This window comes from Kluyvera sp. 1366 (assembly GCF_054823405.1).
This window is the reverse complement of sequence record NZ_JBTRDW010000006.1, coordinates 339,501-397,171: the sequence shown is the minus strand read 5'-3', so window position 1 is coordinate 397,171 and position 57,671 is coordinate 339,501. Positions and strand designations below refer to the sequence as shown.

The window sequence follows — 57,671 nt, the reverse complement described above, 5'->3', positions numbered from 1 at the left end:
CTCGGTGTTGTCCGAGCTGGATATGATGGTGGGCAAAATTCTTTGCTATCTCTATCTCAGCCCGGAACGTCTGGCGAATGAGGGGATTTTTACCCAGCAAGAGCTGTACGACGAACTGCTGTCGCTGGCCGATGAGAGCAAACTGCTCAAGCTGGTCAATCAGCGTTCCACCGGTTCCGATCTTGACCGCGCCAAGCTGCAGGAAAAAATGCGCGCGTCGCTGAGTCGCCTGCGCCGTCTCGGCATGGTGTGGTTTATGGGCAACGACAGCAGCAAATTCCGCATCACCGAATCAGTGTTCCGCTTTGGCGCCGACGTGCGCAGCGGTGACGATGCGCGTGAAGCGCAGCTGCGCCTGATACGTGACGGTGAAGCGATGACGCTGGAAAGTGCGCCGGCTGCGACTGAGAACGATGAAGCAGATAACGATATTGACGCTGAAAGCGACGCGAGTGATAACGCGGAGGATGAACAAGCATGATTGAACGCGGTAAATTTCGTTCGCTAACGCTGATCAACTGGAACGGCTTCTTTGCCCGTACTTTTGATCTTGATGAACTGGTCACCACGCTTTCGGGCGGTAACGGTGCGGGTAAATCCACCACCATGGCCGCCTTCGTGACGGCGATGATCCCTGACTTAACCTTGCTGCACTTCCGTAACACCACCGAAGCCGGTGCAACTTCCGGTTCGCGTGATAAAGGTTTGCACGGCAAGCTACGCGCCGGCGTCTGTTATTCGGTGCTGGATGTGGTCAACTCACGCCATCAACGCGTGATTGTTGGCGTACGTCTGCAGCAGGTAGCGGGACGCGATAAAAAGGTCGATATCAAACCATTCAGTATTCACGGCTTGCCGAGCGATTCACAGGCGACCGATATGCTGACCGAAATCCTTAATAACCGCCAGGCGCGCGTGTTGCCGCTGACGGAAGTAAAGGAGCGCGTGGAAGCACAGGAAGGCGTGCAATTCAAACAGTACAACTCGGTCACCGATTACCATGCGGTGCTGTTCGAGCTCGGTGTGGTGCCGCGTCGTCTGCGTAACGCCAGCGATCGCAGTAAGTTCTATCGCCTGATTGAAGCTTCGCTGTACGGCGGTATCTCCAGCGCTATCACCCGTTCACTGCGCGATTACCTGCTGCCAGAAAACGGCGGTGTGCGTAAAGCCTTCCAGGATATGGAAGCCGCGCTGCGGGAAAACCGCATGACGCTGGAAGCGATTCGCGTCACCCAATCCGATCGCGACCTGTTTAAGCATCTGATCTCGGAAGCTACCAACTACGTTTCCGCCGACTACATGCGCCACGCCAACGAGCGTCGTATTCACCTCGACGGCGCGCTGCAGCTGCGTAATGAGCTGTTTACCAGCCGCAACCAGCTGATTTCCGAGCAGTATCGCCACATTGAAATGGCGCGCGAGTTGGCCGAGCACAGCGGTGCTGAGAGCGATCTGGAAAGCGATTATCAGGGCGCTAGCGACCATCTGAATCTGGTGCAAACCGCCATGCGCCAGCAGGAAAAAATCGAGCGTTATGATGCCGATCTGGAAGAGCTGACCTATCGCCTCGAAGAGCAGAACGAAGTGGTTGCCGAAGCGCGCGAAGTGCAGGAAGAGAATGAAGCACGTGCCGAAGCAGCTGAGGTGGAAGTCGATGAGCTGAAAAGCCAACTCGCCGATTTCCAGCAGGCGCTCGACGTGCAACAGACGCGGGCAATCCAGTATCAGCAAGCCTTGCAGGCGTTGGAAAAGGCGCGTACGCAGTGTCAGCTGCCTGATTTAACTATCGATAACGCGGCCGAATGGCAGGAAACCTTCCAGGCGCGTGAAGAAGAAGCCACCGAGCGCCTGCTGCGTCTGGAACAGAAACTGAGCGTCGCCGAAGCGGCACACAGCCAGTTTGAGCAAGCGTTAGCGTTAGTTACCAGCATCGCCGGTGACGTCAGTCGTCAGGATGCGTGGCAAGTGGGGCGCGAATTACTGCGCGACGCTGGCAATCAGCGCCACCAGGCCGAACAGCTTTCCTCGCTGCGTCTGCGCCTCAATGAATTAGAAACCCGTCTGCGTGAGCAGCATGATGCTGAGCGTTTGCTGGCGGATTTCTGCAAACGTCAGGGCCAGCAATACGATGCGGATGCGCTGGAAGGCTTGCAGCGTGAACTCGAAGCGCAGATTGAGCAACTGAATAGCAGCGTTGCCGATGCCGGTGAACGCCGCATGTTGATGCGTCAGGAGCTGGAGCAGCTGCGTGAACGCATCACTGCGCTGACCGCGCGTGCGCCACACTGGCTGGCGGCGCAGGAAATCCTGACGCAGCTGAGCGAGCAAACCGGTCAGGAGCTGACCAGCAGCCAGCAAATCACCGAATTTATGCAGCAACTGCTGGAGCGCGAGCGTGAAACCACGGTTGAGCGCGACGAGCTGGCCGCGCGTAAGCGCGAAGTTGAACAGCAGATTGAACGTCTGAGCCAACCGGGCGGTGCGGAAGATGCGCGCCTGACGCAGCTGGCGGAACGTTTTGGCGGCGTGCTGCTGTCGGAAATTTATGATGACGTTACGCTGGATGACGCACCGTACTTCTCGGCGCTATACGGTCCATCGCGCCACGCCATCGTAGTGCCAGATCTGTCGCTGGTGCGCGACCTGCTCGACGGTTTAGACGAGTGCCCGGAAGATCTCTATCTGATTGAAGGCGATCCGCAAGCCTTTGACGACAGCGTATTTAGCGTCGAAGAGCTGGAAAAAGCGGTGGTGGTGAAAGTGGCTGAGCGTCAGTGGCGCTACTCCCGCTTCCCGAAAGTGCCGCTGTTTGGTCGCGCGGCGCGTGAAAACCAGCTTGAGTTGCTGAACAACGAACGTGAACAGCTGGCTGAACGTTATGCCACGCTGTCGTTTGATGTACAGAAAACTCAGCGTCTGCATCAATCCTTCAGCCGCTTCATCGGTAGCCATTTAGCGGTGGCGTTTGATGAAGATCCGGAAGCGCAGATTCGTCAGCTTAACAGCCGTCGTGGCGAGCTGGAGCGGGCGCTGGCGCAGCACGAGAATGACAATCAGCAGCAGCGCGCGCAGTTTGAGCAGGCAAAAGAGGGCGTCAGCCAGCTGAACCGCCTGTTGCCGCGCGTAAATCTGCTGCTCGACGACACGCTTGGCGATCGCTGTGAAGAGATCCGCGAGCGCGTCGAAGAAGCACAGGAAGCCGCGCGCTTCCTGCATCAGCACGGCAGCAAACTCAGCAAGCTGGAGCCGCTGATTGCGGTACTGCAAAGCGATCCGCAGCAGCACGAACAGCTGCAGCGCGACTATCAGCAGGCACAGCAGCAGCAGCGTGATGCGCGTCAGCAAGCCTTTGCGCTGACCGAAGTGGTGCAGCGCCGCGCGCACTTCAGCTATGAAAGTTCGGCTGGTATGTTGGGTGGCAACAGCGATCTCAACGAGCAGTTGCGTCAGCGTCTGGAGCAGGCGGAAGGCGAGCGCAGCCGCGCACGCGAACGTCTGCGTGGACATCAGGCGCAGCTGACGCAGTATTCGCAGGTGCTGGCATCGCTAAAAAGTTCATACGATGCCAAACGCGACATGCTGAAAGAGTTGCAGCAAGAGATGCAGGATATCGGCGTGCATGCCGATGCCAGTGCAGAGGAGCGCGCGCGCATTCGTCGTGATGAGCTGTATAGCGCGCTGAGCCACAATCGTGCGCGTCGCAACCAGCTGGAAAAACAGATCACCTTCTGTGAAGCCGAAATGGACAGCCTGCAGAAAAAACTGCGCAAGCTGGAACGCGATTATCATCAGATTCGTGAGCAGGTGGTCAGCGCGAAAGCGGGCTGGTGCACGGTGTTGCGTCTGGTGAAAGAGAATGGCGTTGAGCGTCGTCTGCATCGTCGCGAGCTGGCCTATCTCAGCGGCGATGAGCTGCGTTCGATGTCGGATAAGGCGCTGGGTGCGCTGCGTCTGGCGGTGGCGGATAACGAACATCTGCGCGATGTGCTGCGTATGTCTGAAGATCCAAAACGTCCGGAGCGTAAGATTCAGTTCTTTATCGCGGTGTATCAGCATCTGCGCGAACGTATTCGGCAGGACATTATTCGTACCGACGATCCGGTTGAAGCCATCGAGCAGATGGAGATTGAGCTGAATCGTCTGACCGAAGAGCTGACGGCGCGTGAACAGACGCTGGCAATCAGCTCACGCAGTGCGGCGAACATCATTCGTAAAACCATCCAGCGCGAGCAAAACCGTATTCGCCAGCTGAACCAGGGGTTGCAGGCGGTGAGCTTTGGTCAGGTGCGCAGCGTGCGCCTCAACGTGAACGTGCGTGAAGCGCACTCAACGCTGCTGGATACGCTGTCGGAAGAGCATGAACAGCATCAGGATCTGTTTACCAGCAACCGCTTAACCTTCTCGGAAGCGCTGGCGAAACTCTATCAGCGCCTGAATCCGCAGATCGATATGGGCCAGCGCACGCCGCAAACCATCGGTGAAGAACTGCTCGACTACCGCAACTATCTTGAGATGGAAGTGGAAGTGAACCGTGGCACTGACGGCTGGCTGCGTGCAGAAAGTGGGGCGCTCTCTACCGGTGAAGCGATCGGTACCGGGATGTCGATTCTGGTGATGGTGGTACAGAGCTGGGAAGAGGAATCACGTCGTCTGCGTGGCAAAGATATTTCGCCGTGTCGTCTGCTGTTCCTTGATGAAGCGGCACGTCTTGATGCGCGTTCGATCGCCACACTGTTTGAGCTGTGCGAACGTCTGGAGATGCAGCTGATCATCGCCGCGCCAGAGAACATCAGCCCAGAAAAAGGCACCACCTACAAACTGGTGCGTAAAATGTTCAATAACACCGAACATGTGCATGTGGTTGGGCTGCGCGGCTTCTCGGCAGATCCTGCACCGAGCAAGGATCAAAGTCCTAAGGTCGGTCTTGAATATGAGAATTCATAGCGCTTAATCTGGTTAAAAAACAGCACTACGTTTAATCTGTATGCGGCATCTGCACTGAGAGGCAGATGCCGTTTTTTATTCGTATACTCAACATTATGAGTATGGCTGTACATGGCGATCACAGGGCGCTATGTCATTGGTGAGAAGGGGGCAGGGATGTTGCTAAACAATAAGAGCAAAATGAGTCGTGCTGCAGTAGCACTCGGTTTGTCACTGGTACTATCGCCGCTGGCTGTGAGCCATGCGGCCATCACCTCCACGCTACCCAATTCAACGCACCACAGTTCGATGTCGGTTGCTGCCAGCCAGCAGCAGATTCAGCAGGCGTTCAGCGCCACTGAACAACCTTTCTATTTGCCCGGTTTAGCCGGTATTTATGCGTCGCGCGATATGGCTCCGCTATGGCAAGACCCGCAAGCGGTGCAGGCTTTCCAGCAGCAATTGGCGGAAGTGGCGCTCTCTGGCGTGCAGCCGCAATTCACCCGCTGGGTTGAGCGTCTGACCAATCCGAACATCAAAGGCCTGGCGCGCGACATCGTGCTCAGTGATGCGATGCTTGGCTATCTGCAGTTTGTTGCCAATGTGCCGACACAGGGCGAAACCTGGCTCTACAGCAATGTGCCTTACAAGCTGACCATGCCATCTCTGGCGGCCATCAATCAATGGCAAAATGCGGTGAACGGCGGCGGCAGCCGGACTTTTGTGGTCTCGTTGCAACCGCAGCATCCGCAATATGCGCCGATGCATAATGCGCTGAAAACGCTACTCACCGACGATCGCCCGTGGCCACAGCTGCGTGATACCGTTACGCTACGCCCAGGGCAGATCAGTAATGATGTGCCTGCGCTGCGTGAGATTCTGCAACGCACCGGCATGTTGACCGCCAGCCATAGTACTACGCCAACGCCGGCGGAAGACGCGGTGCCAACTGCGCCGGTTCCGGTGAGCCAAAGCAATCAGCCGGTGGCGGTGAGCCCGTCTGCGGCAAACTTTGATGATATTGATGCGGCTCCGGCACTCGCTGCGACGCCTGAAGTGGCCAATAATGTGGCTGCCAATCCTACAGCAACCGGACCCAACGTGTATGACGCTGCGCTGGTGGAGGGCGTTAAACGCTTCCAGCACTGGCAGGGATTGGCCGATGACGGCGCGATTGGTCCACGTACCCGTGAATGGCTGAATGTGCCGCCGCAGATGCGTGCTTCGCTGCTGGCGCTCAACATACAGCGCCTGCGTCTGCTGCCGGATGATATGCATAACGGCATCATGGTGAACATTCCCAACTATTCGCTGACCTACTACAACAACGGCGCCACCATTTTGTCATCACGCGTGATTGTGGGTCGTCCTGACCGCAAAACGCCGCTGATGCGTAGCGCGCTGAATAATGTGGTGCTCAATCCACCGTGGAACGTGCCAACCACGCTGGTGCGCCAGGATATTGTGCCGAAGGTGAAACAGGATCCGACTTATCTGTATAAGCACGGTTATACGCTGTTGTCGGGCTGGAGTGCGGATGCGGAAGTGATCGATCCTTCGATGATTGACTGGCGTATGGTGTCGGCCGCGAGCTTCCCGTATCGCATTCGACAGGCGCCGGGCGCAACCAACTCACTGGGTCGCTACAAATTCAACATGCCGAGTTCGGATGCGATTTATCTGCACGATACGCCGAACCATAACCTGTTCCAGCGCGATATTCGTGCGCTCAGTTCGGGCTGTGTGCGCGTGAATAAAGCCTCAGAACTGGCCGATCTGCTGTTGCAGGATGTGGGCTGGAACGACGGCCGTATCTCAGACACCTTGAAAGAGGGAAATACCCGTTACGTGCCGATTCGCCATCGTATTCCTGTGAACCTTTACTATTTAACCGCATGGGTCGCAGATGACGGCCAGCCGCAATATCGTACAGATATTTACAATTATGATAATCCCGCCCGTTCCGGTAGTCAGGTACTGCACAAAGCCGGTCAGTTGTTACTCTAGTAATTGATTTGGCTGTTTTCTCTTCACATGAATTTAACCAAGACCAGTCTCGAAAATTTGATTTTGAGCTGGTTTTGGTCTTCTGCAACATATTCTGGGTTGACTGAGTCTTAGGCGGACGTTAATGTTCGGCCTTGTGTACTTTTCGCACATATTTTATCCGCTTTAGATTAGGTAACCTCGCTTCATGGCTAATATTGATTCTCAACGTCGTCGATTACTCTTGATTGGAGGCGCAGCAGCAGGATTATCACTGCTTCCTGGCTCCGCTCTGGCTTCGCTTTCCACCGCCCGCCCACGAGTATTGACGCTTAGTAACCTTCACACCGGTGAAACCCTTAAAACAGAGTTTTTTAACGGTAAGCGTTATGACAAGGATGAGTTAGCCCGCTTAAATCACTTCTTCCGTGATTACCGCGCCAATCAGGTGAAGACCATCGATCCCCATCTTTTTGACCAGCTTTACCGCCTGCAAACATTGCTGGATACGCGTAAGCCGGTGCAGTTGATCTCGGGTTACCGCACCTTAGCCACCAACACCATGCTGCGTGAATCGGGCCCGGGCGTGGCGAAAAAAAGCTATCACACTAAAGGACAAGCGATGGATTTCCACATTGAGGGAATTTCGTTGAGCAATGTTCGCAAAGCGGCGTTATCTATGCGCGCCGGTGGTGTAGGATATTACCCGCGCAGCAACTTCGTACACATAGATACCGGGCCCGCAAGGCACTGGTCCTGATACCGGCAGCGCTGCGTGTGTCGGTCATGGAGCGCTATGAACTACCAAATTATTCCGGTTACGGCTTTTTCCCAAAACTGTTCAGTTATATGGGATGACGAAACCCAACAAGCCGCACTGGTCGATCCCGGCGGCGATGCGGAAACCATCAAAGCCGTGCTGGCAGAACGTGGTTTATCGCCATCTCAGATCCTGCTCACGCATGGACATCTTGATCATGTTGGTGCCGCTGCCGAGCTAGCGGCACATTATCAGGTGCCCATTGTCGGTCCGCATCCGCTCGATGCTTTCTGGTTAGATAATCTGCCCACACAAAGCCGCATGTTCGGTTTGCCCGAGTGCGCGCCGCTCACGCCCGATCGCTGGCTGGAAGAGGGTGAAACTGTGCAGGTTGGCAATGTCACGCTGGAAGTGCTGCTTTGTCCGGGCCATACGCCGGGACATATTGTGTTCTTCGATCGCGTTGGGCGTCTTCTGATTTCGGGAGATGTGATTTTCAACGGTGGCGTTGGACGCACCGATTTCCCGCAGGGCAGCCACAGCGACCTGATCGATGCGATTGAAACCAAGCTGTTGCCGCTAGGCGATGATGTGACTTTCGTGCCGGGTCACGGGCCTATCTCAACGCTAGGCCGCGAACGCATCAGCAATCCGTTCCTGCAAGAATAAAAAAATGGGCCCTTTTGGCCCATTTGTCGTTATTTACCGCCTGATTTATAAAACTGCGACAATCGCCTCACACAGCGCCGACATATTATCTGGCGTCATGCCTGCCACGTTAACGCGACCCGAGTTCACCGCATACACGCCAAACTCCTCACGCAGGCGCACTACCTGATCTTTGGTCAGGCCGCTGAATGAGAACATGCCGTTCTGCTTGATGATGAAGCTAAAGTCTTGATTAGCGCCTTTCTCCGCCAGTGTGTTCACAAACAGCTGACGCATGCGCTGGATGCGCTGACGCATATCGGCCAGCTCCTGAATCCAGATGGTGCGCAGCGCGTCATTGCTGAGGATGGTGGCGACGACCGCCGCGCCGTGTGACGGCGGGTTAGAGTAGTTGGCGCGAATGGTGTATTTCACCTGGCTAAACGCAGTTTTCGCCACGTCGCTGCTCGCTGCAACCAGCGTTAATGCACCTACACGCTCATTATACAAACCGAAGTTCTTCGAGTAAGAGCTGGCAACAATCAGTTCCTGATGTGAAGCGGCAAAAATACGCAGCCCTTGCGCATCTTCATCCAGACCGCGAGCAAAGCCCTGATAGGCGAAATCAAACAGCGGCAACCATCCTTTCTCTAGCGACAGTTGCGCCAGATGTTGCCATTGCTCTGCAGACGGATCAACGCCAGTTGGGTTGTGGCAGCAGCCGTGGAACAGCACTACATCGCCTGCTTTGGCTTCCTGCAGCGATGCCACCATGGCGTCGAAATCCAGGCTGTGGCTTGCGGCATCGTAATAATCGTAATCACACACTTCAAGGCCAGCAGCGTTGAAGACATTGTTATGGTTCGGCCAGCTTGGGTTGCTCACCCAAACGCGCTTGACGCTGGTCTGGTTTGCCAGAAAATCTGCCGCTACGCGCAGGGCGCCGGTGCCGCCTGGCGTTTGTGCGGTACATGCGCGACCCGCAGAAATCAGCGCGCTCTCTTTGCCGAACAGCAACTCCTGCGTGCATCGTGCGAAATCCGCCAGACCATCAATGCTCAGGTAGTTCTTGGTGGTTTCATTTTCCAGCAAATACTGCTCAGCTTTTTTAACACTGGTGAGGACCGGCGTTTTACCGGTTTCATCTTTATAAACACCAATGCCAAGATTGATTTTATTCGGCCGGTCATCGGCACGAAAAAGGTCAGCCAGTCCCAGAATAGGATCGGCGGGTGCGGCAGAGATCGATTCAAACATGAGTCAGTTCCGTTTGGGTGAACTTTAGCGAAATGAGCTATCAGGTTAACGTCAGTCGGCACGCTTGCCAACCGCTGATATAAAAAAGAAATATGTCGGTGAGATAAAGTAGAAAAGCTAATTGCGAAGCCGATCACTGAAATGCAAAACGGAGCCCAAGGGCTCCGTTTTTAGGTATTACGCAATGCTAATCGGTTGATTAGAACTGGTAAACCAGGCCAACGCCAACTACGTCGTCGGTGCTCACGCCCTGAGCGCGGGTGTAATCGTTGTCATCCAGCAGGTTGATTTTGTAGTCAACATAGGTAGACATGTTTTTGTTGAAGTAGTAGTAGGTACCCACTTCGATGTATTTAACCAGGTCAGCATCGCCACCCGCGAAGGTTGCACCGTTAGCGGTGTTACCATTCAGCTGCTTGCCTTTAGACTGCAGGTAAGCGATGGATGGACGCAGACCGAAGTCGAACTGGTACTGTGCAACCACTTCGAAGTTCTGAGTTTTGTTAGCAACCTGACGAGCGGTGCTACCGTAAGCAGTGGTGTTACGTGATTCACCGTAGAATGCTGCTAGGTATACGTTGTTCGCGTCATATTTCAGACCGAAACCGTATGCGTCAGCTTTGTCGCCGTTACCATCTGCAATCTGAGCGTTAGTACGGTCAGAAGAGAAGTAAGAACCTACTGCGCTAACACCCATACCGGTGTCATACGCTACAGAAGTACCCCAGCCGTCACCGTTCTGAGCCAGTGGATCACGAGAACCTTCGTTTTTGCCCTGGTACTGCGCTGCGAAGCTCAGACCTTGGACCAGACCGAAGAAGTTGCTGTTACGGTAAGTCGCCAGACCGCTTGAACGACCAATCATGAAGTTGTCGTTGTCTTGATACAGAGTATCGTCACCGAATACTGGCAATTGGTCAGTGTAGGACATTGCGTCATAAATAACGCCGTAGTTACGACCGTAGTCGAATGAACCTGCATCACCAAATTTCAGACCTGCAAAGCCCAGACGGGTTTTGTTGCCATCCTGAGCGTCGCCGCCTTCGGTGTTGTTAGCCTGAATGTTGTATTCCCACTGGCCGTAACCGGTCAGTTGGTCAGTGATCTGAGTTTCACCTTTGAAACCGAAGCGAACATAAGTTTTGTCGCCATCATCGCTAGCGTTATCAGAGAAAGAGTGACGTGCATCGACTTTACCGTACAGGTCCAGCTTGTTGCCGTCTTTATTATAGATTTCTGCTGCGTTTGCTGCGCCGGCAGCTAACAGAGCAGGGATAACCACTGCAAGAATGTTGCGCTTCATCATTTTTTATTACCCTCATTGGAGTTATTTGGACATCTGCCACTGCTGCCAAGAAATCTTTACAGAACCTTGAAAGAAGTTTGATGTCTCCTGTGTCTGCACGCATCTTTCCATCACAGGGTTGCTAATTCTAGCCCGAAGATGATTCAAATCTCGCAATTAAGTATCAAAAGGAAAAATTGTATGACAATTTGTAAAAATTCGGGAACTTTGTGAGAGAACTCTAAATTTACAAAAATAAAAAAAGGCCGGCTAGGCCGACCTCTTTATATATATGAATTACTTATAATTAATCGCTAAATTTAGAAATTCGCGTTGCGAGGAGTACGTGGGAAGGGGATAACATCCCTTACATTTTGTACGCCGGTGACATAGGCGATTAATCGTTCGAAACCTAATCCAAAGCCGGCATGTGGCACGGTGCCGTAACGGCGCAGGTCACGATACCACCAATAATCTTCTTTATTGAGTCCCATTTCTGCCAGACGTGCATCCAGCACATCCAGACGCTCTTCACGCTGTGAACCCCCGATGATTTCGCCGATGCCCGGCGCGAGAACATCCATCGCCGCTACGGTTTTGCCATCTTCGTTCATGCGCATATAGAAGGCTTTGATGTCTTTCGGGTAGTTTTTCACTACCACCGGCGCTTTGAAGTGCTGCTCTGCGAGATAACGCTCGTGTTCGGATGAGAGATCCACGCCCCAGGAAACCGGGTTCTCAAAGCTCTGGCCGCTTTTCAGCAGAATATCAACCGCATCGGTGTAATCCACCTGAGCAAAGTCGGTCTGTACGAAACGCTCCAGACGCGCAACCGCATCCTTGTCTACACGCTCAGCAAAGAACGCCATGTCGTCGGCGCGCTCGTTCAGCACAGCCTGGAACACATATTTCAGCATGGATTCTGCCAATGCGGCCGCATCATCCAGCGTCGCGAACGCCACTTCCGGCTCCAGCATCCAGAATTCCGCCAGGTGACGGCTGGTGTTGGAGTTTTCGGCGCGGAAAGTCGGTCCAAATGTATACACCTTAGACAGCGCACAGGCGTAAGTTTCGGCGTTGAGCTGACCCGATACGGTCAGGAACGCTTCTTTACCGAAGAAGTCTTTATCGAAATCGATTTTGCCCTGCGGATCGCGCGGCAGGTTTTCCAGGTCCAGCGTCGAAACGCGGAACATCTCGCCGGCACCTTCGGTATCCGAAGCGGTGATCAGCGGAGTAGAAACCCAGAAATAGCCGTTTTCGTGGAAGAAGCGATGCAGCGCCTGCGCCAGCGTATGACGCACGCGCGCCACAGCGCCCACCAGGTTGGTACGTGGACGCAGATGCGCCACTTCTCGCAGGTATTCGATACTGTGACGTTTCGCCGCCATCGGATAGGTATCCGGATCGTCAACCCAGCCGGTAACTTCGACGTTAGTCGCCTGCAGCTCGAAAGCCTGGCCTTCGCCCGGCGATTCGACCACTTTACCGGTAATGATTACCGAGCAGCCGGTGGTCAGACGCAGCACTTCATCCTGATAATTATTCAGAGAATTATTGACGACGGCCTGAACGGGATTAAAGCAGGAACCGTCGTAAACGGCGATAAAGGAAAGACCAGCTTTGGAATCTCTTCGGGTACGCACCCAACCACGTACGGTGACTTCACTGTCAACCGCGACACGGCCGTGCAGTACATCCGCTACAGGCACAACGCTCATAAAGTTCTCTCTATATATAAAAGAAGGTGGATAAAAGCCCTTTTTCAGGGTTTTGCTATGTTACTTGCGAGCCCACAGGAAACAAGCAAAATTGCCGGGTAAACAGGAGATTTGTTGCGTGAGAGCAGGGCGCAAGCGCCCTGCTATAAGAATCAGCTGGCTCTTTTGACCAGCGGTAGATCGAAGGCTTTGCGCAAGGCGCGCACGAAGGCTTTATCCTGGCAAATGGTTTTGCCGGGGCTGTCGGAGAGTTTTGCCACCGGTTTGCCATTGCAGCTCACCAGTTTGATCACGATATTCAGCGGCGTAACGCCCGGAATATCGCAGGACAAGCGTGTTCCGATACCGAACACCACGTTGGCACGTTGGCCGAAGTGCCGATAGAGCGCCAGCGCTTTGTCCAGATTGAGGTTATCCGAGAACACCAGCGTTTTGCTTTTAGGATCGATATCCAGCCGCTGATAGTGCGCAATGGCTTTTTCACCCCATTCCAGCGGATCGCCGGAGTCATGGCGCAGGCCTTGATAACGATGCGCAAAGCCCGGGCCAAAGTCGCGCAGGAAAGCATCCATGGTGATGCAGTCGGTTAAAGCAATACCTAACTGATCGTCATACTCATCCAGCCAGGATTGCAGCGCCGCACGTTGGCTGTTCGCCAATACCGGGCTGATTTGCTGGTGTGCCTGGAACCATTCATGCGCTTGCGTACCCACCGGATTAAGCTGCAGGCGGCGCGCCAAATCGTAGTTGCTGGTGCCCACCAGCCACGGAAACTCCGCTTTAAGCGTAGCGACAATCGCTTCCTGCACCGCTTTGGAGTAGCGGCGACGCGTGCCGAAATCCATCAGCTGGAAGCGTGACATATCCCAATCGCCGACCTGCTGACGGAAATTCGTAAGCTTATGCTGCAAGTGCGCAACCGCCTGCTCCACACCCATCTGCGGCGTGCGGTGGCGATGCACCACTTCACTGATCAGCGCCAGCAACGGCACTTCCCACAAAATCACTTCACGCCACGGCCCGCTGATCTGAATCGTCAGATGGCCGTTGTTGTTACGCACGTTGACTTGTGAGGGATCGAGGCGGAACTGGCGCAGCCAGTTAAGGTAATCGCGTTGGAAGAAAGGCAGCCCGCTGAGGTAGTGATACTCATCGTCGCTCAGGGCGAGCGTTTGCAGGGTTTCAATTTGTGCGCGGATCTCGTCCGCATAAATACCGAGCAGTTCGTCGCCACGGCAGCGAAATTCCGCCGTAACCGGGACATCATAATAGCGATGATAGACGGCCTGCTGCATGTGAAGCTTATACGCATCGGTATCAAGCAGCGTGGTCAAAATCGGGGAAGCATGTCCAGTCATGGTGCGTTTCAGCATCCTCTTCCGCGGAGCAGAGCCCGGTGTTCAACAAAGTCATAAAGACGCAGGAGTATAAAACAGTAATGACCGCGATCACACCATAATTGCGGGTGGCAGGTCGAGGGTCATTTGTGCCATTGTTAATGAATTGTAGCCTTTTCAACGAACGCACGCATTGACCGTGGCAACAGAGGCACAACCCGCTTAGACTTTGACGGGTCAACATATTAACGATTTAACGATGCGAGAAGGACTCATGACGCAACAGCCGCAAATTAAATATCGCCACGATTACCGTGCGCCGGACTACACCATTACCGATATCGACCTGACTTTTGATCTGGATGCGGCTTCGACGCGTGTCACGGCGGTCAGTCAGGTGAAGCGTTTGGGCGCTACCGATGCGGAACTGCGTCTGGATGGCGAAGACCTCACGCTGGTATCGCTGGCGGTGGATGGCAATCCGTGGCCGCATTACCGCGAAGAAGAGGGCGCGTTGTTCATCAACCAGTTGCCGGACAACTTCACTCTGACCATCATTAATGACATTCATCCGGATAAAAACACCGCGCTGGAAGGGTTATACCAATCCGGCGATGCGCTTTGTACCCAATGTGAAGCCGAAGGTTTCCGCCATATTACGTGGTATCTCGATCGCCCAGACGTGCTGGCGCGCTTCACCACCACCATTATTGCCGATGCCGCGCGTTATCCTTATTTACTCTCCAACGGCAACAAGCTGGAGAGCGGTCGCCATGAAGATGGCCGCCATTGGGTGAAGTGGCAAGATCCGTTCCCGAAACCGTGCTACCTGTTTGCGCTGGTGGCGGGTGATTTCGACGTATTACGTGATAGCTTTACCACGCGTTCAGGCCGCGATGTGGCGCTGGAGATCTTTGTCGATCGCGGCAACCTTGATCGTGCTGATTGGGCGATGACCTCGCTGAAAGCCAGCATGAAGTGGGATGAAGAGCGCTTTAACCTTGAGTACGACCTCGACATCTTTATGATCGTCGCGGTGGATTTCTTCAATATGGGGGCGATGGAGAACAAAGGCCTTAACGTCTTCAACTCCAAATATGTGCTGGCGAAAGCCGAAACTGCCACCGACAAAGATTACCTCGGCATTGAAGCGGTGATCGGTCACGAATATTTCCACAACTGGACCGGCAACCGCGTGACCTGCCGCGACTGGTTCCAGCTCAGCCTGAAAGAGGGGCTGACAGTATTCCGTGATCAGGAGTTCAGCTCCGATCTCGGTTCGCGCGCGGTGAACCGTATCGATAACGTACGTGTGATGCGCGGTGCGCAGTTCGCGGAAGACGCCAGCCCAATGGCGCATCCGATCCGTCCGGATCAGGTGATCGAAATGAACAACTTCTACACTTTAACGGTGTATGAGAAAGGGTCAGAAGTGATCCGCATGATGCACACCTTGCTGGGCGAAGAGAATTTCCAGAAAGGCATGCAACTCTATTTCGAGCGTCACGATGGCAGCGCCGCCACCTGCGATGATTTCGTGCAGGCGATGGAAGATGCCTCGAACGTCGATCTGTCGCAGTTCCGCCGCTGGTACAGCCAGGCGGGCACGCCAATCCTGACGGTGCGCGATGACTACAATCCAGAGCTGGAACAGTACACGCTGCACGTCACCCAGCGCACGCCGGCCACCGCCGAGCAGAAAGAGAAGCTGCCGCTGCACATTCCGCTGGATATCGAACTGTACGATAACGAAGGCAAGGTGATCCCGCTGCAGCATAACGGTCATCCGTTGCATCACGTGCTGAACGTCACCGAAGAGTTCCAGACCTTTATTTTCGATAACGTTTACTTCCAGCCGGTGCCATCGCTGCTGCGTGAATTCTCTGCGCCCGTGAAGCTCGACTACAAATGGAGCGATGCGCAACTCACCTTCCTGATGCGCCACGCGCGTAATGACTTTGCGCGCTGGGATGCGGCGCAAAGCCTGCTGGCAACCTACATTCGCCTCAACGTCGCACGTCATCAGCAGGGCCAGCCGCTATCGCTGCCGCTGCATGTGGCAGATGCGTTCCGCGCGGTGCTGCTGGATGAGCAGGGCGATCCGGCGCTGAAAGCGTTGATTCTCTCGCTGCCGTCTGAGAATGAAATCGCCGAGCTGTTTGATGTCATCGATCCGCTGGCGATCTCAGCGGTGCGCGATGCGCTGGTGCGTACGCTGGCTAAAGAGCTGAGTGACGAATTCTTTGCGCTCTATCTGGCCAACCAAAGCAGCGAATACAAAATTGAGCACGCGGAGATTGGCAAGCGCACGCTGAAAAATGTCTGCCTCGGTTATCTGGCCTTCGCCGATGCGGCACAGGCGGACAAGCTGGTGCAGGCGCAATATCAGCAGGCAAACAACATGACCGATGCGTTAGCGGCGCTGTCTGCCGCGGTGGCGGCGAACCTGCCATGTCGCGATACGCTGCTGGCGGCCTATGATGAGCGCTGGCATCAGGATGGTCTGGTGATGGATAAATGGTTTGTGCTGCAAGCCACCAGCCCAGCGGCGGACGTGCTGAGCAACGTGCGTGAGCTGCTGAATCACCGTTCGTTCACCATGGGCAACCCGAACCGCATCCGTTCACTGATTGGTGCGTTCGCGTCTGGTAATCCCGCGGCGTTCCACGCTAAAGATGGCAGCGGTTATCAGTTCCTGGTGGAGATGTTGACCGATCTCAACACGCGCAACCCGCAAGTGGCTGCACGCATGATTGAGCCGCTGATTCGCCTGAAACGCTACGATGCCGATCGTCAGGCGCTGATGCGTAAAGCGCTGGAAACGTTGCAAGGGCTGGATAAGCTGTCGGGCGATCTGTATGAGAAAATCACCAAGGCGTTAAACGCGTAAGAAAACCATGCGCAATAAATTGCGCCGCTACGAATAAATGCACACATCCGTAGCGGCGCGATTTATCGCGCGTCTTCAATTAACTCTGCTGCGCAAACTTCAACGGCTGCTCTGACGAGCCGCGCTTCATCACCCGATCCAGCACTTCCGCTTCCAGCTCTGCCAGACGTGCCGATCCGCGACGGCGTGGGCGCGGTAAATCGACGATCAAATCCAGGCCAATCTGGCCTTCCTCAATCAACAATACGCGATCGGCAATAGCTACCGCTTCGCTGACATCGTGCGTCACCAGCAGCACGGTGAAGTTATGCTGCTGCCACAGCGACTCAATCAATCCCTGCATTTCGATACGCGTCAACGCATCCAGCGCCCCGAGCGGTTCATCGAGCAGCAGCAAACCTGGGCGGTGAATCAGCGCACGCGCCAGCGCCACGCGCTGTTTCTGCCCGCCAGACAACGCGGCAGGCCACTCGTTGGCACGATCCGCCAATCCCACGGCTTCGAGTGCTTCCAGCGCGGCGGCGCGCCATTCGCGGCCTTTCAGTCCCAGCCCTACGTTATCAATCACCTTTTTCCACGGCAGTAAGCGTGAATCCTGGAACATCAAACGCGTATCTTCGCGTGCCTCGGATAACGGCGCATTGCCCGCCAGCAACGCCCCGCGCGTGGTGGATTCCAGACCCGCCAGCAGGCGCAGCAAGGTACTTTTCCCGCAGCCGCTACGGCCGACCACGGCGACGAACTGCCCAGAGGGAATATGCAGATCGATATTATTCAGGATGGTGCGATCGCCATATTGCTTGCTGACGCCATTCACACCAACCGGCGTACCGCGATTTAAGCGCGCCGGATTTAGGGTTGCGTTGCTCATGCGTTCTCCTTCACTTGGTAGGCCGGATGCCAGCGCAGCCAGACGCGCTCCAGCAGTTGTGCCGCGACGTCGGCGAGTTTGCCGAGCAGGGCATAGAGAATGATGGCCACCACCACCACGTCGGTTTGCAGGAATTCACGGGCGTTCATCGCCAGATAACCAATGCCAGAGTTAGCGGAAATGGTTTCGGCGACAATCAGCGTCAGCCACATCAGGCCAAGGGCAAAACGTACGCCAACCATAATCGAAGGCAGCGCACCAGGCAGAATCACCTGAATGAACAGGCTCCAGCCAGACAAGCCGTAGCTGCGCGCCATCTCGACCAAACCCCGATCAATATTACGAATGCCGTGATAAGTATTCAGGTAAATCGGGAACAGCGTGCCCAGCGCCACGAGGAAAATCTTGGCGGATTCGTCGATGCCGAACCATAAAATCACCAGCGGAATCAGCGCCAGATGCGGCACGTTACGCAGCATCTGCACCGAGGTATCCAGCAAGCGTTCGCCGACGCGCGAGGTGCCGGTAATCAAACCCAGAATCAAACCAATCGAGCCACCAATAGAGAAACCGATGGCGGCACGCCAGCTGCTGATCGCCAGGTTTTGCCACAGTTCTCCGCTCACCGTCAGCTTCCAGAAGGTGATGAGGATGTTTTCCGGCGACGGCAAAATGCGCGTCGACAGCCAACCCACTTGCGATGCCAGTTGCCACAGCGCAATCAGCACCACCGGCAACACCCACGGCAATACAGCATTGGTCAGCCTGGTTTTAACGTTCGCCATCATCTGCTCCTTTAGCTCTGCGACACTTTTTGCGGCGTGAAATCGTTGGCCACCGCTTCACCGTGCGCTTGCACCACGCGCGGCTTCGGCACTTCCGGAATCGCCAAATCGAGGTGCGGGAACAGCAACTCACCTACGCGATAAGCCTCTTCCAGATGCGGATAGCCGGAGAGAATAAAGGTCTCGATGCCGAGATCCTGATACTCCTGCATGCGCGCCGCCACGGTTGGGCCATCGCCCACTAACGCGGTGCCTGCGCCGCCGCGCACCAGGCCGACACCGGCCCACAGATTCGGGCTGATCTCCAGCTTGTCGCGACGTCCACCGTGCAGTGCGGCCATACGCTGCTGGCCCACCGAATCGGTGCGCGCAAACGCGGCCTGCGCTTTGGCAATGGTGGCATCGTCGAGATGGGCAATCAGGCGATCCGCCGCTTGCCACGCTTCTTCATTGGTTTCGCGCACAATCACGTGCAGACGAATCCCGAAGCGCACGGTGCGGCCTTGTGCCACCGCTTTGGCGCGCACTTGCTCAATCTTCTCTTTAACTAACGCCGGCGGTTCGCCCCAGGTGAGATAGACATCGACCTGTTCAGCGGCCAGATCCTGCGCGGCATCTGATGATCCGCCAAACCACAGCGGCGGACGCGGTTCCTGCACCGCTTTAAACATCAGACGCGCACCGCGCACCTTCACATGCTTGCCTTCGTAATCGACGGTTTCGCCTTCGCTCACCCGCCGCCAGACGCGGGTAAACTCAGCGGACTCTTCATAGCGCTCACGGTGATCGAGGAACACGCCATCGCCGGCTAACTCTTCCGGATCGCCGCCGGTGACCAGATTAAACAGCGCGCGACCATTCGACAGACGATCCAGCGTGGCGGCCTGACGCGCCGCCTGCGTCGGTGAAATCACGCCCGGACGCAGTGCGACGAGGAAACGCAGACGCTGCGTAACCGGAATCAATGACGCCGCCACCAGCCAGGCATCTTCACAGGAGCGACCGGTGGGGATCAGCACGCCGCCGAAGCCAAGGCGATCCGCTGCCTGCGCAATCTGTTGCAGATAACCATGATCAACCGGGCGCGAACCTTCCGCGGTGCCGAGATAGTGACCATCGCCGTGCGTCGGGAGAAACCAAAATACGGATACGCTCATGATTAATTTCCTTTAGGCTGGGCGGATTGTGGATGCCAGATGCGGTCAGCAATATTCACTTTTACCGGCATCAGATGATTGGCATAAAACAGATCGGCCGTTTGCTGTTGGGCCTGCGCGGTATGGGCGCTGACCGGCGTAATGGTGGTCGGTGGACGATGGTCGAGATAGCTGGCAATCACCGGTTTCGGTAAGCCCATCGCATTCGCCAGCAGATCGATACTCTGGTCGCGCTGGCTGCGCGTTAACGCATCGGCTTCGCTGAAGGTATTCAGGACCTGCTGCACAAAGGCGCCGTTCGCCTCGGTGTATTTGCGCGTGGCTAAATAGAAGGAGCCGGTTTGATTGAGTTTGCTGCCGTCGGCCAGCACGCGCACGTTGCCTTGCAGCAGCGCGGCAGAGTAATAAGGATCCCAAATTGCCCAGGCATCAACATCACCTTGCTGAAACGCGGCGCGCGCATCGGCAGGCGTCAGATAGGTTGGCTGGATATCTTTAAAACTCAGCCCGGCCTGTTCCAGCGCACGCAGCAGCAGGTTGTGCGAGCTGGAGCCTTTCTGGAACGCCACTTTATGGCCTTTCAGTTCGGCCACGCTGTGAATCGGGCTGTCTTTCGGCACTAAAATCACTTCGGCTTGCGGCTTGGGTGGCTCCGAGCCGACATACAGCAGATCGGCACCTGCGGCCTGCGCAAACAGCGGCGGGATGTCGCCGGTGCTGCCCAAATCGATGCTATCGACGTTAAGCGCCTCGAGCATCTGCGGGCCCGCCGGGAATTCCACCCACTTTATATTGGTGTGCGGGAAGCGCTGCTCCAGCAGCTTGTGGGTTTTCGCCAATACCATGCTCACCGAACCTTTCTGGTAACCGATGCGCAACTGTTCTGGTGCGTCGGCGGCCTGTGCGCTCACGCTCAAGGTGAGCAGCGCCGCGACGGCTGGCATGAGTAAACCCGTCAATATCCTTTTCATCTCTCTTCCTTTATACCGCTTGTGCGTAAGGTGGGTGGCGACGATGTAGCGCGTGCCAGAAGGTATCCAGCGCTTCATCAATGCGTTGCGACAGCAGCGGATCGAGCAGCGGCTGGCGGTCGTAATCGGTAACCTGGCCGTCAGTGGCGAACACGCCGTGCAACACTTCCTGTGCCTTTAGCGCGTTGAGTACCGGCTTCAGCGCGTAATCCACCGCCAGCAGATGTGAAGCGCTGCCGCCGCTGGCCAGTGGCAACACCACTTTGTGTTCCAGCGCGCGCTCGGGCAGTAGATCCAGCAGGGTTTTCAGTGCGCCGGAAAACGAAGCCTTATATATAGGCGTGGCGACAATTACGCCATCCGCCAGCGCCAAATCGGCTTTCAACGCGGCCAATGCGGGAGAATCGAAGCGTGCATAGAGCAAATCTTCAGGCTGGAAGTTGTGAATATTCCATGGAATCACTTCGACACCGCGTGCTTCCAGCGCGTGCTGGCACAGGCTCAGCAGCGCAGTAGAGCGTGAAGGGAAGCGAGGGCTGCCCGCCAGCGTAATAACCCGCATGGTCACTCCTTATAACTGAAAGTTATTGATTATCTGATATTCAGAACTGATGTGCTCAATACTGTCAGAGCAGGCAGCGAGGCTTAAATGATTTATCTGGTAATCCTAAGTCGCAAAATGGGATAGCCAGTAGCATATAAAGAGGGGATGAAAACGCAGGTTTCAGGCGCTTAGGTATAATCTGAAAAGCGAGGCTGCAAGGGTGCAGTTATATAAATCCTGCGGCCTCAGTGAATGACGTTAATGATTAAAGGGCGTGATGCATGGGTAAAACAGAGTAGTAACCAGAGAAATATATTTATACAGACCGCGCAGTTACCGATTGCATGCAGTGCTTGGTATTGAAAGTTATGGAAAAAGATAAACAATTCTCCACTATTCACTCCCTCATGAATCGGATAAAACTGAGCAACAGTTGTTTATTTCCTAATTTACCGTGGTTTTTATTTCACGAAATTTATGTCTAAACGCGAATAAAGGTTAATAAAATACGCACTATTCAATCCCCTTGTTACAAGTCATGCAAATTTTCGCCGATCAACATCACACTTCATGCAGCTGCGCTGAACAATTAATTTCGTAAGTTACATGTTAATGCTAATCGCGGTTGGAATTACAATTCCAGGCCTGTTTATAATCGGTTGAGCTAATTTCCGCTAGAACACGATAACGATATTTCACTTATTTATTTACGCCCGCGTTTTGTGGCGTGAACTGCCGTTGCGGCAAACCAATTTATTTTTAGGGAGATATATATGGGTAGTTCTTCATTTGCTCAGGATTTAACTGAGCAGCGGGTCGCGCCTGCCACCTTCAATCGCATCTCACCCTCGCCTAACGCTGCAGAGGAGCTGGTATGTTACTGGCTGCAACCCGATGCTGCGGGATCGCATCTCACCTCTTCATTGCTGCCGACCTTTCCGCACAGCACGCCGGCTGAAGATGATTTCCTGCTGTTCAGCGCGGAACGCAGCGCCTTGCCGGCCAACCTGCTGCAGGACGTGGCAAAGCTCAGTGACCAGCGTCCCGAGCTAAACTGTTTTGTGGTCTCACTGGCGAAGCGCGAGCTGGCGAACGGTTTACACTCTTCTCTGCAGCTGTTTCAGCAACTGCATGCGCAGCGCTGGTGGCAGCAGGGCGGCTTTGTGGTGATCTTGCGTGCTGGACTGGCCCGCGCGGGTGGGCCGCTGACGCGTATTCAGGATGTGATGCTGGCCGGATTACTGCATACGCAAACGGCGTGGGTGCTCGATTACGCCAGTGAAGCGTCGCTGACCACTCAGGTAGAAGCCTCGCCGCGCTTAACCTATCAGCAATTTATTACCGATTATGAAAAACTCACGCGATTGTCACACTATATTCCGGAGCGAAACCGCTATCGGGAAAGTTATTTACGCAGCGGCTTATTACAATTAGTCCAGCACGAGTTAAGTGGTGCCGATAAATTCTCAGATAATACCCGCCATGCATTAACCTACTTTGCGGAAAACTTCCCGGCCAAAGGTGCAATGGAAAAAATCATGTTGAAACAACCTGACATCTATTTCTCCATGATGAAAATGAGAAAAAAGCTGGGCGCTTAGCACCAACGTTAATTTTAAGAATAACTCCGGTGTGCGCGTGAATACTTTTATGTCACGCTTAAGGCCACTGAGATAATCCCCAGATGCCAAAACACCTATGTCTATAAAACGTAACGCGATTGCCAACTATGTTGGTCAAATCTATCTGACGCTGTCAGGTATTTTGGTTGTACCACTTTATATTCAACACTTAGGTATGGAAGCCTACGGTTTAGTGGGCTTCTTTTCGATCTTATTAACCTGGCTGCAATTACTCGATGCCGGTGTTTCGACCACCTTGATGCGGGAAGCGGCGCGCTATCGTGCTAATCAGGAGGAATTTGTCTGGTTCCCGGCGCTGTTTGCCACGCTGACCAAATTCTTCTTGTTCTCCACGATTGTGCTGGTGGTGTTGGGTTGGCTGGCGACGCCGTGGATTGCCACGCACTGGCTGGATGCGCGTCATCTTCCGGCGGGCGATGTGGTGATTGCCGTGGCGATTATGGTGATCACTGCGGCGATACGCTGGCGCACCAGTCCGTATCGCAGCGTGATTGTGGGCTTCGAACATCAGGTGTGGCTGAACGGCGTCAACCTGATTATCACCACCTTGCGCACCTTTGGCGCGGTGCTGGTGATTCAATTCTTCTCTAATGCGGTATTGGCGTTCTTTGTCTGGCAGTTGCTGGTGTCGATTGCCGAAGCGGCCTGCTGTATCTACAAATCCTGTCAGCTGATCCCCAAAGCGGCGCGCAAAGAGAAGCGCGGCGATCTGAAAGAGGTGCTGAAACCTTTTATTCGTTTTGCGCTCAGCGCGGCATTTTCCAGTGCGGTGTGGACCTTTATTTCGCAAATTGACCGACTGGTGCTCTCCAAGACGCTGCCGCTGAGCGAATACGGTTCGTTTACCGTGGTGGCGACTGCCGCAACTGGCATTCTACTGCTCAGCAGCCCGATCATGCAGGCTATCGTGCCACGCATGACCGGCATGAAAACCCGCAAAGAGGGCGATGCGGAGTCCTTGAAACTTTACCGCTACACCACGCAGGCGGTGGCGATCTTTATGGCGCCGCTCAGTATCACCATCGCCTGTTACGCCGGCCCGCTGCTGTGGGCGTGGACGCAGAAAAGTCAGATTGTTGATGAGATGTCATTTGTCCTTAGCCTGTACGCATTAGGCAGTGGCATTCAGGCGATCTGCGGTTTGCTCTATCACCTGCAATACATCAACGGCAACCTCAAGCTGCACATGAAAGGCTTCACCTGCTTTGCCGTGCTGCTGGTGCCGCTCAACATCTGGTGTGCCATTCACTACGGCGCACTGGGCACCGGTTGGCTGTGGCTGGGCCAGAACATCTTCTATCTGGTGGGCTGGGCGTGGCTGGTGCATCGCCGCTTTGCGCCGGGCATTCATTTCACCTGGTTAACCCGCGACGTGATGCTGATTTGGGCGGTTTCTGCCGTCGTCGCCTGGCTGAGCACCTTGCTGCCGATCGAGTGGAACCAAAATCGCTGGCTCAACCTGCTGTGGCTTGGCTTGATTGGCGCGTTCAATCTCGGCGTCTGCTGTCTGCTGCACAGTGTGGTGTTGAAGCGTCTCAGAATTCCGTTGTTTAACGTTGAGGAAAGAGGATGAGCATGATGTCATCTCACCGTATCCCTACGGTTTCGGTCATCATACCGAACTGGAATTGCGCGCCCTGGCTGCCAGAAGCGATGGGTTCATTGCTGCGTCAGTCATCGCCGCCGGAACAGATCATTGTTATCGACGATGGTTCCAGTGACAGCAGCGTAGCCTGGCTCACGGCGTTTGCGGCCCAGCATCCGCAGGTGATCCTGCTGAGCGGTGAGCGCGGCGGCGTCAGCGCCGCGCGTATGAAAGGGCTCTCTGTCGCAACCGGTGATTTTGTTTACTTCATGGATGCGGATGATTTTGTCTCCACCGATTTGTTCGCCGACTTCCGTCGCGTGCAGGCGCGCCATGAAGATATCGATCTGTTCTGCTTTGGCGCGAAAATGTTTTTTGATGTGCCTGCCGCGCAGCGCCACTATCAAACCATTCACCAGCGTCATGTCAGTGGATTGCTGCCCGGCGGCAGCACCAGTTTACGTACGCTGATGCAGCATCAGTCGGCGCATCGCGTCGTGTGGAGCAGCATCATTTCGCGTCGCTTGATTGATCAACTGGCGCTGCAGTTTCTGCCGATTCAAAACCATGAAGATGCGCCTTACATGTTTGCGCTCTATCTGCAGGCGCGTAACATTTATTGCACCAGCCAAAGCTACTACTACAAACGCTTTATGCTGACGTCGCTGTCGCAAAGTACGCGCGATTTTTCCTATGTGAAAAATTACTTTATTGCGCGTGAAAGCAGCGAACAGTTCCTGCGCGATCGGCAACTGCCGGTGGATGCGGCGTTGCTGGATAGCTATTACCAAACGGTGATGCACAGCTGCCTGGCGCAGATGCGCAAAAATCACATGGTGATCCCAACGGATTGGCAACCGCAGGTGAATCAGCTGGTGCGCAATGTGTTGCAGCATAGCGCGCGTCTGAAGCTAATGTGGTATTGCCCGACGATTTACAGTGGCTTGCAGGCGTGTCGCGAACAGCTTGGCCGCTATTCTGCACGACGCTGATAACGATCAAATTGTGATGCAGTAGAACAATTTACTTTTGCGCCAGCGCACCTTACCATTCTGGCGCACATTTTCCCGTGCACCCCGACTTCCCTGGTTTCCGTCATTGAGGAGAGTGCATGTTATATCCTATCGTCCGGCCAGCGCTGTTTAAGCTTGATCCTGAGCGTGCGCACGAACTCACCTTTCAACAACTGCGTTTTATTAGCGGCACCCCGCTGGAAGGGCTGATTCGCCAGTCGCTGCCATCACGTCCGGTAACCTGCATGGGATTAACCTTCCCGAACGCGCTCGGCTTAGCGGCCGGTCTCGATAAGAATGCCGAGTGCATTGATGCCTTCGGCGCGATGGGCTTTGGTTTTGTCGAAGTGGGAACGGTAACGCCGCTGGCGCAACCGGGAAATGATAAACCGCGTATGTTCCGCTTAGTGCCTGCCGAAGGGATTATTAACCGCATGGGGTTTAATAATCTCGGCGTTGATCATCTGATTGCCAACGTTAAAAAGTCGCGCTTTAAAGGCATTCTCGGCATCAATATTGGCAAAAATAAAGATACGCCGGTCGAGAAAGGCAAAGACGATTATCTGATCTGCATGGAAAAGGTATATGCCCACGCCGGTTATATCGCCATCAATATTTCGTCACCCAACACGCCAGGATTACGCACGTTGCAATATGGCGAAGCGCTGGACGATCTTCTTTCTGCCATCAAATTAAAACAGCAAGAACTCCAGGCAAGGCACCTTAAATATGTGCCGGTGGCGGTAAAGATCGCGCCGGATCTGACTGAAGAAGAATTGATCCAGGTTGCCGACAGTTTGGTGCGTCACAATATTGATGGTGTGATTGCCACCAATACCACGCTTGATCGTTCGCTGGTGACCGGCCTTAAATATGCCGAAGAAATGGGCGGATTAAGTGGTCGTCCGGTGCAGTCACGCAGCACCGAAGTGATTCGCCGCCTGGCGCAAGAGCTGCAGGGCCGCTTACCTATTATCGGCGTCGGTGGTATTGATTCGCTGGTTTCTGCGCGTGAGAAAATTACCGCGGGCGCAACATTAGTGCAGATATACTCTGGATTTATTTATAAAGGCCCGGGCTTAATTAAAGATATCGTGACCCACCTCTAAGACATTTCCCACTTTACTGCGCCGAGGGGTTTATTTATCCCTTCGGCTCGTTTATATTTTGTCCTGCTGATGCATTTTTCAGCTTTTTCTCAGATTTATTTTTTTAATTAAGCGCCGTTTAGCGCAGCGATAAACCACAGGGCAGATCATGAAAATCAAACCTGATGACAACTGGCGTTGGTATTTCGACGCTGATCATGACCGCATGATGCTGGATTTAGCCGACGGCATGTTATTTCGCTCGCGCTTCTCGCGCAAAATGCTGACGCCTGATGCCTTTAATGTCAGCGGTTTTTGCGTTGATGACGCCGCGCTCTATTTTAGCTTTGAAGAACGTTGCCGTCAGAGTGGATTAAAAGGCGATCAGCGTGCGGAATTAGTGTTAAACGCGCTGGTGGCCAGTCGTTTTCTCAAACCCCTGATGCCAAAAAGCTGGCACTTCACGAATCATGCGCACAGCTGGCAGCCAGCAGCGGGCGATATGGTGGCGGTGACGCTGGCTGATAGCGGCGAACAGGCACAACTGTTTGTGGTTGAAAGCGGTGAAAATGCCGCGCTGTGCTTATTAGCGCAAAACGCGCTAACCGTGGCGGGTAAAGGTATGCAGTTGGGTGATGCGATAAAGATCATGAACGATCGTCTGCGTCCACAGCAGCAGGAACAAACCGCCCACTTTGCGCGGGCGGTGTAATCGGCTTACGCCAGTTCGATATCGCCTGCCGGAATACAGCTGCAGCTTAAGATGGTACCATCCGCGCGCACCGCGCTTTTCTTCAGTGCCTTCACTTCACCCGCCACCAACGTCACTTTGCAGCTGCCACAAATCCCGGCGCGGCACGAGTAGGGAATGCGGAAACCCTGCATTTCCAACTGTTCTAGCAGCACTTGCTGATTGTCGCCGCTAAAGCTCGTCCCCTGATAATCGATGCTCACCGCACTGTGGCTGCTGGCGGCTGGCGCCAGCGTTTCGACCACGGCGCCCGCACCGTAAGCGCGTGGGGTTTGCTTCTCGATAATGGTCACCGCATCGCCGACGCGAATAATGCCGCTATTAAGGGCGATCAAATTCAGGCCGAAATCGATATCGCCGCTGCCATCCTGCGCGCTGCGAAAACCCTGCAAGGTCGAGAGCGGTTCGCCATCAGGATGTTTACGGCCGCTTTCGGTACCGACGGTAGTAAACACGCAGCGGCTGCACGGCTTCGGCATCTCAAAGGTGATCTCGCCAATTTGCAGGCGTTTCCAGCTATCTTCTTCCCAGGCGGCCGCGCCGCTCACCACCAGATTGGGACGGAACTGCTCAACGCGCACGCTGGCCGGACAGCGCTGTTGCAGATCCTGCAACGAGGCCATATTCACCAGCAGGTAAGGAAAACCGTCGGCGAAACTCAGTGGCACATGATCAAAACGCTTCACGCGGCGCGTCGGTTGCACGCCGGTCCAGCGCAGCTGCACCGGACGCGGGAAGAAGGTGCTTAACCAGCTGTTGATCGCGTCAGGTGCAATATGCGCGGTGAAATGGTTGCCCCAGACTTCGGTGGGTGACTGCTCAGCAGTGAAATCAGCGAAGCGGATCAGCGCCTGCGAACCATCCGCTGCCTGCAGAAACAGCCCGTCCGGCAGCAGCGCCGGAGTAAAGCGCACCATTTCCGGAAACTGGCGGGCGGTCACGAACGTGCCGTCCCGTTCGGTCACCATAAAGATGCGATCAAAGCCCAGACCGCTTTCCAGCACCTGCGCATGTGACAGTTGCAGACCGCGCATAGATTTAACGGGATGGATGTAAAGGCGTGAAAGCGTAATCATCACCACTCCAAAAAAGGGGTCATAAGTTTTAAAGAAGCTAACTTTATGACATAGCACGCTGATTCGCTATAATGCGCAGCAATTTAAGCAAGAGTAAAAAGTGACGATATGAATTCTCTGTTTGCCAGTACGGCGCGTGGGCTCGAAGAGCTGTTGAAAAGTGAGCTAGACGCGCTGGGTGCGCAGGATTTGCAGGTGGTGCAGGGCGGCGTCCACTTTCAGGCCGACGACCATGTAATGTACCAAAGCCTGCTGTGGAGCCGTCTGGCTTCGCGCATTTTGCTGCCGCTGGGAGAATTTGGCGTCTGGAGCGATCTCGATCTTTACGTGGGGGCGCAAAGTATCCCGTGGACCGAGATGTTCGACAGCAACACCAGTTTTGCCATCCATTTTAGCGGCACCAACGAGGTGATCCGCAACAGCCAGTTCGGTGCGCTGCGCATTAAAGATGCCATCGTCGATAGCTTTACCCGCCAGAATCTGGAGCGCCCGAACGTTGATCGTGAACAACCGGGCATCCGCATCAATGCGTGGCTGAACAAAGATCGCGTCAGCATCGCGCTGGATCTAAGCGGTGATTCACTGCATCAGCGCGGCTATCGCCAGCAAACCGGCGCAGCGCCGCTAAAAGAAACCTTAGCGGCAGCCATCGTGATGCGTTCCGGTTGGCAGAGCAGCACGCCGTTGGTCGATCCGATGTGTGGTTCCGGTACGCTGCTGCTGGAAGCGGCGTTGATCGCCTGCGATCGCGCGCCTGGCCTGCTGCGTACCCATTGGGGCTTCAATCGCTGGAAGAAACATAATCAGGCTGCATGGCAGGAAGTTCATGCTGCCGCAAAAGAGCGCGCGCGCGTGGGTACCGCCGCTGCGACCGCCCGTTTCTTTGGCTACGATAATGACAGCCGCGTGCTGGAATCGGCGCGCGCCAACGCCCGTCGTGCAGGCGTGTTCGAACTGTTCACCTTTGCCCAGCAGGATGTGATTAAGCTGAAGAATCCGCTGGCGGGCAAAGAGATTACCGGCACGGTATTGAGCAACCCGCCGTACGGTGAGCGTCTGGAAAGCGAACCGGCGCTGATTGCGCTGCACAGCCAGCTGGGCCGCATCATGAAGCAGCACTTCGGCGGCTGGAATCTGTCGCTGTTCAGCGCCTCGCCAGAGCTGCTGAGCTGCTTGCAACTGCGTGCCGATCGTCAGTTTAAAGCCAAAAACGGCCCGCTGGAGTGCGTGCAGAAAAACTATCAGCTGGCTGCAACCAGTGCAGAAGGCGGCGCGCAGATCGCCGAAGATTTTGCTAACCGTCTGCGCAAGAACCTGAAGAAGCTGGATAAATGGGCGCGTCAGTCGAATATCGATTGCTATCGTCTGTATGACGCCGATCTGCCTGAGTACAACGTAGCGGTCGATCGTTACGCTGATTGGGTGGTGATTCAGGAGTATGCGCCGCCGAAAACCGTGGACGCGAACAAAGCGCGTCAGCGTCTGTTCGATGTGATCAGCGCTACGCTGAGCGTGCTGGAGATCCCGGCCAATCGTCTGGTAATGAAGACCCGCGAGCGCCAAAAAGGCAAAAGCCAGTATCAAAAGCTGGGCGAGAAGGGCGATTTCTTCGAAGTGCAGGAATTTGATGCGCGTCTGCTGGTGAATCTCACCGATTATCTGGATACTGGTTTGTTCCTCGATCACCGTATCGCGCGCCAGATGCTGGGCAAAATGAGCGCAGGCAAAGATTTCCTCAATCTGTTTGCGTATACCGGTACCGCCAGCGTACACGCCGGTTTAGGTGGCGCGAAAACCACCACCACCGTGGATATGTCGCGTACTTATCTGGAGTGGGCCGAGCGCAACCTGCGCCTTAACGGTTTAACCGGCCGTAATCATCGCCTGATGCACGCCGATTGCCTGAGCTGGTTGCGTGAGAGTGACGAACAGTTTGATTTGATCTTTATCGATCCGCCGACGTTCTCTAACTCTAAGCGCATGGAAGACGATTTCGACGTGCAGCGCGATCACATGATGCTGATGCAGAACCTGAAACGTTTGCTGCGTCGCGGTGGCACCATTATGTTCTCCAACAACAAGCGCGGCTTCAAAATGGATCTCGACGGCTTAGAACGTCTGGGTCTGCAGGCGCAGGAAATTACCCAAAAAACGCTGTCGCAGGATTTCGCGCGCAACCGTCAAATTCACAACTGCTGGCTGGTTAGCCACGCCGGTAAGGAATAAGTTTTATGTCACTGATCAGTATCCATGGCGCTTACCTCTCGTTCAGCGATGCGCCGCTGTTGGATAACACCGAACTGCATATCGAAGAGGGCGAACGCGTCTGTCTGGTTGGCCGTAACGGCGCCGGTAAATCGACGCTGATGAAAATCATCAACGGCGAACAGCCGCTGGATGACGGCCGCATCATTTATGAGCAGGATTTGGTGGTGGCGCGTCTGCAACAGGATCCGCCACGCAACATTACCGGTTCTGTTTATGACTTCGTTGCCGAAGGCGTGGCCGAGCAGGCGGAGCATCTCAAGGCTTATCACGCGATTTCCCATCTGGTGATGGAAGATCCGAGCGAGAAGAACCTGAACGAGATGGGTCGTTTGCAAACCATCCTTGACCATCAGAATCTGTGGCAGCTGGATAGCCGCATCAACGATGTGCTGCAGCAGATTGGTCTGGATGCGGATACCGAGTTGTCTTCGCTGTCTGGCGGCTGGCTGCGTAAAGCGGCGTTGGGCCGCGCGCTGGTGAGCAACCCGCGCGTACTGATGCTCGACGAACCGACCAACCACCTTGATATCGAAACCATTGATTGGCTGGAAACGTTCCTCAAGACATTCACCGGCAGCATCATCTTCATTTCGCATGACCGTTCGTTTATTCGCAACATGGCGACGCGCATTGTCGATCTTGATCGCGGCAAGCTGGTTTCCTGGCCGGGGAACTACGATCTGTTCCTGACCGGCAAAGAAGAAGCGCTGCGTGTCGAAGAGATGCAGAACGCCGAGTTTGACCGCAAGCTGGCGCAGGAAGAAGTGTGGATCCGTCAGGGCATCAAAGCGCGCCGCACGCGTAACGAAGGCCGTGTACGTGCCTTGAAAGCGCTGCGTAACGAGCGCTCTGCACGTCGTGAAGTGATGGGCAAAGCCAATATGCAAGTCGGCGAAGCGGCACGTTCAGGCAAAATCGTGTTTGAGATGGAAGATGTCAATTACAGCGTGGGTGGCAAAACCCTGGTGAAAGACTTCTCTACTCAGGTGCAGCGCGGCGACAAAATCGCCCTGATTGGCCCGAACGGTTGCGGTAAAACCACCTTGCTGCGTTTGATGCTGGATCAGCTGAAAGCCGACAGCGGCCGCGTGCATTGCGGTACCAAGCTGGAAATCGCTTACTTCGATCAGCACCGCGCTGAGCTGGATCCGGATCGTACCGTGATGGATAACCTCGCTGAAGGTAAACAGGAAGTGATGGTTAACGGCAAACCGCGCCACGTGCTCGGTTATCTGCAGGACTTCCTGTTCCATCCGAAACGCGCCATGACGCCGGTGCGCGCCTTGTCCGGCGGTGAGCGTAACCGCCTGCTGCTGGCGCGTCTGTTCCTCAAGCCAAGCAACCTGCTGATTCTCGATGAACCGACCAACGACCTTGACGTCGAAACGCTGGAATTGCTGGAAGAGCTGGTGGATGGTTATCAGGGCACCGTGATGCTGGTGAGCCACGACCGTCAATTCGTCGACAACACCGTGACCGAGTGCTGGATCTTTGAAGGCAACGGCGAAATCGGCACCTTTGTCGGTGGCTATCACGATGCTCAGCAGCAGCGCGCAGCCTATAAGCAGGGCAAAGCCTCGCAGGCTAAACCGGCTACACCGGTGAAAACCGCTGAGAAAAGCGACGCCGCCAAACGTCCGGCCAACAAGCTAAGCTATAACCTGGCACGTGAGCTGGAACAGCTGCCACAAAAACTCGAGCAGCTGGAAACCCGCATCGGTGAGTTGCAGGCTAAAATGAGTCATCCAGATTTCTTCAGCCAGCCACACGATAAAACCCAGCCGGTTCTGGATGCGTTAGCGCAAACCGAGCAGGAGCTGGAAGTGGCGTTCGAACGCTGGGAAGAGCTGGAAGCACTGAAAAACGGCGCGTAATCGGAAGGAGTCAGCATGTGTGCAGCGGATCAAGCGCATCAGTGGAGTCTTTGTCCACAGTGTGATTTAACAGTAAAGCTGCCCGCTGTACCGGTTGGCAGCCGTGCGCGTTGCCCGCGTTGTCACACCACGCTGCAAGCCAACTGGCAGGAGCCGCGTCGACGTCCGACCGGCTACGCCTTTTCGGCCCTGTTCATGCTGGTGCTGGCCAATCTGTTTCCTTTCATCAATATGCACGTCGCGGGATTGAGCAGCCAGATATCGCTGCTCGAAATCCCCCAGGTGATGGATCGCGAAGATTACCGCAGCCTGGCAACGCTGTTTCTGCTGTTTGTGCAGGGCATTCCTGCCTTCTGCATGATCACCATTATTCTGCTGGTCAATAACGTCCGCATGCCGCACAGCCTGCGGCTTGGGTTGGCGCGCGTGCTGTTTCAGCTGCGTAGCTGGGGCATGGCGGAAATTTTTATGGCCGGCGTGCTGGTCAGTTTCGTTAAGCTGATGGCGTATGGTGAGATTGGCCTCGGCAGCAGTTTTTGGCCGTGGTGTCTGTTCTGCGTGTTGCAATTGCGCGCTTTTCAATGTGTTGATCGCCGTTGGGTGTGGCACCGCATCAATCCGTTACCGCCGTTGCCGAAAACGCCGCTGGCCGGTGTTAGCGGCCTCAAGCAAGGTTTGCGTAGCTGTCCGTGTTGTACCGCGATTCTGCCCGCTGACCAACTGGCGTGCCCGCGTTGTGGTGTGAAGGCGCATGCGCGCCGCAAGCACAGTCTGCAGTGGACGCTGGCGCTGCTGATCACCTCGGTGATGCTCTACATTCCCTCGAATATCATGCCGATCATGGTGACCGAAACGCTCGGTTCGCAATATCCTTCGAACATTATGGCCGGGGTAATTTTGCTATGGAGCGACGGTTCGTGGCCGGTGGCGCTGGTGATCTTCATCGCCAGTATCATGGTGCCTTCGCTGAAAATGCTGGCGATTGCCTGGCTGTGCTGGCACGGCAGCGGACGCGGTGGGCGCGATGATGAAAAGATGCACGTGGTTTATGAGGTGGTTGAATTCGTTGGCCGTTGGTCAATGATTGATGTGTTTGTAATCGCCGTTCTCTCTGCGCTGGTGCGGATGGGTCGGCTGATGAGCGTGTATCCTGCGCCGGGCGCGCTGCTGTTTGCCATGGTGGTCATCCTCACCATGTTTGCCGCAATGACCTTTGATCCGCGCCTGCTGTGGGATCGACAACGAGAAACTGAACGTAAGGAGCCGCGTCTTGACGGACAACCATCACGGGACTGCTAAGGTCGACCAGATTAAACGCTGGTCGCCGGTCTGGATTGTACCTATTGTCACGCTGTTAATCGGCGGATGGATTCTTTTTTATCACTTCAGCCATCAGGGCCCGGAAGTGACGCTGATTACCGAGAATGCGGAAGGCATCGAAGCCGGTAAAACCACCATTAAGAGCCGCAGCGTCAACGTCGGTGTGGTGGAAAGCGCGGTTCTGACCGACGATTTGCACCATGTAGAGATTAAAGCGCGTCTTAATTCGGGCATGGAAAAGTTGCTGCAGGGCGACAGCGCATTTTGGGTGGTGAAACCGCAAATTGGTCGCGAAGGCATTACCGGATTGGGCACGCTGCTTTCCGGTGCCTATATCGAGCTGCAGCCGGGCGCGAAGGGCGATAAGCCGGAACGTTATCAACTGCTGGATGCACCGCCGCTGGCGCCGCCGGATGCCAAAGGCATTCGCATAACGCTCGACAGTAAAAAAGCCGGTCAGCTTAATGCGGGCGATCCGGTGCTGTTCCGCGGTTATCGCGTAGGTTCAGTGGAAACCAGCAACTTTGATACCGATAAACGCATGATGACTTATCAGCTGTTTATCTCGGCGCCTTACGATCGCCTGATCACCACCAACGTGCGTTTCTGGAAAGACAGTGGTATTGCCGTCGATATGTCTGCATCAGGCATGCGCGTAGAGATGGGATCGCTCACTACGCTATTCAGCGGCGGCGTCAGCTTTGATGTGCCGGACGGCGCTGAGCTGGGCCGGGCGGCGGAGAACAAGGCGGAATACCATCTGTACGACGATCAGCGCAGCATCCAGGATTCGCTCTACAGTGCTCATACCGATTTCCTGCTGTTCTTCACCGATTCAATTCGCGGCTTGCAGGTTGGCGCACCGGTTGAGTTCCGCGGCATTCGTTTGGGTACGGTGTCACAAGTGCCTTATATGATTCCGGGCGTGAATCAGGCGCTGAATACGGATTATCGTGTGCCGGTGCTGATTCGCATTGAGCCGGATCGGTTTGTTAATCGCCTGGGCGGAGATTTCAATCTTGAGCAGCATCTGCAGGATGGCAAAAAACGCGGTCTGCGTGCGACGCTGAAAACCGGCAACCTGCTGTCTGGCGCGCTTTTTATCGACCTCGATTTCTACGATAACGCACCGGCGTATCAAGGCCCGAATCAGGTGGCTGGCCTGGAAGTGATTCCAACCGTCAGCGGCGGCCTGGCGCAGATTCAGCAGAAACTGATGGCGGCGCTGGATAAGATCAACGGCTTGCCACTTAATCCAGTGCTGAATGAAGCCACAGGTACCTTGAAAGAGAGCCAGCGCACCCTGCAGCGGCTGCAGAAAACGCTGGATAACCTTAATCAGATCACGGCGAATCCGGCGATGAAAACCCTGCCTTCAGACATGCAGCAAACCCTGCGCGAACTGAACCGCAGCATGAAAGGGCTGCAGCCAGGTTCACCGGCTTACAGCAAGCTGGTGGGCGATATGCAGCGGCTTGATCAGGTACTGCGAGAACTGCAGCCGGTGCTGAAAACGCTGAATAGCAAAAGTAACGCGCTGGTGTTTGAGGCCAAGCCGGGCCAGGATCCACAGCCAAAGAGGGCGAAACAGTGAAAAAAGGGCTAATTATCGGGGCGCTGTTGCTGCTGGCAGGCTGCAGCAGCACCATTGAAAATACCTATTATCAGCTGCCTGCGGGCAGCAATGTGGCGCGCGTTGAAAGTGCCGCGGGCACTGGCCAACCGATGATTTGGGTTGAGCAAGTAACGGTACCGGATTACATGGCGGGCAATGGCCTGGTCTATCAGACCAGCGATGTGAAGTACGTGATTGCAGCCAATAACCTGTGGGCCAGTCCGCTCGATCAACAGCTGCAGCAAACGTTGATCAGTAATCTCAGTAAAGCGCTACCTGGCCGCCTGGTTGCCGGTGCGCCGCTGGGCGATACGCACGATACGCTGTCGGTAAACGTTACCGGTTTCCAGGGACGCTACGATGGACAAGTGGTGGTGAGTGGCGAATGGTTACTGCAGCATCAAGGACGCCTAATCAAACATGGCTTTAATCTGACGCTGCCGCAAACCGAAGATGGCTACGATGCGCTGGTACGTACTCTGGCTCTCGGCTGGCAGCAAACCGCACAACAAATCGCAAATAGTGTCGTTTCGCTAAATTAAGATTTGTTCGATGCTTATGCTAAGTCCTTGATTTACTGTAGTGTGATCGCAGTCAAATCAGGGGCTTTTTTTATTGCCTAATCAGCCTGATAGACGATCAACTGACAATTCTACATGGCACTTTAACGTCAAAAACATGACATTGGCGTGAATTTTGCGCATTGACCTTTCTTCGGCATCGGGTTAGAACATTACTGTGGTTGAACATTATATCGCCACTCTTTCTTTCCACCCAGATTCCACCAGACCTGAAATGAGGGAAACGAGGCATGAAGAGACAGAAGAGAGACCGCCTGGAACGAGCACATTCACGAGGCTACCAAGCCGGTATTACGGGCCGCTCGAAAGAGATATGCCCTTATCAATTGATCGATGCACGGTCTCACTGGTTGGGAGGTTGGCGTCAAGCCATGGAGGACAGGTCAGCGGTGGCCTAGCACTGCTGGATGTCTAACATTATGGAAGAAACCTCCGCTGCGTGCGGAGGTTTTCATTTGGAAGGATTAGAAAGCTGAAGTGTCTTTGAACAGACCCACTTTCAAATCGGTCGCAGAGTAAATCAGGTTCCCGTCAACGAAGACTTCGCCATCTGCCACGCCCATCACCAGTTTACGGTTAATCACACGTTTGAAGTGAATTTTATAGGTCACTTTTTTGGCAGTAGGCAGGACTTGTCCAGTGAACTTCACTTCACCCACGCCCAACGCGCGGCCTTTACCTTCTGCGCCCAGCCAGCCGAGGTAGAAACCCACCAGCTGCCACATCGCATCCAGGCCGAGGCAACCCGGCATTACCGGATCGCCAATGAAGTGGCAGTCAAAGAACCACAGGTCAGGGCGGATATCCAGTTCGGCTTCGACGAAACCTTTATCGAATTTACCGCCGTCTTCGGTCATTTTGACCACGCGGTCCATCATCAACATGTTGTTGGATGGAAGCGGCGGTCCATTTTCGCCAAACAGTTCGCCGCGACCCGAGGCAATCAGGTCTTCTTTACTATAGGATTCGCGTTTATCTACCATGTTCTCAATATGCCTTCTTTTAGTGAAGCCCGAATATTAGCGAACAGTTGTACGCTGAGCAATGTTATCAGCTGTGGTTGAACCAGTTGAGCCAACGCAGTGGCCACGGACGCAGGCGAGCTTCCTGCTGGTTCAGCTGGGTAATACGTTCCTGAATGGTGCTAAGCAGAGATTCGCCGCTTTCACTCTGCCAGGCAATGCCGGTCAGCAGCGGCAACGCTTCATCTACGCTCTCAATGGCCCAAAGATGGAATTGTCCGGCCTTAACCGCTTCCACAACATCCTGATTCAGACTGAGATGGCGCGCGTTACTGGCAGGGAAAATGACACCTTGCTTGCCGGTCAATTCACGTGAATGACAGATTTGGAAGAAGCCTTCAATTTTTTCGTTCAGGCCGCCGACGGGCTGCACGTTACCAAACTGATCAACTGAGCCGGTCACCGCAATCTGCTGGTTAACCGGCTGATTAGCCAGCGCACTGATTAACGCACAGAGCTCGGCCAGCGAGGCGCTGTCGCCATCCACTTCGGAGTAGGATTGTTCAAACACCAGTGAAGCGGAGAAGGGCAGCTGTTGCTCCAGCTCCAGCTCGGCAATCAGGTAGGCTTGCATAATCATCATGCCTTTCGCATGGATGTTGCCACCTAATTCGGCTTTGCGCTCCACATCGGTGAACTCGCCATCGCCCGGATGTACCACACAGGTAATGCGCGAAGGTTCTCCCCACGGACGCGGATGGCCTGGGAACTCAACCACCGAAAGGCCGTTGATTTGCCCAACCACTTCGCCTTCGGTTTCAATCATGATCTGATTAAGCAGGATTTCATCACGCATGCGATCGGCGAGGAAGCCTTCACGCCATTGGCGCGCTTCCAGCGCTTCTTTCAACGCTTCGCCATTGATGCTGTCGCCATGCAGCGCCGCTTCTTGCAGCTGGCGACGCAGCCACCGCGGGCAAAGCGGCAACGTGTCTTGATCACCGGTCATGCGTGCTGCTTCGGTGATCAATAATGGCCAGAAATCGGCTTCAGGCTGCGCTAATCCGGCTTGTTCGGCTTGCGTTAGCGTCCACTGGCACCATGACGTCATGTCATCTTCGTCGAGAATTTGTAAGCTCTCTTCGAATTCGCTATACAGCGCCATCTCATGAACTTCGACGTCCATTTCCTGGAAGGCGGCCAGTGCATCACGGTCGCCACACAGTACCAGACGCAGTTGCAACGGTAGCGGGGGAATGGCGACGGGCAATGGTTGACGCTCATCCTGTGAATACCAATCGAAGCGACCTTGCTCAATACACTTACGCAAACGCAGCCACAGCAGCGGCTGTGCCAGTAAAGTGTTGACCGCAAGAATCAACGTACCGCCATTGGCGCGATGCAGTAAGCCCGGTTCAGGCTGCACACGGTCTTTATATTGACGTACGCAACCGAACAACTGTTCAGCTTCAATCCAGTCGGCGAAATGCACGCCGCCCTGGCTGGTGAAGGGGCGATTGATATCGGTTGGCGGTAGAAGACTGACGGTATCGCCCATCACATGATAGTCGCCACCGTAAAGAGAAATCTCATCCGGCTGGAAACGTTGCGCCGCATCGGCGATGCAGGCCAGGTAATCGCTGTTTTCCTGACTGCGTAACAGCAGCAGCGGAAAACCCAGGGTTTGATGATGCAAATGCGCCAGCGCATTCAGCAGACGCGGCTGAACCGCGGCAAGACTATCGCAATCTTCCAGTGAGACGTTCGAGAAAATGGATTGGTAGCGGTCGCTATCCGGCTGCAGGGCTTGCCACGTAATTTGAGTGCTGGTCAAAATATTCGTATTAGTCTGATTTAGGAAAAGCGCGATTATACAGGAATCAACCTGGTTAATCACGGCGGAGTTCCGGCCCGGATTGTGACGGCTGCAACATGTTTTTCCTTGCTGCATCCAGGAAAAAAGCTGTTATTCTTAGTTTGTTACGTGATCACGATGAGATTCCGATGAAATACCAGCAACTCGAAAATCTTGAAAGTGGATGGAAGTGGAAATACCTGGTGAAAAAGCATCGGGAGGGTGAACTGATCACCCGTCATCTTGAGCTTAGTGCGGCGCAAGCTGCGGTCGATACGTTGTTGTCGATGGAAAACAGCCCGGTTGAGGTTAACGAGTGGATCGCCCAGCACATTCATCCAGATTTGGAGAATCGTCTCAAGCAGACGATACGTGCACGTCGTAAACGTCACTTTAATGCTGAGCATCAGCACACGCGTAAGAAATCGATCGATCTGGAATATCTGGTGTGGCAGCGTCTGGCAGGATTGGCGCAGCGTCGCAGTAATACGCTGTCAGAAACCATAGTTCAGTTAATTGAAGATGCTGAACGCAAAGAGAAGTACGCCAGCCAGATGTCTACGCTGAAGCAAGATCTGCAGGCGATCCTCGGAAATGGTGGCTCGGAAAAAGAGTAGAATCCCTTTTTCGTTCTCATTACATTCAGCCATAAAAAAACCCCGCCTTAGCGGGGTTTTTTACTGCGTGATAACTTAAGCCTGTGGCTGAGTTACAACGTCTTTGATACCTTTCACGTCAATTTCAACGCGACGGTCTGGCGCCAGGCAGTCGATCAGGGCATTGCGGCCTTTCACGCTGTCACAGGTGTTGCCAGTAACTGGGTTGGATTCGCCCATACCGCGTGCAGAGATCTTGTTAGAAGGGATACCTTTAGATACCAGGTAATCAACTACAGATTGCGCGCGCTTCTCAGACAGTTTCTGGTTGTACTGCTCTGAACCGATGCGATCGGTGAAGCCCAGTACTACAACAGAGCCGTCTTTCGGATCCATTGAGCTCAGCTGGCTGTACAGCTGATCAAGAGCCTGCTGACCTTCTGGCTTCAGAGTAGATTTGTTGAAGGTGAACAGAACGTCAGACTTCAGGGTGAAACGCTTGGTTTCAACAACTGGCGCTGGAGCTGGAGCCGGAGCTACAACTGGCGCTGCATCTTCATCCTGACCGAAACGGTAAGAAACGCCTACGCTCAGCATGCTGTTGTCTGGACGTGCACCAACGGTACCTGCGTCACCGATGTTGTTAACCCACTGGTAGTCCAGGCGAGTTGCCCAGTTTTTGGTCAGTGCGTATTCAACACCAACAGCAGCCAGCGGAGAAACGCCGGTGTCGTGGTCGCTGATGCGAACGCCGTTGTTGTTCTGAGTTGAATCAGCACGCCATACCATACCACCCAGACGGGTGTAGACATCGAAGTCTTCGGTAATTGGGTAGCTCAGTTTAGCAGCCAGCTGAACGCCTTGTGCTTTGAACGCGCCGTTGATGGTGTCGCCTTTGTTAGGCATACGGCCCAACCAGTCGTAGCCCAGCTCGAAGCCCAGGTACGGGTTAGCCTGATAACCCAGGAAAGCACCAGCACCCAGCTGAGATTCGTGAGTTGGACCGTCGTTGTTCGCGTAACCGTTACCGTAGTAACCAGTATCGTGATACTGAGACCAGCCCAGTTTAGCACCGGTGTACCAAGTGTTATCTTTAGGTGCGGCCTGCGCTACGGTAGCGAAGCCAGCCAGTGCCACTGCAATTGCGATAGCTGTCTTTTTCATTTTTGCGCCTCGTTATCATCCAAATAGGCAATGAGCAAAAAGGTTGCTCTTTGTGTTAATCCTTCGCCGGGTCTAAACGCTCGCTTTTGACTCTACCGAAAAAACGGAGGTTATTGAGCACCCTGGCGAGCTAAAGTCTACAACGAGATTGGAAACTTACAAGTATGATGTGACGCCGGGCAGCAAAAAAACAGCGATTTATACACACATTTTAACAAATCATATGGCTAAATCTTCGGTATTAGAAAACAAAAAAGCGTCTAAGCCATTGTCATAGCTGGCGGGAAAAGAATCAGTAGCTTAGATGCAACTTTTGCAAAAAAAATGCTGAGAAAATTCCTGGATTTACTTAATGAAACAAATCTGAGGGAATTTTTGACGCATTAGGTTGTCTGGAATGAGCATATTGACGTCCCTGTGGACGCAAAATCAGACCGAGTGCTTCACCTTCCGCCGCTGCTTGTTCCAATTCTAAACGCTCTTCATCACTCAATTCGTACGGAATCCAGGCAAGCACGACGCTGTAGTTACCTGTACGTAATGCCTTCACCATACTTTCAACGGTGTTAAAACGCTCAGATTCGGTGATATGCATACTCTTTTCTAACGGCAATCCCGACTGCTGCATCCAGCTACGATTTAGCTTATGAGCCGGAGTGAGCCACAGCTGCCAGCGCGATTGCTCGCTCAACTGTTTTAGTACCGGAAGCAGCATAAGTTGCATCATTTCAGGTTGTTCGCTGGAGCGCAGTTCAGTGATTCCACCCAGCGAAGGTTGCGCTAAGCCAGGTGAAGCGAAACGGTGTGAACGATCAGCAGGGCCAGAGAAATGAGTACGCATAATTTAATCACTCAGTAATGAACTGTATGGATGTACAGTAATGACTTCCTGGATAAAGATCAACCTCAATTTCTGAAAACGCCTCGCAATTTCTGCACAAGATCCCGCACTCCTGCTTTTATTCATTGAACAGCTAAATCGTTTTTTTTATCTTCTAACCAGATGAATCTGCGAGCTTTTATAGGAAATTTCCCGCGCATGGAATCCATTGAAGGGGGCGTTATGAAGAGATATAACCCGGTAGTTGAGCAATCGAAAGCGCAGTTGGCGGCATTAGGTAAAATTGAATCACGTACGCAATTTGGGGGGTATGCGCTGACTATTGAGAAGGTGATTTTTGCTTATATCAATGAAGATGCGCTTTATCTCCGAGCCAGCGAGGCGCTTCACGTCTATAACGCACAGCGTTCACTCGAACCGCTGATTTACCGCAAGCGTGGCGTGCCGGTGACCTTAAGCTACTTCAAAGTAGATACACAGTTATGGCAAAACCCCGAACAATTATTGCAGTTATCGGCTAGCTCATTGCGCGCCGCACAGGAGGAAGCGGCTACCAGACTTGTCTCGCTGCGATTGAAAGATCTGCCGAATTTAAGCCTGCGACTGGAGCTAATGCTGCATAAGGTGGGGATCAGTTCGGTGCGGTTGCTGTGTGAAACAGGATCGCGACAAAGCTGGCTGAAACTACGCGCGGTGAATAAGCACATTGGGTTAAAAACGCTGCTGGCGCTGGAAGGTGCAATATCAGGACATCATGAGGCGGCGTTACCCAGCGCCATCCGGCAAGAGCTCTATGCCTGGTATTTAAAAATGCTCCGCCAGCATGCGGCGGCGGAGCATCAGCAGCCTTAATCGTTGACGAGGGTGCGGCGTAGACGGGCAATTTCGGGCAGCAGCGCGACCAACAATCCCAATTGCTGAATCACTAATGGTGCGCGTGTATCCGGGCTGTTTTTCATCTCGCTCATGCGCTGCATTAGCGCCTGCTGCATCTCTGTGGCTTGCGTATCCGTAACCTGATCGATCTGCAGCACATCTTCTATGAAGCAGACCGCGTCATCCAGTAAGGTCAGCAAGGTACTATCTGCCAGCTGTTCGCGATGCGCTCCCAGCGCCGAGATATAGCTGAGGAAGGAGTGGTTCAGACACAGCAGTCGAAACGCATTCTCACGTAACGGTTGTTGTAGCTTAAGTTCACCACTGATGTTTGACACCACTGACGCTAGCTCAGCATCGGCGTTATGCGCATCGCGACGTGCCACGCGATAAGCCAGGCGATTGTCCTTGCCTTGATGGTATTGCTCCATAATCGCATCCAGATAGCGGCAGTTGGCATCCAATGTTCGATCGGCAACGGCGGTGATTTTGCGAAAACGCCAGTCAGGCCAGACAAAAGCCACCGCTAGCCATGCCAGGCCACAGCCAAGCAAGGTATCCACCACGCGCGGTAGCGCCACTTCAAAGCCTTCGCCGAGCAAATTGAAGCACAGCAGAACCAGCAAGGTGATAAACAACGTGGCTTGTGCATATTGAATCTGGCGGAATGCGAAGAACAGCACGCCGCTCAGCACAATCAGCACCAGTTGACCTTCAATCGAGGGCACCAGCCACAAGACCGGCAAACCGATGGCGATGCCGGCTAAGGTACCGCCGATACGCAAGGCGAGGCGGCGTCGGGTGGCGTTGTAATTGGGCTGGCAGACGAACAGGCTGGTCAGCAAGATCCAGTAACCGCGATCGACGCCGGTGATTTGAATAAAGGCGTAGCCAACACACAATACCAGCGACATACGCACTGCATGGCGGAACAGGGCAGATTGTGGGCTGAGATGGCGACTCAGGCGTAAGCGGATATCCGCCCAGCCGCTGAGCCCTTCGCGTGACAGATGGTGATCGCTCTGCGGGGACGGTTCGGCCAGCATCTGCTCTGACTCAATCGATGCCAGTTGCGCATCAATGGCACGCAGATTACGCAGCAGCCAGAACAGTGCGTGAATGTGTGGATCCTGCGGCTCGTTCTGCTGAAGGCGTTGCAGCGCGGTTTCCAGCCGTTCAAAGGTGCGTTCAAAATGGCTGTCGTGATGCCACGGCTGACGCAGCAAAATGGTCTCCGCCAGTTGCCGACACGCGCGCGCTTGCATGTTCATCAGGCGCTGGAAACGGAACAGCACTTCGTTGTAACGCCAGTTATCACGCAGCAAATGATATTGCAGATGCGAGGAGCTGGCGCGTTCATGGATATCCTGCGCGACAAAATAGTAGTGCAGGCTGCGACGCGTGCTGCGTGAACCGCGGTCGCCACGCAAACGACTTTGAATGGTGCTTTTAGTGAGATTGAGCTGGGCCACCAACTGGCTGTTGACCATCGCCGTGGCAACCAGCGTAGCGTCATCCTGATCGCCGCCATCGGGATCAAACAGGTTTGCTTTGGCTTCAAGATAGCGCGCCAGCTGGGAAAAACTGCCTGCCAGCTGTTCCTGCACCGGACGCACCGGAAACATCAAATGACCAACAAAGGTCAGCAAGTTGTACCAAAGGGCACCGATCAACAGCAGCGCTGGCTGCATCCACCACTGTGGGAACAAGCTGATGCCCAGCATGGTATAAACCGCAATCAGCAGCGCACCAAAGGCGATGGTGGCATAACGCTGTCCCAGCGCACCGAGCAAAATAAAGCCCCAGCTGGAAAGCGCCAGACCCAGAGCAAACGCCCACGGATGGGGGAACAGCAGTTCCACCGACACCGAAGCAATACAGAAACACACCAGGGTGATCAAAAGATTGCGTACACGCCCAATCCAGCGATCGTCGAGATCCGCCAGCGCCGCGGCGACCACGCCGAGCGTCAGCGGAATGGTCCACTCGATTTGGTGCAGCCACCACGGTACCGCCGCGCATCCGGTTAAGGCAAAGAAGATGCGCAGCAAGTAGCGCAGGCTGCTGTTAAACAGATAACGTCGCCAGCCTGGCAAGGCGTCATGAATCATTGAACGGCCTCAGTAGCGGCGACGCGCATTGGCTTCACGCGCAGCCTGCGCTTCTTCAACGGAGACCACGCGACGGCCAACCGGCCACAGCGCAATCGCGGCAATTTTGAAGTTGGCGATGCCAACAGGAATGCCGATGATGGTCAGACACTGCACGATACCGGCCGAGATATGCGCAAGACACAACCACCAGCCAAACAGTATCAGCCAGAAAATGTTAAGGAAGGTGCCGCCGGTATTCATCACATGGCTTTTACTGTCGGGACGCAGCACATCGACATGCACCGCTTCGTTGCCAAAGGGCAGCAGAGACAGTTTGGTGATTTCCCAGCAGGAACGCGTCAACGGCAGCGTAAAAATCAGCACGATGCTCACCAGCGTGGCAAACAGCCAGCTGAGGGTGGTGAAAAAGCCGCCGAGAATGAAATTAAGAATGTTAAGTACGGTACGCATAAACGTGTTTTTCCTTTTGCAATCCGCAATATGTGGCGCCAAGTTTAGCTCTTTTTAAGGCTGGAGCGCCAAGAGTCTGACAGGTAAACTGCGCGATATCGAATTCCACATGACGGTGCGGACATGGAACTGAAAGCAACATCAATGGGTAAACGTCTGGCACAGCATCCCTATAATCGGGTGCGCTTGCTGGCCGCCGGCGTGGAAGTCAGTGGCGATCGCCATGAATATCTGATTCCGTTTAACCAGTTGCTCAACATTGCCTGCAAACGCGGCATGGTATGGGGCGAACTGGAGTTTCTGCTGCCAGATGAGAAAGTGGTGCGCCTTCATGGCACCGAATGGCAGGAAACGCAGCGCTTTTTCCATTATTTGCAGCACGCCTGGCAGCAGTGGAGCCAGGAGATGAGCGAGGTGAGCGCGGAGGTGCTGGTCGCGCTGGAGCAGGAAATCCTCGCCTTCACCCAACAGGATCGCTGGTTGAAACGTAGTGAGCTGAGCGCGGTAAAAGAGAGCATTACACGCCAGTTTTCTGCCTTGCCGTTGCCTCTCGCGCGTATTGCCGAGTTTGACAACTGTCGTGAGCGCTGGGAATTCTGCCAGCAATGGCTGGAGCAAGGTGAAGCAGCGATCCGCCAACGCAATCGCCAATGGACCAGCAAGATCCTCAGCGACTATCACGAATTCTTCTCCACCGTTGAAACCACGCCGCTCAATCCATCGCAATGCGAAGCTGTAGTGAATGGCGAAGACGCGCTGCTGGTGCTGGCGGGCGCGGGCAGTGGCAAAACCTCGGTGCTGGTGGCGCGCGCCGGTTGGCTACTAAAACGCAAGCTGGCGCAAGCGGATCAAATTCTGTTGCTGGCGTTTGGTCGTCAGGCGGCAGAAGAGATGAATGACCGTATTCAAACGCGCCTTGGTGAAAGCGCGATTCAGGCGCGTACCTTCCATGCATTGGCGCTGCATATCATCCGCGAAGGCAGTAACAAACAACCGGTGATCAGCAAGCTGGAAAGCGACAGCAAGGCGCGGCGTCAGTTGCTGATAGAGACCTGGCGTGAGCAGTGCAACAGCAAGAAAGCGCAGGCCAGCGGCTGGCGTCAGTGGTTGCAGGATGAGCTGGAGTGGGAGATTCCCGAAGGTCCCTTTTGGCAAGATGACAAACTGGCGCAGCGCATCGCATCGCGCATGGAGCGCTGGCTGGGCTTGATGCGCATGCACGGCGGCGCGCAGGCGGCAATGATCGCGGATGTGGCAGAAGCGCAGCGCGATAATTTCAGCAAGCGTGTCAAACTGATGGCGCCACTGTTAAAGGCATGGAAAAGCGCGCTGAAAGAGGAGGGCGCGGTCGATTTCTCCGGGCTGATTCATCAGGCGATTGCCATTCTGGAGAAAGGGCGTTTTATCAGCCCGTGGAAGCATATTCTGGTCGATGAGTTTCAGGACATCTCACCGCAGCGAGCCGCACTGCTGACGGCGCTGCGTCAGCAAAACAAGCGAACCAGCCTGTACGCGGTGGGCGATGACTGGCAGGCAATCTATCGCTTTAGCGGTGCCGAAATGAGTTTGACCACCGCGTTCCATCACTATTTCGGCGATGGCGATCGCTGCGTGCTGGATACCACCTATCGCTTTAACGATCGTATTGGTGAGATAGCCAATCGCTTTGTACAACAGAACCCGCATCAGCTGCGCAAGCCGTTGAACAGCTTGTGCAAAGGTAATAAAAAATCGGTGACTTTGCTGCCGCAGGATCAACTGGAAGCGCTGTTCGATAAACTGAGCGGTTATGCCAAACCCGAAGAGCGCGTACTGCTGCTAGCGCGTTACCACCATTTGCGGCCGGCAATCCTCGATAAAGCTAAAACGCGCTGGCCAAAGTTAAAGCTGGATTTCATGACGATCCATGCCAGCAAAGGACAACAGGCGGATTTTGTTATTGTATTGGGGCTGCATCAGGGACGCGACGGTTTCCCGGCACAAGCGCGGGAATCCATCATGGAAGAGGGTTTGCTGCCGCAGCCGGAAGATTTCCCGGATGCGGAGGAGCGACGGCTGGCGTATGTGGCGATGACGCGTGCGCGCCAGCAGGTGTGGCTGATGTTCGATAAAGATCGGCCTTCGGTATTTGTCGAGCACCTGCGCGAATTAGGTGTGCCACAAAGCCGTAAGGCCTGATGATTAGGGTTTCAGGCGTTCGGCGAGATAACGCTGATAGTCTGGAATCTGAATCTCAATCTGTTGGGCAAACTTCGGTGACTGGATAATAAAATCTGCGGTGGTGCGGTTATTGGCCACCGGGATATTCCACACCGTGGCGAGGCGCAGCAGCGCTTTGACATCTGGATCGTGCGGCACCGCATTCAGCGGATCCCAGAAGAAAATCAGCACATCAATTTTACCTTCCGAAATCAACGCCCCCACTTGCTGATCGCCGCCCATCGGGCCGCTTAGCATGGCGTTAACATCCAATCCGGTATGACGATTAATCAGATTGCCGGTGGTGCCGGTAGCGTACAACACATGCTGTTGCAGCGTGCTTTGGTTGGTTTGCACCCACTCCAGCAGCGAGGCTTTACAGTGATCGTGTGCAACGAGGGCGATATGTTTCTGAACCTGAAGGGTACGAACGGTCTGCTCCATAGGGCTTCCTGTTTCTTCTCATGCATTATGTGTTAATGCAGGAGTTTACCCCTGGCGTTTCATCACTATCAACTTGCGCGTAAGGTTTTCATCCAGCTAATAAAACGCAGACGTGTGGCGGCATCAAAACGCTTGAACCAGCCATGCAAAGAGGGAAGATCGCTAACGTCTTGCCAGGCGTAATCCAGATTCAACTGCGCCTCGCTGGCGCTCAGCGAATGTAAGGCAAAACGCGGAACCGAAGCGGCGTGGGCATCACGATTATAATTCACCATCGCCTTTTCGAAATCGTTATCACCTGGCTTCGGCAAATGGTCGCGCAGGCTGGTGATTTCTATGCCGCGTTCATCAATCAGTTGAAAGTTGAGGGTTTTGTCGAAGGTGGTACGTTCACGACGATTAGTGAGCGCAGGCAAGCGAATTGCCACCGAATGGGCATTGGCGCTGAAAGTGACAATCATCGGCACGGATTGAAAGTGCGCGGCGTCAGTGCCCGGTTTTTCCACACGAAACAGAAACTGATGCTGCCCACGATCCAGCTCAAGGCTGCCTGCGCCTTTCAACAGCGAACCAGAAATTTTACGCCCGTCCAGCACCAGCAGTTCGATCTCGGGATCGAGCTTGAGAGTGATGGCCTGGCATGAGGCTGATACGAGCAACAGCAGTAAACCCGTAGCAGTTAAAGACAGCTTCATTTCAACTCCCGGCAGAAGGGGGTAAATCGATTATGTGTAGCAAAGTATTACATTATGGCAGTAAATTTACATTTTTACATATTTATTCGTGCTGCTGCGCAAAGTTCTGGTGACCAACAGTTGCAGCCTGATGCGCAATGCCATCTACACTTAAGCGAATGAACCAGGAGAAAAAAGATGAATGATCAAACGATTCGCGATGTGCTGACTAAAACCAAACGTATCGCGTTAGTGGGCGCCAGCGACCGCCCCGATCGCCCGAGCTATGGCGTGATGAAATATTTACTTGATCAGGGATACGAGGTGATTCCGGTGAGTCCTAAATTGGCGGGACAGCAACTTCTTGGTCAAACCGCCTATGCCACGCTGGCGGATGTACCCGGAAAAGTGGATATGGTAGATGTGTTTCGCAATGCCGAAGCGGCGTGGGGCGTTGCGCAGGAAGCGATCGCCATTGGAGCGGATACGCTGTGGTTACAGCTGGGCGTGATTAATGAGCAGGCGGCGGTGCTGGCGCAAGACGCGGGTATGACCGTGATAATGGATCGCTGTCCAAAAATTGAAATTCCTCGGCTGGGGATTAGGCACTAAAACAGAAACGGCGACCTGAGTCGCCGTTTGATTAATGTCTCAGGCTGGGTGCCTGCAGCTGTTGCCGAATTGACGCGGCCAGCTCATCCATTGAAGGTTGTTCGGGATGTTCGAAGGAGGTTTCCCCCGCCAGCTGAACTTCAGCGACATAGGTATGCACCTGATCGCCTTCTTCATCTTCCATCACCACATGATACCAGGGCGCGGCGCGCAGCGTTTCGCTGGCAGCGACATCATCAACTTCTGGCTCATCAAGCGAAAACTCCGGATCGACATCCACGATAACGCCGAGCACCCCGGAGAGACGATGTCGGACCTGCTGTCCAATTCCAAATTTAGTCGTAATCATTGTGACCTCCCAAAAGACTGCCCTGTAACCAATATGGAGGCAGGGACAGCGTTTTCAAGTCACAGCACGCGGCAGGCAAAACCTTTCAGATAAAGCCCTTCAGGATAGCTGGCGATCACTGGATGGTCGGCTGCCTGACGGAACTGCTCTATAAATTGTACATCACGACCGGCATCAACGGCGGCATCAGCGATGATTTTCTGGAACAAATCGGTTGGCATCAGGCCAGAACAGGAGAAGGTCAGCAATACGCCACCGGGATTCAACAGCTGAATGGCCAGCATATTGATATCTTTATAGCCGCGACACGCGCCCATCAACTGATTTTTATTTTCAACGAATTTCGGTGGATCCATGACGATCAGGTCGAACTTTTCGCCGCTGTCGCGATAACGACGCAGCAGTTTGAACACATCGTCACGCACAAACTGGGCACGCGACACATCCAGACCATTGAGTTCAACGTTCTGTTTCGCCACGTCGAGTGCGTCTTGCGAAGTATCAACGCTAATCACTTCACAACAGCCGCCCATCAAGGCAGAAACCGCAAAACCACCGGTGTAAGAGAAGCAGTTCAGCACGCGTGCATTATCTGAGTAGCCACGCGTGGCAAAACGGCTGTCACGCTGATCAAGGTAATAGCCGGTTTTATGACCGCCCTGAATATCCACCAGCAGCTTCATGCCGTGTTCAGTAATCGGCAGCAGCGGTGGCGGCAGTTCACCCGAAACCGGCCCTTGCGCCAGCTCCAGTCCCTCTTTTTTACGCACCGCCACGTCTGAGCGATCGTAAATAGCGCAATCCGGGAAACACTGCTGTAAGGCGGAGACGATGGCCGGACGCTGATACTCAGCACCCGCAGATAACAGCTGCATCACCAGGAAGTTGCCGAAGCGATCGATGGTTACGCCCGGCATGCCATCAGACTCACCGGCAATCAGACGATAGCTGTCCAGCCCATCACGTTTCGCCAGCCAGTCACGCCACAGCTGGGCTTGCTTAAAGCGGCGCACGAAGAAGGTGATGTCGATTGACTCATCCTGTTGCCAACTCCAGACGCGTGCGCGAATTTGTGATTGCGGAGAATACGCGGCGCGAGCCAGCCATTTGCCATTGCTGTCACAGATATCAATGGTTTCACCAGACTGGGCTTTACCTTCCATACGTGCAACGGCACCAGAGAACACCCACGGATGGCGGCGGAGCAGGGATTTTTCACGTCCCTTTGTGAGAATCAATCGAACGGTCATAGTTTGCTATGCTTACCTGAAAAAATGAGGCGCCATTTTCCGGCGGATGGCGGCAAATTGCAACGCAAGGTGATGGGAGAACGCAATGGCTACCGCATGCTGTAAAATTTGGGTGCACGGCATCGTGCAGGGCGTGGGGTTTCGCTACCACACCCAAGCGCAGGCCAGAGAATTGAATCTTAACGGTTATGCGCACAATCTGGCGGACGGCAGCGTTGAAGTGCTGGCGTCCGGTGAGGCGCAGCAGGTCGATGCATTGATCAGTTGGCTCAAAGCGGGTGGGCCGCGCAGCGCGCGGGTGGATAAAGTGCTGGTGGAGCCGCATCAGCCCAGGGAAATGCCGACCCGATTCACCACCGGCTGATTACAAGCATTTCGCCGGTTTTGGCAATCCGGCAATTTTGGTCGCCTGCTTTGCCGGGCCTTCCGGGAACAGACGGAACAGATAGCGGCTGTTGCCTTTCTCCTCGCCATACTTTTGCGCCATGGCTTTCACCAGCATGCGCACCGCCGGCGAGGTATTAAATTCCTGGTAAAAGTTGCGCACAAAGTGCACCACTTCCCAGTGCGCGTCACTCATCACGATCGCTTCTTGCTCCGCGATGGCAGCAGCCAGCGGCTCGCTCCAGTCCGCGCTATTTTTCAGATAGCCTTCCGCATCGGTGGCAATCTCTTTACCAGCAAAATTCACAGTCATTCCTCATGGCGTTAATCGACACATTGTAAATTCGCCCGGCCATAAAAAGCAAAAACCCCGCCGAAGCGGGGTGTAATAACTATTGCAGCAGCTTAATCGCGGTTAGCGAAGCCCAGCAGGCTTAACAGGCTAACAAAAATGTTATACAGCGAAACGTACAGGCTTACGGTAGCGCGAATGTAGTTGGTTTCACCGCCGTGAATGATGTTGCTGGTTTCCCACAGGATGGCACCGGCAGAGAACAGGATGAACAGGGCGCTAATCGCCAGATGCAGCGCAGGCAGTTGCAGGAAGATATTAGCAACCACCGCCACCAGCAGCACGACAAAGCCGGCCATCATCATGCCACTCAGGAATGACATATCGCGGCGCGTGGTCAATACGTAGGCCGAGCAACCGAAGAACACCAGCGCGGTACCGCCCAGTGCCATAGCGATCACATCACCCATGCCTGCAGTGAGGAACGAGCTCAGGATTGGACCAAGGCAGTAACCGAGGAAGCCGGTGAAAGCGAAGGCCGCCAGAATACCTGCCGGACTGTTAGCCAGTTTATGCGTCAGGAACATCAAGCCATAAAAGCCGACCAGCATCAGAATCAGGCCCGGTGAAGGCAAGGCAAACACGGTGCTGAGTGTGGCGGTGACGGCCGAGAAGGCCAGCGTAAAGCCAAGTAACAGATAAGTATTGCGCAGCACTTTGTGGGTGCTGACTAACGATTGCTGCGACGAGCTAAAAATTCTTTCCATCATGCGCTCCTTAAAGAGAGAAACACCAAATATGGCACGAGGATACGCAGCGCCTGAAAGACAGAAAAGGCGTTTTACCCATCTTTACGCGATAAATTGCTGTTTCGCTGAGCAGAATGGCGAAATTGACGCCGAAAAAATAGAATTTGGCTGTTTTTCAGCCGAACGATTCATTGCAGGCTTTACATCGTTATGGGGGATGTTTATAGTGCGCCTCATTGCGGAGGGGTGGCCGAGTGGCTTAAGGCAACGGTCTTGAAAACCGTCGATGGGAAACCATCCGAGAGTTCGAATCTCTCCTCCTCCGCCATTCACTCTTGCAGAGTGACGCAACAAAAAAATCCCCGGAGGGATGGCCGAGTGGCTTAAGGCAACGGTCTTGAAAACCGTCGATGGGAAACCATCCCAGAGTTCGAATCTCTGTTCCTCCGCCATATTAAAGAAGCCCGCAGAAATGCGGGCTTTTTGCTTTTCTGCGTTCATAAATTCCGAAAAACATCGCGTTGCTTTTCCATCTGCTGCCGTTCCCCGACGCCACGCGCGTTAACTGCTATATTCCATGCACGGTTTTTTGCAAACATCTGGCGATTTTCCGATGCAAGCTGAGTTACACTGTGCGGTAATTCGCTCTTTGGCGGGCTAATCGTTTGAAAGCCAGAGTGTTTCACTGATGAATTATGGAATAGGCACAATGATCAAGAAACTGAGTCTTTGCGCGTTGTCAGTCATCGCTGCGCTCCCGATGGGCATGTCCGCCTATGCTGCGGATGGAGATATGCAACTCCAGCAGGTGCTGATGTTAAGCCGTCACAATCTGCGTGCGCCGCTCGCCAACAACGGCAGCGTACTGGAACAATCCACCAAAAAGAGCTGGCCGCAGTGGGATGTCGCGGGAGGTGAGCTCACCACCAAAGGTGGCGTGCTGGAAGTCTACATGGGGAATTATACCCGTCAGTGGCTGGCACAGCAGGGCTTAGTCCAGAACGGGACTTGCCCGGACAGCAGCAACATCTTTGTCTACGCCAACAGCCTGCAGCGCACCGTGGCGACCGCGCAGTACTTTATCACTGGCGCCTTCCCTGGCTGTGATATCGCGGTCACGCATCAGGATGCGATGGGCACCATGGATCCGATCTTCAATCCGGTCGTCACCGACGGCAGCGATGAATTCAACAAGAAAGCCCTGGCTGCCATGACCGCGGCTAATGAAAAGCTGGCACTGAAGCCTGCCTTCCAGCATCTGGAAAAAATCGTCGACTACAAATCTGCCCCGGCCTGTAACGGCAAAAAGCAGTGTGATTTGAGCAGCGGCGATAACACTTTCAGCGCGGATAACGGTAAAGAGCCGAACGTAAGCGGTCCGCTGAAAATCGGCAACTCGCTGGTGGATGCGTTTACGCTGCAATATTACGAAGGTTTCCCGGCCGATCAGGTTGCCTGGGGCCAGATCAAAACGCCTGAACAGTGGAAAGAGCTGGCGTCGATCAAAAACGGTTATCAGGATGCGCTGTTCGCCTCTCCTGAAGTGGCGCGCGAAGTGGCCGCACCGCTGGTGGATTACATCCGCAGCCAGTTGGTCGATCAGGACAAAGCCAACGCGCCAAAAGTGACGCTGATGGTTGGTCATGATTCCAACATCGCCTCCTTACTCAGCGCACTGCAGGTTAAGCCTTATGAACTGCCGGGCAACGACGAGAAAACACCGATTGGCGGCCAGGTAGTATTCGAACGCTGGCACGATGTGAAGAACAACAAAGATCTGCTGAAAATTGAGTACGTCTATCAAACGGCCGATCAACTGCGCGATGCCGATGTGCTGAGCCTGAAAAATCCACCGAAGCGCGTCACGCTGCAACTGGCGGGCTGCGAAACGGATGCCAACGGCTACTGCAGCTGGGATCAATTCATCGGCGCATTGAATGGCGCTCTGCAAGGTACGCCACTGCAGCCTGCTGCGGCAGAACAGCCAGCACCTGCGGCCGCAGCACCAGCCGCAGATGACGCTAAGCAGAAAGCCGATCAGACTGCTGCGGATAAAGCAGCCGCAGACAAAGCAGCAGCGGATAAAGCCGCAGCACAGAAGGCTGCAGACGCGAAAGCGGCTGAAGAGAAAGTGAAGGCGGATAAAGCGGCCGCGCAGAAAGCGGCAGACGATAAAGCCAAAGCGGAGAAAGCCACTGCCCAGAAAGCAGCGGATGACAAAGCCAAGGCTGATGCGGCAGCAGCACAGAAAGCGCAAGCCGATGCTACGCCAGCCAAATCAGAAGAACCGGCCAAAGCAGCGACCAGTAACTGAGTTTGCTGCTCAAAGAAAACCCCGCCGCGGCGGGGTTTTTTGTGCCTGTTAACCGGCGACGACCACTAATTTTTGGTTGGCGAACTCTTTAATCCCCAGATCCGACAACTCACGTCCGTATCCGGAACGTTTCACGCCACCAAACGGCAGCTCTGCGGAGGTATCGCTCTGCGAATTGATAAACACCATGCCGGTTTCAATCTGCGACGCCATCTTACGGCCGCGCGCAATGTCTTTGGTCCAGACTGAACCGCCCAGGCCGTAATTTGAATCATTCGCCAGCGCCACAGCGGCACGATCGTCCGCCACCACATACACCTGTGCTACCGGGCCAAAGAACTCCTGATAGTAAGCAGGATTGTCTGGCGTCAGACCGGTGAGCACCGTTGGCTGGTAATAGCAGCCGACACCATCAATGGCGCGTCCACCAAACTCCACGCGCGCGCCATTTTGCACCGCTTCCTCAACCTGCTTCACTAAACGATCGCGCGCATCTTTTGAAGAGAGCGGACCAAGCGTGGTTTTCTCATCAAGCGGATCGCCCGGCGTGGCCGATTGCAGAGCCGCGCTAAATTTGGCCATAAACGTATCGGCAATTTTCTCATGCAAAATAAAGCGCTTGGCGGCGGTACAGACCTGGCCGCAGTTACTGAGGCGAGCTTGCGCACCCTGACGTACCGCTTCATCGATATCGGCATCGTCCAGCACCACAAACACATCGTTACCGCCCAGCTCCAGCGTCGATTTCTTCAAGTGTTTACCGGCCTGTTCCGCCACGGCACTACCGGCGCGTTCGGAACCCGTCAGCGCCACGCCTTGCACGCGCGGATCGGCAATCAAATCCGCGACTTGATCGGTGGAGATAAACAGGTTGGTCCATGCGCCTTTTGGCGCACCGGCTTCTTCTACCAGCTTTTCAAACACATCGGCGCAGTGCGGCACGATATTGGCGTGTTTCGCCAGCACCGGATTGCCGAGCGCCAGGTTTGGCGCCAGCACGCGCATCAGCTGATAGTAAGGGAAGTTCCACGGCTCAACCGCGACGATCACGCCAATCGGATGGTACTCAAGCCAGGCATCGCCCACATCGCTGGCGTAGGGTTGCGGCTGTAAAAATGTCGCGGCATGTTCAGCGTAGTAGCGGGCGATCTGCGAACAGATTTTTACTTCACCACGGCTCTGGCCAATCAGTTTGCCCATCTCTTTACTGGCGATGGTCGCCAGCTCTTCGGCCCGTTGGTCAATCAAATCGGCTAAACGGTGTAGCACCTGCAGACGCGGTTGAATATCGCCTTTACTCCACGCGGAATGATAAAGCGCATCTGCGGTTTCCAGCGCCTGTTGTGCATAGGCATCATCGTGCTCGTTCCACGCTTTTAGCAGTTGGTTATTGGCTGGATTGATACTTTGATAGGCTGACATACAAGGCTCCTTGGTGATGTAAAGGTAACAAAGGCGGGACAATGCCCGCCTGCAATTTAAACGTTTTTGCGCTCGACCGTTTTATCGTCCCAGGTCAGAACATCCTGGTCGGTCTTTTTGAAGGCGCGAATCAGCACTTCATCGCTGCCTTGCTGGCTCCAGATCTGCTCGGCTAAACGTTCGTCGTAGTTGGCTACCTCAAAAATGGCTTCAGCGATTTCGCGTGAAGTGTGGCGCAGTGATGCCCATTCGCCTACGTGATGCTCTTTCGACTGTTCTGTTGTCATGAAGGTCTCCTGTTGTGGATTTTATCCCTGTAGCTTTACCGCCAGTCCGGCGACGTGTTGGCCCTGAAAACGGGCAATATCCAGTTCTTCCGCCGAAGGTTGACGTGATCCATCTCCGCCCGCCAGGGTGGTGGCGCCGTAGGGCGTTCCGCCGCGTACGTGGGAGATGTCGAAGAGTTCTTTAGTGCCATAACCGATGGGAACAATCACCATGCCGTGATGGGCGAGGGTGGTCCAGACGGAAGTGATGGTTTGCTCCTGGCCGCCGCCGGTACCGGTGGAAGCAAAGACGCTGGCGATTTTGCCGTACAGCGCGCCCGAAGCCCACAGGCCGCCAGTGCGATCCCAGAAGTTACGCATCTGCCCCGCCATGTTGCCGAAGCGCGTGGGCGTGCCAACGATGATGGCATCGTACTGCGGCAAATCTTCCGGTTTCGCTTCAGGCGCGGCTTGGTTCACTTTGCCGCCAACCTGGGCGAAACGCTTGGCATCCATGCTTTCCGGCACACGCAATATCGTAACTTCCGCGCCGCTCACGCTCTTTGCACCGTCGGCCACGGCTTGCGCCATGGTTTCAATATGTCCGTACATCGAATAATAGAGCACCAAAATCTTTGCCATGGTTTTCATCCTGCGAGGGTGGTGAGTAACCAAAAGTATAGAAGAGCCTGCGCAGACTGCTGTACAGAGGTTAAGCAGGTGCCAATAAGTGTCGGCTAACTGCTTGTAACGCGGCGGTAAATTTGCTTTTTCGCAGTGAAATGAGTGAATTATCTGTTTCAAATTGTGAATATCAGGCCGATCTCACCGCTGCGCTGTCTATTATTCAATCAGGTGTGCGGAATATCCGCCGCCAGGCTTCTCACGGCAGCATCGTGATAAGCCCCTAATCTGGATGCTCAATCCGTGGAGGAAATGATGGCCGAACATCGTGGAGGATCAGGCAATTTCGCAGAGGACCGTGAAAGGGCCGCAGAAGCGGGTCGCAAAGGCGGCAAAAACAGCGGGGGTAATTTTAGAAACGACCCACAGCGCGCGTCTGTAGCCGGTGAAAAAGGGGGACGCAGCCGCGGCAAGAAATAGCGCGACTGACCGTTAATCCCCGGCCGCCGGGTTCGCCCGGCGGTGACAGGCATTGCAATTTCCCCGCTCTCTGAGCAAACTGACCGCCAACTGATTATTCTGGTGCGTTATGTCCGCTTCTTCTTCTCGTCTCAGCCTGCGTATTTCGCGTCAGGAGTTGGTGCTCATATTTATTACCATGGTTTGGGGTGGCACTTTTTTGGTGGTACACCGGGCGATGGCCCATTCCGGTCCGTTCTTCTTTGTGGGATTACGTTTTGCTACGGCATCGCTGCTGCTGGCCTTTTTCTTCCGTCGTTATCTCAAGCAAGTGACCTGGATGGAAATCAAAGCCGGGGCGCTGATTGGCCTGTCGATTGCCGGCGGCTACGGTCTGCAAACCTGGGGCATGCAAACCATTTCCAGCAGTCAGTCGGCGTTTATCACCGCGCTCTACGTGCCGGTGGTGCCGCTGCTGCAATGGTTATTCCTGCGCCGTCCGCCGGGATTGATGGCGTGGCTGGGCATTTTGCTGGCGTTTACCGGTTTAGTGCTGGTGGCGGGTCCGCAGGATGGCAGTTTGACGCTGAATGCCGGTGAAATCGCCACCTTACTGAGCACGCTGGCAATCGCCGCGGAGATCATCCTGATCAGCCGTTATGCCGGACAGGTCGATGTGCGCCGCGTCACGCTGATTCAGCTAATGGTGGCATCGGCCTGCGCCTTTGTTCTGATGATCCCGAATGGCGAATCGGCTCCTGCCATGTCAACGCCGTTGCTGCTGAGCGCGTTGGGGCTGGGTGCGGCCAGCGCCTTAATTCAGGTG

Annotated in this window: 50 protein-coding genes and 2 tRNA genes (2 of these 52 cut by a window edge); 27 read left to right on the top strand and 25 right to left on the bottom strand. The window is 54.5% G+C overall.

The window, feature by feature from the left end:
* The 5 genes from mukE to ACVLVH_RS16060 all read left to right on the top strand — a co-directional run.
* Positions 1-481, top strand: partial view of a chromosome partition protein MukE gene (mukE, locus tag ACVLVH_RS16080; protein ID WP_101760949.1) — the 3' portion only. 254 nt of this gene lie to the left of the window's left edge; the window shows 481 of its 735 coding nt (coding positions 255-735); the start codon falls outside the window, past its left edge; its stop codon occupies positions 479-481.
* Positions 478-4,944: a chromosome partition protein MukB gene (mukB, locus tag ACVLVH_RS16075; protein ID WP_192413852.1), complete on the top strand. Its 4,467-nt coding sequence runs from the start codon at positions 478-480 to the stop codon at positions 4,942-4,944. Before mukE ends, mukB begins: the two co-directional genes overlap by 4 nt.
* A 156-nt stretch (positions 4,945-5,100) precedes the next feature.
* Positions 5,101-6,930, top strand: a complete 1,830-nt coding sequence (gene ldtD, locus ACVLVH_RS16070) for a L,D-transpeptidase (protein ID WP_101760947.1) — start codon at positions 5,101-5,103, stop codon at positions 6,928-6,930.
* A gap of 187 nt (positions 6,931-7,117) precedes the next feature.
* Positions 7,118-7,669 carry a peptidoglycan L,D-endopeptidase MepK gene (gene mepK, locus ACVLVH_RS16065; protein ID WP_101760946.1) on the top strand — a complete coding sequence of 184 codons (552 nt, stop codon included), beginning with the start codon at positions 7,118-7,120 and terminating at the stop codon, positions 7,667-7,669.
* Between the two features lie 36 nt (positions 7,670-7,705).
* Positions 7,706-8,338, top strand: a complete 633-nt coding sequence (locus tag ACVLVH_RS16060; protein WP_192413850.1) for an MBL fold metallo-hydrolase — start codon at positions 7,706-7,708, stop codon at positions 8,336-8,338.
* A gap of 45 nt (positions 8,339-8,383) precedes the next feature.
* Here the strand turns inward: ACVLVH_RS16060 and ACVLVH_RS16055 are convergent, their stop codons facing one another.
* From ACVLVH_RS16055 to pncB, 4 genes are all read right to left on the bottom strand, one after another.
* Entirely contained in the window at positions 8,384-9,574 is a 1,191-nt protein-coding gene (locus ACVLVH_RS16055) for an amino acid aminotransferase (RefSeq protein WP_498949718.1), read from the bottom strand.
* Positions 9,575-9,773: 199 nt separating this feature from the next.
* Positions 9,774-10,880, bottom strand: coding sequence for a porin OmpC (gene ompC / locus ACVLVH_RS16050; protein ID WP_110865853.1), 1,107 nt, complete (start codon positions 10,878-10,880; stop codon positions 9,774-9,776).
* Positions 10,881-11,179: 299 nt separating this feature from the next.
* On the bottom strand, positions 11,180-12,580 hold the full coding sequence (gene asnS / locus ACVLVH_RS16045) for an asparagine--tRNA ligase (protein WP_309835295.1): 1,401 nt from the start codon (positions 12,578-12,580) through the stop codon (positions 11,180-11,182).
* 152 nt (positions 12,581-12,732) lie between these two features.
* Positions 12,733-13,938 carry a nicotinate phosphoribosyltransferase gene (gene pncB, locus ACVLVH_RS16040; protein WP_192413980.1) on the bottom strand — a complete coding sequence of 402 codons (1,206 nt, stop codon included), beginning with the start codon at positions 13,936-13,938 and terminating at the stop codon, positions 12,733-12,735.
* Positions 13,939-14,191: 253 nt separating this feature from the next.
* Here pncB and pepN point away from each other — a divergent pair, with 253 nt between their 5' ends.
* On the top strand, positions 14,192-16,807 hold the full coding sequence (pepN, locus tag ACVLVH_RS16035; RefSeq protein WP_277974710.1) for an aminopeptidase N: 2,616 nt from the start codon (positions 14,192-14,194) through the stop codon (positions 16,805-16,807).
* Between the two features lie 79 nt (positions 16,808-16,886).
* On the opposite strand, the gene ssuB is transcribed toward pepN, so the two are convergent.
* From ssuB to ssuE, 5 genes are read right to left on the bottom strand one after another with little or no spacing between them, the layout of a single operon-like run.
* Entirely contained in the window at positions 16,887-17,678 is a 792-nt protein-coding gene (gene ssuB / locus ACVLVH_RS16030) for an aliphatic sulfonates ABC transporter ATP-binding protein (RefSeq protein WP_101760939.1), read from the bottom strand.
* On the bottom strand, positions 17,675-18,463 hold the full coding sequence (gene ssuC, locus ACVLVH_RS16025; RefSeq protein ID WP_101760938.1) for an aliphatic sulfonate ABC transporter permease SsuC: 789 nt from the start codon (positions 18,461-18,463) through the stop codon (positions 17,675-17,677). The genes ssuB and ssuC overlap by 4 nt, the downstream gene beginning before the upstream one ends.
* Positions 18,464-18,474: 11 nt before the next feature.
* Entirely contained in the window at positions 18,475-19,620 is a 1,146-nt protein-coding gene (gene ssuD, locus ACVLVH_RS16020) for an FMNH2-dependent alkanesulfonate monooxygenase (RefSeq protein ID WP_192413844.1), read from the bottom strand.
* Positions 19,621-19,622: 2 nt separating this feature from the next.
* The gene (locus tag ACVLVH_RS16015; protein ID WP_137385505.1) at positions 19,623-20,591 is read right to left on the bottom strand and encodes a sulfonate ABC transporter substrate-binding protein; all 969 of its coding nucleotides are present in this window, start codon (positions 20,589-20,591) and stop codon (positions 19,623-19,625) included.
* 10 nt (positions 20,592-20,601) lie between these two features.
* Positions 20,602-21,153 carry an NADPH-dependent FMN reductase gene (ssuE, locus tag ACVLVH_RS16010; RefSeq protein WP_101760936.1) on the bottom strand — a complete coding sequence of 184 codons (552 nt, stop codon included), beginning with the start codon at positions 21,151-21,153 and terminating at the stop codon, positions 20,602-20,604.
* A 755-nt stretch (positions 21,154-21,908) separates the two neighbouring features.
* Here ssuE and ACVLVH_RS16005 point away from each other — a divergent pair.
* From ACVLVH_RS16005 to ACVLVH_RS15985, 5 genes are all read left to right on the top strand, one after another.
* A complete protein-coding gene (locus tag ACVLVH_RS16005; protein WP_498949717.1) occupies positions 21,909-22,736 on the top strand; it encodes a hypothetical protein in 828 nt (275 codons plus the stop codon).
* Between the two features lie 97 nt (positions 22,737-22,833).
* Positions 22,834-24,351, top strand: coding sequence for a lipopolysaccharide biosynthesis protein (locus ACVLVH_RS16000; RefSeq protein ID WP_498949716.1), 1,518 nt, complete (start codon positions 22,834-22,836; stop codon positions 24,349-24,351).
* Between the two features lie 2 nt (positions 24,352-24,353).
* Entirely contained in the window at positions 24,354-25,355 is a 1,002-nt protein-coding gene (locus tag ACVLVH_RS15995; protein ID WP_225614528.1) for a glycosyltransferase family 2 protein, read from the top strand.
* A gap of 119 nt (positions 25,356-25,474) precedes the next feature.
* On the top strand, positions 25,475-26,485 hold the full coding sequence (gene pyrD / locus ACVLVH_RS15990) for a quinone-dependent dihydroorotate dehydrogenase (RefSeq protein WP_210080565.1): 1,011 nt from the start codon (positions 25,475-25,477) through the stop codon (positions 26,483-26,485).
* Between the two features lie 148 nt (positions 26,486-26,633).
* On the top strand, positions 26,634-27,176 hold the full coding sequence (locus ACVLVH_RS15985) for a cell division protein ZapC (RefSeq protein WP_101760931.1): 543 nt from the start codon (positions 26,634-26,636) through the stop codon (positions 27,174-27,176).
* A 5-nt stretch (positions 27,177-27,181) separates the two neighbouring features.
* Here the strand turns inward: ACVLVH_RS15985 and ACVLVH_RS15980 are convergent, their stop codons facing one another.
* Positions 27,182-28,291: a YcbX family protein gene (locus ACVLVH_RS15980; RefSeq protein WP_192413836.1), complete on the bottom strand. Its 1,110-nt coding sequence runs from the start codon at positions 28,289-28,291 to the stop codon at positions 27,182-27,184.
* A 108-nt stretch (positions 28,292-28,399) separates the two neighbouring features.
* Here ACVLVH_RS15980 and rlmKL point away from each other — a divergent pair, with 108 nt between their 5' ends.
* The 6 genes from rlmKL to rmf all read left to right on the top strand — a co-directional run bounded on the left by rlmKL (position 28,400) and on the right by rmf (position 36,347).
* Entirely contained in the window at positions 28,400-30,517 is a 2,118-nt protein-coding gene (rlmKL, locus tag ACVLVH_RS15975) for a bifunctional 23S rRNA (guanine(2069)-N(7))-methyltransferase RlmK/23S rRNA (guanine(2445)-N(2))-methyltransferase RlmL (RefSeq protein ID WP_192234381.1), read from the top strand.
* Between the two features lie 5 nt (positions 30,518-30,522).
* Positions 30,523-32,433, top strand: a complete 1,911-nt coding sequence (locus tag ACVLVH_RS15970; RefSeq protein ID WP_137385513.1) for an ABC transporter ATP-binding protein — start codon at positions 30,523-30,525, stop codon at positions 32,431-32,433.
* Between the two features lie 15 nt (positions 32,434-32,448).
* On the top strand, positions 32,449-33,732 hold the full coding sequence (pqiA, locus tag ACVLVH_RS15965; RefSeq protein ID WP_192413834.1) for a membrane integrity-associated transporter subunit PqiA: 1,284 nt from the start codon (positions 32,449-32,451) through the stop codon (positions 33,730-33,732).
* Positions 33,704-35,347, top strand: a complete 1,644-nt coding sequence (gene pqiB, locus ACVLVH_RS15960) for an intermembrane transport protein PqiB (protein WP_192413831.1) — start codon at positions 33,704-33,706, stop codon at positions 35,345-35,347. Before pqiA ends, pqiB begins: the two co-directional genes overlap by 29 nt.
* Entirely contained in the window at positions 35,344-35,910 is a 567-nt protein-coding gene (gene pqiC, locus ACVLVH_RS15955) for a membrane integrity-associated transporter subunit PqiC (RefSeq protein WP_101760925.1), read from the top strand. The genes pqiB and pqiC overlap by 4 nt, the downstream gene beginning before the upstream one ends.
* Positions 35,911-36,179: 269 nt before the next feature.
* Positions 36,180-36,347 carry a ribosome modulation factor gene (rmf, locus tag ACVLVH_RS15950; protein ID WP_071531634.1) on the top strand — a complete coding sequence of 56 codons (168 nt, stop codon included), beginning with the start codon at positions 36,180-36,182 and terminating at the stop codon, positions 36,345-36,347.
* Positions 36,348-36,413: 66 nt separating this feature from the next.
* Here the strand turns inward: rmf and fabA are convergent, their stop codons facing one another.
* Together fabA and ACVLVH_RS15940 are read right to left on the bottom strand one after the other, a co-directional pair.
* Complete coding sequence (gene fabA / locus ACVLVH_RS15945) at positions 36,414-36,932, bottom strand: bifunctional 3-hydroxydecanoyl-ACP dehydratase/trans-2-decenoyl-ACP isomerase (RefSeq protein ID WP_101760924.1); 519 nt, start codon at positions 36,930-36,932, stop codon at positions 36,414-36,416.
* Positions 36,933-36,999: 67 nt separating this feature from the next.
* A complete protein-coding gene (locus tag ACVLVH_RS15940; RefSeq protein WP_498949715.1) occupies positions 37,000-38,862 on the bottom strand; it encodes an AAA family ATPase in 1,863 nt (620 codons plus the stop codon).
* 53 nt (positions 38,863-38,915) lie between these two features.
* Here ACVLVH_RS15940 and matP point away from each other — a divergent pair, with 53 nt between their 5' ends.
* Positions 38,916-39,383 carry a macrodomain Ter protein MatP gene (gene matP / locus ACVLVH_RS15935; RefSeq protein WP_008101445.1) on the top strand — a complete coding sequence of 156 codons (468 nt, stop codon included), beginning with the start codon at positions 38,916-38,918 and terminating at the stop codon, positions 39,381-39,383.
* Between the two features lie 75 nt (positions 39,384-39,458).
* Here matP and ompA read toward each other — a convergent pair whose 3' ends face one another.
* Positions 39,459-40,526 carry a porin OmpA gene (gene ompA / locus ACVLVH_RS15930; RefSeq protein ID WP_192413827.1) on the bottom strand — a complete coding sequence of 356 codons (1,068 nt, stop codon included), beginning with the start codon at positions 40,524-40,526 and terminating at the stop codon, positions 39,459-39,461.
* A gap of 349 nt (positions 40,527-40,875) precedes the next feature.
* The gene (sulA, locus tag ACVLVH_RS15925; RefSeq protein ID WP_101760921.1) at positions 40,876-41,367 is read right to left on the bottom strand and encodes an SOS-induced cell division inhibitor SulA; all 492 of its coding nucleotides are present in this window, start codon (positions 41,365-41,367) and stop codon (positions 40,876-40,878) included.
* A gap of 222 nt (positions 41,368-41,589) precedes the next feature.
* Between sulA and ACVLVH_RS15920 the strand changes: the two genes are divergently transcribed.
* A complete protein-coding gene (locus ACVLVH_RS15920) occupies positions 41,590-42,219 on the top strand; it encodes a TfoX/Sxy family DNA transformation protein (RefSeq protein WP_101760920.1) in 630 nt (209 codons plus the stop codon).
* On the opposite strand, the gene yccS is transcribed toward ACVLVH_RS15920, so the two are convergent.
* On the bottom strand, positions 42,216-44,354 hold the full coding sequence (gene yccS / locus ACVLVH_RS15915) for a YccS family putative transporter (RefSeq protein ID WP_192234372.1): 2,139 nt from the start codon (positions 44,352-44,354) through the stop codon (positions 42,216-42,218). The two genes, ACVLVH_RS15920 and yccS, sit on opposite strands and share 4 nt — an antisense overlap.
* A 9-nt stretch (positions 44,355-44,363) precedes the next feature.
* Complete coding sequence (locus ACVLVH_RS15910) at positions 44,364-44,807, bottom strand: YccF domain-containing protein (RefSeq protein ID WP_008101434.1); 444 nt, start codon at positions 44,805-44,807, stop codon at positions 44,364-44,366.
* Positions 44,808-44,930: 123 nt separating this feature from the next.
* On the opposite strand from ACVLVH_RS15910, the gene helD reads away from it, so the two are divergent.
* Positions 44,931-46,985 carry a DNA helicase IV gene (gene helD, locus ACVLVH_RS15905; protein WP_192413825.1) on the top strand — a complete coding sequence of 685 codons (2,055 nt, stop codon included), beginning with the start codon at positions 44,931-44,933 and terminating at the stop codon, positions 46,983-46,985.
* A gap of 3 nt (positions 46,986-46,988) precedes the next feature.
* Here the strand turns inward: helD and ACVLVH_RS15900 are convergent, their stop codons facing one another.
* Positions 46,989-47,450, bottom strand: coding sequence for a methylglyoxal synthase (locus tag ACVLVH_RS15900; protein WP_101760917.1), 462 nt, complete (start codon positions 47,448-47,450; stop codon positions 46,989-46,991).
* A gap of 68 nt (positions 47,451-47,518) precedes the next feature.
* Positions 47,519-48,145, bottom strand: a complete 627-nt coding sequence (locus ACVLVH_RS15895; RefSeq protein ID WP_192234368.1) for a YccT family protein — start codon at positions 48,143-48,145, stop codon at positions 47,519-47,521.
* Between the two features lie 177 nt (positions 48,146-48,322).
* Here ACVLVH_RS15895 and ACVLVH_RS15890 point away from each other — a divergent pair, with 177 nt between their 5' ends.
* Positions 48,323-48,736, top strand: coding sequence for a CoA-binding protein (locus tag ACVLVH_RS15890; protein ID WP_101760915.1), 414 nt, complete (start codon positions 48,323-48,325; stop codon positions 48,734-48,736).
* 31 nt (positions 48,737-48,767) lie between these two features.
* On the opposite strand, the gene hspQ is transcribed toward ACVLVH_RS15890, so the two are convergent.
* Positions 48,768-49,085: a heat shock protein HspQ gene (gene hspQ, locus ACVLVH_RS15885; protein WP_008101422.1), complete on the bottom strand. Its 318-nt coding sequence runs from the start codon at positions 49,083-49,085 to the stop codon at positions 48,768-48,770.
* 59 nt (positions 49,086-49,144) lie between these two features.
* The gene (gene rlmI / locus ACVLVH_RS15880; protein WP_192413823.1) at positions 49,145-50,335 is read right to left on the bottom strand and encodes a 23S rRNA (cytosine(1962)-C(5))-methyltransferase RlmI; all 1,191 of its coding nucleotides are present in this window, start codon (positions 50,333-50,335) and stop codon (positions 49,145-49,147) included.
* Positions 50,336-50,420: 85 nt separating this feature from the next.
* Here rlmI and yccX point away from each other — a divergent pair, with 85 nt between their 5' ends.
* Positions 50,421-50,699 (top strand): acylphosphatase, encoded by a 279-nt coding sequence (gene yccX, locus ACVLVH_RS15875; protein WP_192413821.1) that lies wholly within the window; start codon positions 50,421-50,423, stop codon positions 50,697-50,699.
* Here the strand turns inward: yccX and tusE are convergent, their stop codons facing one another.
* Together tusE and yccA are read right to left on the bottom strand one after the other, a co-directional pair.
* Positions 50,700-51,026, bottom strand: a complete 327-nt coding sequence (tusE, locus tag ACVLVH_RS15870) for a sulfurtransferase TusE (protein WP_101761038.1) — start codon at positions 51,024-51,026, stop codon at positions 50,700-50,702.
* A gap of 98 nt (positions 51,027-51,124) precedes the next feature.
* Positions 51,125-51,778, bottom strand: a complete 654-nt coding sequence (gene yccA / locus ACVLVH_RS15865) for an FtsH protease modulator YccA (RefSeq protein ID WP_007887332.1) — start codon at positions 51,776-51,778, stop codon at positions 51,125-51,127.
* Positions 51,779-52,000: 222 nt separating this feature from the next.
* Between yccA and ACVLVH_RS15860 the strand changes: the two genes are divergently transcribed.
* The 3 genes from ACVLVH_RS15860 (at position 52,001) to agp (ending at position 54,074) form a co-directional block, all read left to right on the top strand.
* A tRNA-Ser gene (locus tag ACVLVH_RS15860) sits at positions 52,001-52,088 on the top strand.
* Between the two features lie 36 nt (positions 52,089-52,124).
* Positions 52,125-52,212: transfer RNA gene (locus ACVLVH_RS15855), tRNA-Ser, on the top strand.
* Between the two features lie 257 nt (positions 52,213-52,469).
* Complete coding sequence (gene agp, locus ACVLVH_RS15850) at positions 52,470-54,074, top strand: bifunctional glucose-1-phosphatase/inositol phosphatase (protein ID WP_192413819.1); 1,605 nt, start codon at positions 52,470-52,472, stop codon at positions 54,072-54,074.
* A 48-nt stretch (positions 54,075-54,122) separates the two neighbouring features.
* On the opposite strand, the gene ACVLVH_RS15845 is transcribed toward agp, so the two are convergent.
* Genes ACVLVH_RS15845 through wrbA form a run of 3 tightly spaced genes read right to left on the bottom strand, consistent with a single transcriptional unit; the run spans position 54,123 to position 56,404 of the window.
* Entirely contained in the window at positions 54,123-55,496 is a 1,374-nt protein-coding gene (locus ACVLVH_RS15845; protein WP_101760910.1) for an NAD-dependent succinate-semialdehyde dehydrogenase, read from the bottom strand.
* Between the two features lie 56 nt (positions 55,497-55,552).
* The gene (locus tag ACVLVH_RS15840; protein ID WP_007887329.1) at positions 55,553-55,783 is read right to left on the bottom strand and encodes a YccJ family protein; all 231 of its coding nucleotides are present in this window, start codon (positions 55,781-55,783) and stop codon (positions 55,553-55,555) included.
* 21 nt (positions 55,784-55,804) lie between these two features.
* Positions 55,805-56,404 (bottom strand): NAD(P)H:quinone oxidoreductase, encoded by a 600-nt coding sequence (gene wrbA, locus ACVLVH_RS15835; protein WP_498949710.1) that lies wholly within the window; start codon positions 56,402-56,404, stop codon positions 55,805-55,807.
* A 297-nt stretch (positions 56,405-56,701) separates the two neighbouring features.
* On the opposite strand from wrbA, the gene ACVLVH_RS15830 reads away from it, so the two are divergent.
* On the top strand, positions 56,702-56,866 hold the full coding sequence (locus ACVLVH_RS15830; RefSeq protein ID WP_061717065.1) for a con-10 family general stress protein: 165 nt from the start codon (positions 56,702-56,704) through the stop codon (positions 56,864-56,866).
* A 109-nt stretch (positions 56,867-56,975) separates the two neighbouring features.
* Positions 56,976-57,671, top strand: partial view of a DMT family transporter gene (locus tag ACVLVH_RS15825; protein ID WP_192413815.1) — the 5' portion only. Its footprint extends 219 nt past the window's final position; only the first 696 of its 915 coding nucleotides appear in the window; its start codon is at positions 56,976-56,978; its stop codon lies beyond the right edge, outside the window.

Coding starts and splice junctions, on each gene's coding strand:
- ACVLVH_RS16060 (WP_192413850.1), top strand. CDS start 7,706: ATGAACTACCAAATTATTCCGGTTACGGCTTTTTCCCAAAACTGTTCA.
- ACVLVH_RS15845 (WP_101760910.1), bottom strand. CDS start 55,496: ATGTCAGCCTATCAAAGTATCAATCCAGCCAATAACCAACTGCTAAAA.
- ACVLVH_RS15920 (WP_101760920.1), top strand. CDS start 41,590: ATGAAGAGATATAACCCGGTAGTTGAGCAATCGAAAGCGCAGTTGGCG.
- wrbA (WP_498949710.1), bottom strand. CDS start 56,404: ATGGCAAAGATTTTGGTGCTCTATTATTCGATGTACGGACATATTGAA.
- mepK (WP_101760946.1), top strand. CDS start 7,118: ATGGCTAATATTGATTCTCAACGTCGTCGATTACTCTTGATTGGAGGC.
- ACVLVH_RS15940 (WP_498949715.1), bottom strand. CDS start 38,862: ATGCAGCAAGGAAAAACATGTTGCAGCCGTCACAATCCGGGCCGGAAC.
- pqiA (WP_192413834.1), top strand. CDS start 32,449: ATGTGTGCAGCGGATCAAGCGCATCAGTGGAGTCTTTGTCCACAGTGT.
- ACVLVH_RS15895 (WP_192234368.1), bottom strand. CDS start 48,145: ATGAAGCTGTCTTTAACTGCTACGGGTTTACTGCTGTTGCTCGTATCA.
- ACVLVH_RS16015 (WP_137385505.1), bottom strand. CDS start 20,591: ATGAAAAGGATATTGACGGGTTTACTCATGCCAGCCGTCGCGGCGCTG.
- ssuB (WP_101760939.1), bottom strand. CDS start 17,678: ATGAGCAACGCAACCCTAAATCCGGCGCGCTTAAATCGCGGTACGCCG.
- ACVLVH_RS16055 (WP_498949718.1), bottom strand. CDS start 9,574: ATGTTTGAATCGATCTCTGCCGCACCCGCCGATCCTATTCTGGGACTG.
- asnS (WP_309835295.1), bottom strand. CDS start 12,580: ATGAGCGTTGTGCCTGTAGCGGATGTACTGCACGGCCGTGTCGCGGTT.
- ACVLVH_RS16000 (WP_498949716.1), top strand. CDS start 22,834: ATGTCTATAAAACGTAACGCGATTGCCAACTATGTTGGTCAAATCTAT.
- mukB (WP_192413852.1), top strand. CDS start 478: ATGATTGAACGCGGTAAATTTCGTTCGCTAACGCTGATCAACTGGAAC.
- ssuD (WP_192413844.1), bottom strand. CDS start 19,620: ATGAGCGTATCCGTATTTTGGTTTCTCCCGACGCACGGCGATGGTCAC.
- ACVLVH_RS15900 (WP_101760917.1), bottom strand. CDS start 47,450: ATGGAGCAGACCGTTCGTACCCTTCAGGTTCAGAAACATATCGCCCTC.
- ACVLVH_RS15970 (WP_137385513.1), top strand. CDS start 30,523: ATGTCACTGATCAGTATCCATGGCGCTTACCTCTCGTTCAGCGATGCG.
- ACVLVH_RS15890 (WP_101760915.1), top strand. CDS start 48,323: ATGAATGATCAAACGATTCGCGATGTGCTGACTAAAACCAAACGTATC.
- pyrD (WP_210080565.1), top strand. CDS start 25,475: ATGTTATATCCTATCGTCCGGCCAGCGCTGTTTAAGCTTGATCCTGAG.
- fabA (WP_101760924.1), bottom strand. CDS start 36,932: ATGGTAGATAAACGCGAATCCTATAGTAAAGAAGACCTGATTGCCTCG.
- ACVLVH_RS15985 (WP_101760931.1), top strand. CDS start 26,634: ATGAAAATCAAACCTGATGACAACTGGCGTTGGTATTTCGACGCTGAT.
- ACVLVH_RS15980 (WP_192413836.1), bottom strand. CDS start 28,291: ATGATTACGCTTTCACGCCTTTACATCCATCCCGTTAAATCTATGCGC.
- helD (WP_192413825.1), top strand. CDS start 44,931: ATGGAACTGAAAGCAACATCAATGGGTAAACGTCTGGCACAGCATCCC.
- sulA (WP_101760921.1), bottom strand. CDS start 41,367: ATGCGTACTCATTTCTCTGGCCCTGCTGATCGTTCACACCGTTTCGCT.
- ACVLVH_RS15830 (WP_061717065.1), top strand. CDS start 56,702: ATGGCCGAACATCGTGGAGGATCAGGCAATTTCGCAGAGGACCGTGAA.
- ACVLVH_RS15840 (WP_007887329.1), bottom strand. CDS start 55,783: ATGACAACAGAACAGTCGAAAGAGCATCACGTAGGCGAATGGGCATCA.
- yccX (WP_192413821.1), top strand. CDS start 50,421: ATGGCTACCGCATGCTGTAAAATTTGGGTGCACGGCATCGTGCAGGGC.
- ldtD (WP_101760947.1), top strand. CDS start 5,101: ATGTTGCTAAACAATAAGAGCAAAATGAGTCGTGCTGCAGTAGCACTC.
- rmf (WP_071531634.1), top strand. CDS start 36,180: ATGAAGAGACAGAAGAGAGACCGCCTGGAACGAGCACATTCACGAGGC.
- ssuE (WP_101760936.1), bottom strand. CDS start 21,153: ATGCGGGTTATTACGCTGGCGGGCAGCCCTCGCTTCCCTTCACGCTCT.
- ACVLVH_RS15995 (WP_225614528.1), top strand. CDS start 24,354: ATGATGTCATCTCACCGTATCCCTACGGTTTCGGTCATCATACCGAAC.
- yccS (WP_192234372.1), bottom strand. CDS start 44,354: ATGATTCATGACGCCTTGCCAGGCTGGCGACGTTATCTGTTTAACAGC.
- pncB (WP_192413980.1), bottom strand. CDS start 13,938: ATGACTGGACATGCTTCCCCGATTTTGACCACGCTGCTTGATACCGAT.
- matP (WP_008101445.1), top strand. CDS start 38,916: ATGAAATACCAGCAACTCGAAAATCTTGAAAGTGGATGGAAGTGGAAA.
- rlmKL (WP_192234381.1), top strand. CDS start 28,400: ATGAATTCTCTGTTTGCCAGTACGGCGCGTGGGCTCGAAGAGCTGTTG.
- ompC (WP_110865853.1), bottom strand. CDS start 10,880: ATGATGAAGCGCAACATTCTTGCAGTGGTTATCCCTGCTCTGTTAGCT.
- ACVLVH_RS16005 (WP_498949717.1), top strand. CDS start 21,909: ATGGGTAGTTCTTCATTTGCTCAGGATTTAACTGAGCAGCGGGTCGCG.
- ssuC (WP_101760938.1), bottom strand. CDS start 18,463: ATGGCGAACGTTAAAACCAGGCTGACCAATGCTGTATTGCCGTGGGTG.
- pepN (WP_277974710.1), top strand. CDS start 14,192: ATGACGCAACAGCCGCAAATTAAATATCGCCACGATTACCGTGCGCCG.
- hspQ (WP_008101422.1), bottom strand. CDS start 49,085: ATGATTACGACTAAATTTGGAATTGGACAGCAGGTCCGACATCGTCTC.
- yccA (WP_007887332.1), bottom strand. CDS start 51,778: ATGGAAAGAATTTTTAGCTCGTCGCAGCAATCGTTAGTCAGCACCCAC.
- ACVLVH_RS15910 (WP_008101434.1), bottom strand. CDS start 44,807: ATGCGTACCGTACTTAACATTCTTAATTTCATTCTCGGCGGCTTTTTC.
- agp (WP_192413819.1), top strand. CDS start 52,470: ATGATCAAGAAACTGAGTCTTTGCGCGTTGTCAGTCATCGCTGCGCTC.
- ompA (WP_192413827.1), bottom strand. CDS start 40,526: ATGAAAAAGACAGCTATCGCAATTGCAGTGGCACTGGCTGGCTTCGCT.
- rlmI (WP_192413823.1), bottom strand. CDS start 50,335: ATGACCGTTCGATTGATTCTCACAAAGGGACGTGAAAAATCCCTGCTC.